Raw genomic sequence first — 57,671 nt, forward strand, 5'->3', positions numbered from 1 at the left:
AGCCTTAGCCATTTGATTTTCCTCGTTTACGTCGACACCAGTTTAGAGAAAAACAACCCTGAAAAACTTTCTTTATCGACATTCGCCTAAAAAACTAGATACCTAATACTTGAAAAGCAGACTATAATAGCCTGCTTCTTTTAAATCTTTGTAGAAATTCTACCAAGTTGTATATCTGGAGCTCTTATCGAGATTTGAACTCGAGACCTCTCCCTTACCAAGGGAGTGCTCTACCACTGAGCTATAAGAGCGATCTCTTCGATGGAGCGGGAGACGAGGATCGAACTCGCGACATGCAGCTTGGAAGGCTGCCACTCTACCAACTGAGTTACTCCCGCGCGTTGGTACTTAACCACTTCAATCGAAGCTAGATGGTGGTGAGAGAAGGATTCGAACCTTCGAAGCTTTCGCAACAGAGTTACAGTCTGCCCCCTTTGGCCGCTCGGGAATCTCACCATATCACACTTACACAGTGCTGTTCTTCACTTTAACACTCTACTACATTAAGATGGTGCCGGCACACGGATTCGAACTGTGGACCTACTGATTACAAGTCAGTTGCTCTACCAACTGAGCTATGCCGGCGTTTCTTAGTGTTTCGTACGTTTCGTATCGGAACGGTGTGCAGTTTAGCAAAACTCTCAGGCTATGCAAGCAGTTTTTTTATAAAAACTGCGAAAAACTCATAAAATCAAACCATTTGATGATAATTCAACCGCTTTGATCACTGCGCGAGCTTTTATTTGGGTTTCATTCCATTCTGATTCTGGATTTGAGTCTGCAACAAGCCCTGCTCCAGCTTGCACATATACTTTTTTATCACGAATCACACAGGTACGAATCGCTATCGACATATCCATTTCACCATGCCAACCCAAATATCCAACAGCACCACCAAATACACCACGCTTAACTGGTTCTACTTCATCAATGATTTCCATTGCACGAATTTTAGGTGCACCTGAAAGTGTGCCCGCGGGGAATGTTGCTTTAAATACATCAAGTGCATCGACATCATCTCGAACCTCACCCTGAACATTTGACACGATATGCATCACATGTGAGTAGCGCTCAATCACCATACGATCAGTGACTTGAACCTTACCAATCTTTGAAACCCGACCAACATCATTTCGTCCAAGATCAATCAGCATTAAATGTTCTGCAATTTCTTTTTCATCAGCCAATAAATCTTGCTCTAAAGCCAAATCTTCTTCTTTAGTTTTTCCACGTGGTCGAGTGCCTGCTAAAGGACGTACTGTTGCGATACCATTCTCCAAACGAGACAAAATCTCAGGAGATGAACCAACAATATGAAAAGGCTTCTGATCCGTCAGTGTTTGTCCTTGTACCAAGAATAAATAAGGTGAAGGGTTTAAATGACGGAGTGCACGATAAACCTGTAATGCTTCACCATCAAAATCAGAAACCATACGCTGACCAGGTACCACCTGCATCACATCACCAGCACGAATGTACTCTTTTACCTTCTCAACGGTTGCAAGGAACTTCTCTTTACCTGTAATAGATTCAAAATGAGGAGCAGAATGCGGCTTTGCTTGCAGACTTACAGGTATTGCAAGTAATTGTTCAAGTTGATCTAATTTTTGTTGTGCTTGTTGATAGGCATTTTCTTGATTCACATCAGCATGATGAATCAAAAATAACGTATCTTTCAAATTATCAAAAACAATAACTGTTTTAGATAGCATTAACCATAAATCGGGTAAAGACACAGGGTCGGCTGTTGGTACATTTTTAAGTTTAGGTTCAATATAACGCACTGCATCATAACCAAGATAACCAACTAAACCGCCAGTAAAGCTTGGTAAATCAGGCAACTCATTTTGAGTCGGCACTTTAAATTGTTTTTGAAAATCACGTATATATTGGAATGGATCACTACATTCTTGTTGAATAACAGAACCATCCAACTGTTGAATAGTCAAGATTCCTGCATTGCAAGAAAAAACTGTCGACTCTCCCAACCCAATCATGGAATAACGCGCCCAGTTCTCCCCACCTTCAACAGACTCAAACAAATATGCTTGTTTGTGTTCTCTGAAGCGCGCAAAAACAGAAAGCGGAGTTTCGGTATCCGCTAAACGTTGACGGTATACAGGAATAGTGTTGTAGCCTAATGATTTTAACTGTTCGAATTGTACTAAGGTAGTCATGAATATTCTCTATGGTTTCGATTTAATCTGCGTTTAGTTTTAATGCTGCTTTAATCCCGCCATCGAAAAACCATACTCATTTTCATGCCCTTCTCCTCACCTGATCTTCATCTACCAATTCTGCCAAACTGTCTATCACTTGTTGTGGTTGGCAGTCATAGATACTTTCTCCATGATTATAGCCATAGCTGACCACAATACAATCTATACCTGCACGTCTTGCCGCTTCAACATCATTACTTGAATCGCCAATCATCAACGTTTCAGAAGCCAGAGCATTTTGCTGCTGCATACAATGTAACAATGGCAACGGATGCGGTTTGCGCTCAGCTAAACTATCACCACCAATTACCATTTTAAAATAAGCACTCAATCCCAAAACATCGAGAATACCTCGAGCCAAGTGTTCAGGCTTATTGGTTACACATGCCATCGTTATTTGATGTGTTTGACAATACTGTAAAAATTCCAACACCCCTGCATATACTTTCGTGTCGACACATAATTCCTGTGCATAGATTTCAACAAATGTATCAAGCAAATGATTGAGTTGCTCTGGATTAGCATCTCCAAATAAATGATCAAGCACCGTTTCACACAACTTTGCAGCGCCTTTTCCAACCCAAGCTCGAATCTGTGCTTCCGTGACTAATGGAAATCCTAGCTTTTCCAAACTGAGATTCATCGCACGGTACAAATCTGCTGCAGAATCAACAAGTGTTCCATCGAGATCAAAAAGAATAAGGCTACGACGCTCTAACTGTGCAATTAGCATAAATTTACTCGACATAAAAAAGGCATACGCTCATGGTATGCCCTGATTGTAAAAGCTTCGCGTAATTATTTAAAGAACAGCCAAGCAATCACAGCCAAAATGATCAGCACGATAATTGAAATCAAACCTACAGATGCATTTTTCTGTTGCTCAACTTCTTGTGCCACTCGTGATACAGGCTCTTCAAATGGAATAGGTTGTTGTTCTAAAGTCGACTGCACATCAACACCTTGTGGTATCGGCGCAGGCTTTGGAATCGCAACTTGCTGCGGCATTCCATCACGACTAATTGGAGTTTCGACAACACGTTCAGCTATACTTGGCATGCCTTGGTCGTGTGATGTTGATGGCACTGGTTCTGCTTCAATTTCAGGCAATTCAGCATCAACAGGTGCAAGTACAGAAAACATAAAGCTCGCAAATTGCAAAATATCCCCATCATGCAACTCTGTTTCTTGTTCAATTTTCAAATCATTGATAAATGTGCCATTTGAAGAATTCAAATCTTGAACCCAAAGCTGCTGATCTTTCAACAACAAGGCAGCATGTCGACGAGAAATATCAGCAGATTGCAACAAAAGGTCAGCATCTTGATGACGACCAACTAACATATCACGCTCTACGCTAATCTCTTGCCCCGTAAATTCACCCGTAATGGCTTGTAGTTTCCAAGTCATAGATGCATATCCTTATAAAATTTCTCTCAATTTTAACATTGTGACATAAGGTCTTCTGTGCATCTACTGTGAAGATGCCGAACGAATCGTCGTAGTTGTCACTGTATTCTTACTACGCTCAGTCGATTTTGCTGGCAGCTGAATAGATTGCTGTTGTACCTGGGGTTCTATAGTCGCTACAGGTGTAGTTACGACACTACTTTGATTTTGTGTTGCTGTTGGAACCTTTTGATACGGTGACGTAGTATTTAACGGTTGTTGACGATAAATATCAGCCACATTTTCAGGTAACTTAGCAAAATTACCATTTTTATCCATAGCTAGCTGCAAGCTATAAAGCTGATTGTAACGTTGTTGAGAAATTCGACGCACATCATCCGAATCACCAACAATCGTTGGGTGGATGAAAACCAATAAATTACGCTTTTCATTGGTTTTACTGTCTGCACGGAATAATCGACCAAGGTAAGGAATATCACCTAAGACAGGCAATCCTTGTCTCGAATGGATTGAATTGTCGGAAATCAAACCACCTAGCACAACCGTTTGACCATGATCAGCTAAAACCGAAGTTTTGATGGCACGCTTACTGGTCACCAAATCAGTTGCTTGACCGCGACTTTCCTGTACAGCAGAGACTTCTTGCTCAACCTCTAACCGAACAGAACCACCTTCACCAATATGCGGTACAACTTTTAGCGTTACACCCACATCCTTACGCTCAACAGTCGTATATGGATTCACACCTGTACTATTAGTCGTTACAGAACCTGTTACGAATGGTACATTCTGCCCCACAACAATATAGGCTTCCTCATTATCCATCGTCACAATAGATGGTGTGGAAAGAAGGTTGGATTTCGTGTTACTTTTTAGCGCCTGAATCAATGCACCATAAAGCTTACGTGAACCATTCGCACCTTCTTTATAGTCACCCACCACAATCGAAGAACCAGCCCCAATTGCAGAACCCAAACCAGCCGCTCCACCTGTCAGATATCCAGCAGCTAGTTTTGATAAACTAGACCCAACATTAGTAAAGTTTATTAATCCAATACCGCTACTTATATCACCTAATGCCCACTGAACACCCAATTGATCTGCATCATCACCAGCAACTTCAATAATTGCTGCTTCGATCAGCACCTGTTGACGACGTATATCTAATTGCTGAATCGCTGCCTCAATTTCACGCATTAATTGAGGATCCGCTTTAACTACCAATGCATTCTGCGTACTGTCCGCAATAATGCTAACACCATTACCATTAAAGCTTGAAACACTTCCATTTTGATTATTTGAGCCGCTATTCAAATTAATTGAAGGCGTGGAAATCGAGGAAGATGATCCAGATGTTGAATTTGAGCTTTGATTGTTTGAAACAAGGTTATTGATTGGATTATTTGATGAACCTGCATTATTTGATGCTGAAGATGATGAAACTGATTGACCAGTGACCAAGCCTTGCAATATTTCAGCTAAGTTTTTTGCACTGGCGTACTTCAAACGAAAAACCTTCAAACCGCCCAAACGATCTGCCGAAGGCACATCTAACATTTCGATCATTTGACGTAAACGTTTACGCGAATCAGGATCGCCCTTAATCAAAATGCGATTAGTCCGATTATCCGCAATGATGCGTACACGTGAGCCAATAAAATCTTTAGATGCACCCGTTGCACTCATCGTTTCTAGCAAACCAATGATTTCTTCTGCTTGGCTTGATTGCAAACTAATCGCTTCAATATCATTCTGACCTGTGCCATCAAGATTACGTACAATATTTTCTAACTGATAAATATTTGCGGCACGATCAGAAACAATCAACGCATTTGTTCCAGCTACAGCAGCTAAATGCGCGAATTGCGGCATTAGAGGACGAAGTGCAGGAATCAAATCATTAGGGTTAGTATTTTGCAGCCAAATCACACGTGTAACGATTTGGTCTCCACCCGCACGACTGCGCGAATCATATGGAATACCAGAATTTTTCACATTGCTATCAGGAACAAGTTTTACAGTATTTCCCGATGGTAAAGCCACAACACCGTTAACATTCAAAACACCTAAAAATAGGTCATAAACCTCATCTTTATTTAAAGGCTTATTTGAAATCACCGTGACGTTACCACGCACACGAGGATCAACTGCAAAGTTTTTCCCCGTAATATCTGCAACTTCATTAATAAATGCTGTTAAGTCCGCATCACGTAAATTGATCTTCCATGTTTGTGCTTGCACATGGGTACTGATTGACGCGGCTAATGGTGCTGCGGCAAGTAATGCCCAAAGTGGACGTTGATGATTTAAAAAAGCCATAACCTGCACTTATTCCTAACTTATGTGGTGACGTGTTATCACTAAAAACTTTGTTGTATGGTCATCACTTGATCACCACGTTTTATTTCTATTTTGGCATGCCCTTCACGACGTACTTGCTCTAATAATTGTACTTCGCTTAGCCCTTGCCCAACAGTTTGACCGTTAATCGAAAGAATACGATCACCTGAGCGCAAACCTAATGTGTTTTTCAAGTTCGATGGTGTTCGATCAGAGATTTCATAACCATCTGAACCGCCGCCGGTCACACCCATATTTTTTAAATACTGCTCTCGATTATCTTGCATCTGCTGTATGGCTTGACCTAAAGCAGATTGCGGAGAACTTTGAGAAGATGCTTGGGGCTGCATTTGAGTTGGCTGATTATTCATACTCTCATTTAAAACGGGTGCTATCGGTTGATATAAGCCGTTTTCAAGACCTTTGAATTTAACTTCTCGTGTAGCACCATTTCCTTGCCTAAGAATCACATGATCCCAATAAACCTCTGCAAGTTGGTAGGACGTTGAGCCAATAGTCTCACCGACACGATAACGCTCAGCAATGTCATTGAGTTTAATGACAGCAGAGGATAAATAACTTGGATAACCTAGCAAAACCCCCTGCAACTCTAAATTAACATTATCTTGAGCAGAAACTGCTGCGGGTTCGTTAAATAATGCAAACGAACTAATGTTGGGTACTTGAGCTTGCTGCGAACCCAACTCAACTCGATCAAACTGCATCGGCTGCGGCGGGGCGACAACAAACCAAAATAAGGAAGCCAACTTCCAACATAGCCATAGCACTAATATTACCAACACCAACGCACCTAGCTTGTCTAACTTCTGCCATCTCAATTGTTGAATCTTTTGAGCAAATTGTTTCATCAGAAGCCACCCTGCATGAGTGGTTGACGTGAGCTAATCACGTAAGTATCTAAACCAGCTTTTCCTTCATATGACGGAATATTCAAAAGCATTCGTTGCGTCAATTGCACATCAAGCATCAAACTAGGGTCTAAACTTAGATTTGCCATTTTTTGACTGCGCTGATCACGTACATCTACTTGTAACTGACCATTTTCATCTTTTATTTCAGCCATTAATGAAGGCATATTCATACGATCTTGACGTTGACCGAACGTATAATTCAATTCACCACCACCCCAGTTTAGCTGCCCTTCCGCAGCACTAAATCCTTTTTCTTTTTGATAATTTAACTGAACATCTTTTAATTGAATCGCGTTCTCAGGCCACTGCCAATTTGCAAAATACTTTAAGGTTTCAGGTGAAACTTCACCTTGAAGACTCTTGATCATGATTTTTTTACCAAAACCATAACCAAAAACACCATTAAATTGGGTATTTCCACTGTGTATATCGAGATTTGCACCAACACGTAATAACAATAAATCTAGAGGTCTAGTTTTCCAATGGACAGTTCCTCGCAATTGACCACGTTGCCAATCCGCCTGCCCCTGCCAGATATTGCCACTAACATTATGTAATATTTGATTATCTTTAGAAAACTTAGCAATTAACCATGTTGCTGGAATTTGTAAAATAATAAAAATTAAGAATGCAAAAACGGCGAAAATCCACCATCTCCATTGTTTTGTTTTTTTCTTCATTCCACCCTTACCAACACGCAAAATATCATCCTTGTCGAGACACTCGCCCTCTGATTGACATTATGCATACTTTTTCAACATCGCCAATTCTCTCATATAAAAAAACCAAGCTTTTTAAGCCTGGCTTTTTAATAAAGGATAAAATCACCTTATGACAATACGATGACTTTAAAACTTGACTTAGATTAAGAAATCTTCAAGTTTTGCACCTTTCTCTAATTCTGCAACTAACCAACGTGGTTGCTTACCGCGACCTGTCCAAGTTTCTTCTGCATTATTTTTATTACGGTAACGCGGCTCAACAGCTTTACGGGTTGTTTTCTTACGTTTTTGCTCACCAAGCTCCAAAAGCTCTTCAACGCTGTATCCAACGTTTTCAGCAATCGCAATAATTTGATTATAAGCATCTTCAATTGCTTGATCTTTTTTGCTTGCAATTAAAGCTTCAGCTTCAGCTTGCAAACGCTTGAGATCTTCAACAGATAAATCACTAATATCTGGTTTCATTAGAACCACTCCAACTCAAAAGGGAAATATATCACTCAAAAAATAAAATGAATTAAAAATTCAACTCAATATTAATTTATATGTAATTAGATAATCAATATTAAAATAGTCAACTTAATCACAGCATTCACTTAAATCAGCTATTATTTACAATAAAACAAAGAAACTTTGTTCACATCAAATATTACAGCACTTTTTACCATTCTTTTAACTTCATATTTTATTGTTATTATTTCTTAAAATATCAATTCAAAACCCACCTTAAAATAAACTTAATCTAGATTTATAAGTAAGCTTTATTTTAAAAAATTTATTGAATTGCACCTCGATACAACTCAATAAATATGACTTAGATAAAATTATACATAACTGTCTTTACATATTATTCAATATGATGTCCAACACTTGATTCCAACGTTATAATACGATTACGAATCTCGGTAGGTATATTAATTTTCTTTGAATCATGTTTGCCAACACACACCATGACGGCCTCACCAGTTGCAACCACTTGAGCTTGATCACGACTCCATAAAACATAATGCATTCTAAACGCACTATTTCTTAACTCTTCAATTCTTGCACCAATATGCAGCACATCAGGATAAAATACTGGGCTTAAATATTTACATTGACTCGAAGCAACAACCGTCAATATATCCTCATCGAATATATTTAATTTCATTAAATAAGCAATTCGTGCACTTTCAATATATCGATAATATTGAACATTATTTACATGTCCAAAAGCATCCATATCCCCCCATGCAACAGTTTGCTCAAGAATTACTGGATAGACAGACAGCTCTTTCATTATTTCACTCATATCTTAAAGTTAAGAAAATTAACATCATTTTCAAAGATTAAATTCAACTGTCTGATTAAATCAGAATCATCACCCAAGGTAGATTTAATCCTTAAATAACTCATTAAAATATTATCAGGATATAAATCCAACAATTGTGCTGCTTCAGTCTGGCGATCTGTCGCCATAAATATATGCCATTTTGCAAAAGCCAGCATTGGAACGCTGGTATATTTTTGTTCCAACTCCATAATTCGTTGTTCAACATAAGCATAATCAGGAATTTGCTTAAGTAGCTGTTGTTGAAACCACAAATAAAATACTTCAGGATCAAAATGCTCTTGCAATAGATGTAAGGCAAGCTCCTCGTGCTGAACACTCATTTCAGGCATTCGAGCCAATAATTTTAACCAAAGTACTTTACTGGTATACGGCCGTGCTTTGATTTCTGAATGCAGCATCATGTAACGTTGTTGAAGTGCACCTAAATCATCGACAGTAGCTTGATCAAATTGAATTAATAATTGCTGCAACCAAAGATCACGATGTTCTGCATCTAGCAGCCCATGTTGAGTACTTTGTAAAAACACCCATGGCCTTTGTAAGGCCAATTTACCCCACAAACTGGTTATTTTTTGCTGATATGCCGTTTCAATTTCGCTTAGCCAAGGGGATAGTTGATGTTGTGCGAGAAATTCCAAATGTGTAAGTGCTTTTTCTGTCTCTTGTCGCTCTAGAAAAATATCCACTCTAAGCAATTCAGCAAGTTCAAAAGCCATAGGGGCTGACTTTTCTAGATTCATCAATGCCGTTTCATAATCACCGTTGCGATAATCAAATTGAGCATCAACGATATTACTCAGTAAACCTGACTGTGTGAAAACTCGCTCAATGAACACTTGCTGATCTTTGGCAGCATCTAATAACCAAACGATGCCAAGCTGCTCATAAGGATGTAAATCTTTAAATCGAAGAATTGTATCTTTCTGTCTTTGCTGTTGTGCGAGATATCTTTTTGCTAATAACCATCCTGCCTGAGCGATGAAGCTCACAAGAATAAAGCAGGTTACTAATCCCCAAAAGCTACTTTGAAACTGCCAGTCCCGCCAATAGATATAAGCGTAACCACTACCGTAACCATAGCTAAAGACTGAAAAAATAGCGAATAAGCTAAGGATTGCAAGGAAATATATCTTCAATAAATGCTTCATATCGGACTACCCTAGCAAACCGAGAGTCGTTAGTTTCGGAGCAGGAACGACTGGAAGATTAAGCATTTTCTCCACACGTAGTTTCATTTGCTGACTACTACGATCTGGCAAATCCTCTAAAAGCAGCATAACTTCTTGCATTGACTTGCGATATTCAGTGGCTTGATTTAAATGCAATGCTTGCTCTGCAAGTAATAATCTTAATTGAGCCTCTTTTAGTAAAATACTTCGTTGGATTAAGTCTGGTGGAGTGCGTTGCACCTTTTCAAATTTGAACCATTGCCACCATGAACGTTCACTGTTTTTCTGCAGTCGAATATCGGGTTTCTGCATTTCTTGCTGAAGCTGCTGATCTAAATACTGCAACAACGTATCAAACTGCTGACGCTGCTGAGTTTGCAGCAATACATATTGTTGAATGTTTTGCTTATCTTGTTCCATCGCTTTGATAAGACCATGCTGCAATGCTGGTGAAACTTGATGTTGAGCCATTTGTTGTTGCAACTGATTCAACTGTTCTAGCGCAAAAATAAATTGTTGCTGATCTACAGCAAACTGCACTAATTGTAGTTTTTGCTTGATTACAACGGCGGGAGCAATACCATTAATCGTTATCGGTGTAGTTACAAGTTTATTATTGGTATTTGAGGTGTTTTTGTCTTGCAGTTGTCGTTGCAAACCCACTAATTGGTCATTTAACAAAGAGTATTGTTGCTGTGATTGAACCAACTGCTGTTGAAGCTGAGGAATTGTTTGAGAATATTGCGCAACATCATAACTGAGTTTCGCCAACCACACCAAACCCAGAACCAATATGAAATAAGCAATTTTTCTCATGATTGTCCTTGCCAGCCTTGAATAGAATGAATAATTTCTAATGGTGCTAATGTTTCTAACTGAATATATTTCAACATAGAATCTACTTGATTTTGCGTTTGACACAATACCTGAGCTAAACGCTCACCAAGTACTAAATAAATACAATCCAACTCTTTACTAATCTGTGCGGTAAGCTGTTGCCAGTTTCTCCAACTTGCTTCACTACTAATCAACACAAAAACTGGTTGTTGTGCTACCAATTGAGATACGAGTTTAGGAAATTTAGTCAAACTTAGCTCAGGGCATTGGCGACGATAAAGGATAAAGTTGAGAACATTAACGCCTGTTTGTTGCAAATGTTGCATCATAAATTGACGTCCGCCATGCCCACGCCAAAATGCGACTGTATTTAAGTCAACGCGTTCTCTAAGTATCGGTAGCTGCAACATCCCTTCTGAACTTTCCACATCAGGAACAAGACTATCAATCCCAAAGGTTTTTAGCGCTGCTGCTGTGGCTTGCCCAACCGCGATCCATTGAATATGTTTAAGTTGATCTAAATCAATCCCACTATTCTTGAGATACAGCATACCAATCTCAACAGCAGTTGGACTAACCACAACGATCACTTGCGAAGCCTTGAGTTGATCATACAACTGCTTCAAATCTGCTGTAAATGGCTCAGCAACCAACTCAAGTAAGGGCAAGGATTCAACCTGTATCCCCTCTTGAATTAGCGCTTGATTTAATGGATGTGCTCGATCTTCAGGGCGCGTATTGATGAATAACATTTTAATATAAAGCTTTCAGTAGCTCACCTGCACCCTGTGCCAATAATTTTTCGGCTAAAACTACACCCAATCGCTCTCCCTCATCCAATGCTCCTGACAATTGTTCTTTTAATAGCGTCTTTCCATCCACACTACCGACTCGACCTTCGATATGAAGTTGATTTTGAGTAATTGTCGCATAACCAGCGATCGGAACTTGGCATCCACCTTCAAGATAGGCATTAAATGCACGTTCTGCACGTACACAAATTGAAGTTACTTCATGTTGAAGAGGAGAGATTAATTCCAATAATTCTTGATCATCTGCACGACATTCCAACCCCAAAGCACCTTGCCCTACTGCAGGCAAACTCAATGTAGGTGCGAGGCAATGGCGAATCCTCTCTGCCAAACCTAAGCGTTTTAAACCTGCGCTAGCTAAAATGATCGCATCATACAGTCCATCATCGAGTTTAGATAAACGTGTTCCTACATTACCGCGTAGATCAATAATTTCTAAATCAGGACGTTGCTGAAGTATCTGACATTTACGGCGTAGACTTGAGGTCCCAACTTTCGCACCATGTGGTAACTCATCAAAATGAGCATATTGATTCGATACAAAAGCATCTAGAGGATCTTCGCGTTCACAGATCACTGCAAGTGTTAAACCTTCAGGTAAATGCATCGGAACATCTTTCATTGAATGTACAGCTAAATCAGCACGCCCATCCAATAGTGCTGCCTCCAACTCTTTTACAAATAAACCTTTACCACCAATTTTTGCCAAAGGCGTATCTAAAATTTTATCACCTTGGGTTACAAACTTAACCAATTCAACCGTTAAATCAGGATAAAGTTCATTTAAACGAGCACGAATATGCTCAGCTTGCCAAAGTGCAAGAGGACTTTGTCGAGTTGCAATTTTTAGAGTTTTCATAAATCTAAGTTAAGTATTGATCAAAGCAATTGCTCCAAACTTAACTTGATCATTTAAAAATGCAAGTAAAAAAAGCAAAAAGTGATCATAACAAGCTTAGCTTCAACAAATTATAGTTGATGCATACACTCTCTTAGACTTGGTAAATGACGGCGACTCACCGACAAGCGCTCCTCGAGTTCACGTAATCGAACTTGGTATTGTCCAGCAGCAACCAGCTCTAAACCTTCTAAATAATCTAGTGAAACAAGCGCATTACGATGGATTCTAATAAAGCGGTCAGCAAACTCATGCTCTAAATCTTTTAATGTTTCATCTATCAATACACTGCCATTTTTATGGCGCACGGTGACATACTTCTGATCCGCCAAAAAATAATAAATATTTTCTAGAGGGATAAGTTCGACCCCACGATAAGTTTTCGCAGCAATTTGGTGACGTTGAGTTTTAGTATCGTACATATGATCTTGTTGTTTTAAACCCGTCATTTGAGCTTGGGTAAGTTGAGTTAAATTATCAAAGACCTGCTGTAAATCTTGTTGGGCTACAGGTTTGAGTAAATATCCTTGGGCTTGAAATTTAAATGCTTCCAATGCATGTTGATCGTATGCCGTACAAAAAATAATAGCAGGACGTGGGTTCAAGTGACTCAATTGCTCAGCGCACTCTAATCCATTCATCCCTGGCATTTGAATATCTAATAAAACAACATCTGGTGAATCATTTTCAATATGATCTAACACATCTTGCCCATGATGTGCTGTCGCAATCACTTCATGCCCCATTTGGGTCACTAAACGTGATAAACGCTCTACTGCGAGAGGTTCATCATCAGCAATCAGAACTTTCATCCTCTCCTCCTTGTCACCGTTAACATCATCCATATTTTTTATGGTTAACTGGACTTATTATTTTACTCGATCGTGGTAACTCACCACAGTCGTATATAACGACACTCCCCCATACACTTGAAACTTCACAGCTGGCCCATAATAAGCCTTCAAGCGCTGTTCAACATTTTCTATTGCAATACCATTCCCTGTTCTGGATTTTATTTTATCGTGAGAATAGGGGTTAGTAATGACTATAGTGACTTGATTTTGCAATATTTCAACCAATACGCTAATCGTTGAAGCTTGTAAAACTTTTTCCACCCCATGAAAAATACTATTCTCTAACAAAGGTTGCAACGTTAATAATGGAATAGTCGCTCGTTTTAACTCAATTGGTGTCGCTTGAATATTCCATTCTACGGTTAATCGGTCACCTAAACGCATTTTCTCAATACTGAGATATTGCTTACACAGATCAATTTCTTCCTCCAAACTTACCAGTTTCAACTCCTGAAAACTGGCCCGAAACAATCGAGAAAGACTGATCAACATATTTTCAGCTTTATCTTGATCTATTGAAATCAAACTGACCACACTATTTAAACTATTGAATAAAAAATGTGGATGAATCCTTGCTTGCATCGCTTGAATACGCGCATTTAACTCACTGTACTGCTGACGCAACCATTGCTCACGCATATATAAATAACGTAAGCAAAAAGCACCCAATAAAATACCATACCCCAAATGCAAACTTACGCCATGAAATAAGACATCTTCGGAAAAACCAGTAGATCGAGCTGCCCAAAACTGAATGATATTCACAGCGCAAGTTGTAAGCAGCACAATGATTTGCAGGACAACAAAACCCAAAGTCAAAGCGACCTTTTGACTTAACTTAGTAAAGAAATCCTGAAAATAATCAACAAATGCGGAAAAAGATAAAATCACCCAATTAATAAAAAAGGTATATTGTAAAACGCGAATACCTTCCAAAGCATGCCAAGAGCGAGCTTCCGCCAATGCTAAAACCATTGCCAATACATTACTTGCAACAATTAGTTCTAATAAGTGTTGCCATTGACCAATTTTCGTAAAAAAATACGTGCCTGATGAATTCATCTGACGAGATTGCGATAACTTCTTGCGTCGAGTTTCGGCATCTGCGTTTGGATTTGCTATACTCTTTTTTATTTTACTGAGCCGCCATGACCACATCTTCTCAATCCTCATCTTCAGCAAGCCCTAATCAAACCTCTGGTATGTGGGGCGGTCGCTTCTCAGAAGCAACGGATGCATTTGTTGCAGAATTTACAGCATCTGTGCAATTTGACCAACGTTTTTATAAACAAGATATTGCGGGCTCTATTGCTCATGCAACCATGTTAGCGAAAGTTGGTGTACTCACTGAAGCTGAACGTGATGACATTATTCAAGGTTTAAGCATGATTAAAGCAGAAATCGAAGCTGGAAATTTTGAATGGCGTATTGATTTAGAAGATGTCCACATGAACATTGAGTCTCGTCTGACTCAACGTATTGGCATCACAGGTAAAAAACTTCATACAGGTCGCAGTCGTAATGACCAAGTAGCAACAGATATTCGTTTATATCTACGTGATGAAATTGATGACATTTTAGGCTTATTACTTCGCTTACAAAAAGGTTTACTGAGTTTAGCAAGTCAAAATACGCATACCATCATGCCCGGTTTTACTCATTTACAAACAGCTCAACCTGTGACGTTTGGTCATCACTTATTAGCTTGGTTTGAAATGCTTGTTCGTGACACCGAACGTTTACAAGACTGCCGTAAACGTGTCAATCGTATGCCACTCGGCTCAGCAGCCTTAGCTGGTACAACCTACCCGATTGATCGTGCCTATACCGCTGAGTTATTAGGTTTTGAAGCCGTTTCAGAAAACTCTCTGGATGCAGTCTCAGATCGTGATTTTGCGATTGAATTTAATGCAGCAGCATCTTTGATCATGATGCACTTATCGCGTATGTCTGAAGAACTAATTCTATGGACTTCAGCTCAGTTCAAGTTTGTGAATATTCCTGATCGCTTCTGTACTGGTTCTTCAATCATGCCCCAGAAGAAAAACCCAGATGTTCCTGAATTAGTTCGTGGTAAGTCTGGTCGTGTTTTTGGCGACTTAATTAGCTTATTGACCTTAATGAAAGGTCAACCATTGGCATACAACAAAGATAACCAAGAAGACAAAGAACCATTATTTGATGCAATTGATACTGTTCGCGGCTCACTTATGGCTTTTGCAGACATGGTTCCAGCACTGGTACCAAATATTGAAGTTATGCGTGAAGCAGCTTTACGTGGCTTCTCTACAGCAACTGACCTTGCAGATTACCTTGTTAAAAAAGGGGTTGCTTTCCGTGATGCGCATGAAATTGTTGGTAAAGCAGTTGCTCTTGGCGTAGCAGAAGAAAAAGATTTGTCTGAGCTTTCTCTTGAACAGCTACAACAATTCTCTGATCTGATTGAAGCAGATGTATTTGACAAAGCTTTGACTTTAGAAGCTTCAGTGAATGCACGTGACCATATTGGTGGAACTTCACCTAAACAAGTTGAAGCCGCAATTGTTCGTGCACACACTCGCTTAGAACAGCTATACGCTTAAGGACTGATCATGACTAGACAAGTATTTTGCCGTAAATACCAACAAGAACTTGAAGGTTTAGATTTTGCACCATTCCCTGGTGCAAAGGGTCAAGAATTTTTTGAGACTGTATCTAAACAAGCTTGGCAAGAATGGTTAAAACATCAAACTACATTGATTAACGAAAAACGTTTAAATGTCTTTGAACCAGATGCAAAAAAATTCCTCGAGGAACAACGCGAGAAATTTTTCAACAATGACCAAAGCGTAGAAAAAGCCGAAGGCTGGAAGCCTGAACAAGGATAAGCTGAGTAACGCTCTACCCTTATCGAAAAGCTAAGCTCTGCCAAGTTAAGCAAGGGAGCTTAGTATTTTTAAAATTTCTTGTATCAAAAGCAATGATTCCATCATTGCTTTTTTTATTTAAAAATTGGCAAGACGACTTTGATTTTTTTAATTACAGGCTATTTTTTACCATAGGTTCAAATTTTGATCTAAAAACACTTATGATTTATCATTTTTATTTACGTGATCTTTACACTAGTAATAAAGGATTACAGAGTATACACAGTTGTCTACATGACAGATTGAACGATTCTATTTAAAGTTACTTATAGAAAGATAGAGATACCCCCAATATCTCAACAATGCATGATATTTCTCTCCCAGACTTTTCCCCCGAAGTCTGGGATTTTTTTATTTACTCTATCTAAATATCTGTGTGACATATTCGTTTCTGCAATCTTATGGAGATAGCAGGAAATACTCCCAAATCACAAATCCTAAACCAAATCCAAGACATGCATATAGAACGATAATGAAGAAAACGAAGCTCGCATTATTTTTCTTTTTTAGGAAACTCATAGCATTCTCGCCTTTAGGTTGAAAATACTATTTTGAAAAAATACTGATTCTAAATATAGCCACAAAGCCTTCAAAAAAAACTATAACAGATCATTTAAATCAGCCCAAAATGATCCAAACAAACCGTTTTTAATAAAAAAAGTGAACTTAATCAAAATCCGCTTCAGATTCACTTTGATTAAATTCACTTTCTATTAAATCTTTTTGGCTGTGCCAAAATTACTTTTGATTTACTTTTTGTTCAATTTCTTCAATGCTAGTATGACGAACATCCATACCTTTCGCCATATAGATCACTTGCTCAGAAATATTACGCGCATGATCACCAATTCGCTCTAAAGAACGTAACACCCACATCACATTAATAACACGTGAGATATGACGTGGATCTTCAATCATATATGTCATAAGTGTACGAGTCGCTGATTGATATTCACGATCAATATCGACATCAGCCATAACAACTTTCAAAGCCTGATCCACATCTAAACGCGCAAATGCATCTAATGCATCATGGATCATGACACGAACCTGATTACCAATATGACGTGTTTCCATGTAACCACGTGGTGACTCACCCTCTTCACAAAGATTTTGAGCAATACGTGCAATTTTTGCAGCTTCATCACCAATTCGCTCAAGATCGGTATTGGCTTTGCTCATTGCAATAACCATACGCAAATCGATCGCAGCAGGATGACGGCGCGCCAAAATTAAAGTCAAACCTTCATCAATATCTCGCTCATATTGATTCACCGTGTTGTCTTTAAACTGAACGTCAATCGCTAAATTGGCATCTGTGTCTAATAAAGCATGAATTGAGTTAGCAACTTGCTGCTCTACTAATCCGCCCATTGTCATAAATTTGGTATGAACATCTTGTAGGTCTTCATTAAATTGTGAAGAAATATGGTGACTTAACACTGGATTACTTGGACACACAGGATGCCTCCACTAGACACATGGAAAAAATGATTGGTGATTAAACCATAACTATGATGAAACTTTTATGACAATAGCATGGATTTGACAATTAACGAATGGTGTTAATTGATACAACAATAAAGCAAAAATCTGTTAGTCTAAATGCCTAGCTTGACGGAGCGCAGTTAACAAACTGCTGAGATTGTCTAAATTCTCAATTTAAAGACAAGTACCGTTGAACCTGATCAGGTTAACACCTGCGTAGGAATCAAGCCCAGCAAAAACTTCGCCTTTATTTATCAAAGAGATAAATCCGCCATCGTTTTTGGTCGTGCTTGATTCGTTAATGCCAAACATAAGGATCATGCAATGAACCAATTAACGAATCTTTCCCCTGCTGATATTTCCGCTCAACATGAGCAAGATGCTAAAGATTTAACCCGTATCTTACCTGCCTCCAAAAAAGTCTATGTTGAAGGTTCACGCCCAGACATCCAAGTACCGTTCAGAGAAATCAGTCTCACAGATACTCCTACTGGTTTAGGTGGCGAACATAACCCACCGATCATGGTTTACGATACATCTGGAGTCTATACAGATCCAAATGTCCAAATTGATTTGAACAAAGGTTTACCTCTAGTTCGCCAATCATGGATTGAAGAACGCAATGATACAGATGTTTTAGAAACCTTGAGTTCTGAGTTTGGACAAGCACGCTTAAAAGATATTCGTACAGCAGATATTCGGTTTGCTCATATCCAAAATCCTCGCCGCGCAAAAGCAGGCAAAAATGTCACGCAAATGCATTATGCGAAGCAAGGTATTATCACGCCAGAAATGGAATATATTGCAATTCGTGAGAATCAACGCCAACGTCATGACGTTGATATGCGCCAACATGCAGGACAAAACTTTGGTGCACAAAATTCAAGAGAAATTACCCCTGAATTTGTACGTCAAGAAATTGCTGCAGGACGTGCGATTATCCCTGCAAATATTAATCACCCTGAATGTGAACCGATGATTATTGGTCGTAATTTTTTAGTGAAGATTAATGCCAATATTGGTAATTCAGCGCTTGGCTCATCTATTGATGAAGAAGTTGCCAAAATGACATGGGCAACACGTTGGGGTGCTGACACCATTATGGATTTATCGACAGGTAAAAATATCCATGAAACACGCGAATGGATCATTCGCAACTCACCTGTTCCAATTGGGACTGTTCCAATTTACCAAGCTTTAGAAAAAGTGGATGGTGTTGCAGAAGACCTCACTTGGGAAATTTTTAAAGACACCTTGATTGAACAAGCTGAACAAGGTGTAGATTATTTCACCATTCATGCTGGGGTCTTACTTCGCTACGTTCCTATGACTGCAAATCGCCTCACAGGCATTGTATCTCGTGGGGGTTCAATTATGGCACAATGGTGTTTAGCACATCATCAGGAAAACTTCTTGTACACGCATTTCGATGAAATTTGCGAAATCATGAAAGCTTATGATGTCTCATTCAGCTTAGGTGATGGGCTACGACCTGGATGTGTTCAAGATGCCAATGACGAAGCGCAATTTAGTGAACTTAAAACACTGGGAGAATTGACACATCGTGCTTGGGAACATGACGTTCAGGTGATGATTGAGGGTCCTGGTCATGTGCCTATGCATATGATTAAAGAGAATATGGATTTACAACTAGAAGTCTGTAAAGAAGCTCCTTTCTATACTCTTGGACCACTCACGACTGACATCGCACCAGGATATGATCACATTACCTCAGCAATCGGTGCTGCGATGATTGGTTGGTATGGTACAGCGATGCTTTGCTATGTTACACCGAAAGAACATCTAGGCTTACCAAATAAGAAAGATGTAAAAGATGGCATCATTACTTACAAAATTGCAGCGCATGCGGCAGATTTAGCCAAAGGTCATCCAGGTGCTCAAGTTCGAGACAATGCTTTATCAAAAGCACGCTTTGAATTCCGATGGGACGATCAATTTAATCTGAGCTTAGACCCTGATACGGCACGCAGCATGCATGATGAAACACTTCCAAAAGAAGCTCATAAATCAGCTCATTTCTGTTCGATGTGTGGACCAAAATTCTGTTCGATGAAAATCACACAGAATGTGCGAGATTATGCGCAAAATCAACACAATGCCAATCAATCAAATGATGAAGATGCAGAAGTTGAAGCAGGTCTCAATGCCATGAAAACCGCTTATCAGGAACATGGTCAAAAACTGTACCACAAAGTGTAAATCGACTAAAAAAACATTTTCCAACGAACCATTCTCGGTTAGGATGAGATATGTACAATCTCATCCTAATTTATGATGAATATTCTTGAGCACGCCAGCTTTTCAGCATCCGACGTTTCGATAGAATCTCGAGAGAACTTATTTCGAGGGTTCATTCAGGTAGAGAAAGTCACAATAAAACATAGATTATTTAATAAATCTAATTATTCATCATCTATTCATCGTGAATTAATTCACCGTCCCGAAGCGGCTGGTGTTTTATTATATGATAATCAGCAAAGACGTTTTGCTTTGATCGAACAATTTCGAATTGGGGCATTAAACGATACCGTTTCACCTTGGCAATTAGAAGTGATTGCTGGTGTTTTAGATGGGGATGAAACACCTGAAACATGTATTCGCCGTGAAAGCTTAGAAGAAGCGGGTTGTGAAGTTCATGACTTACAACATTTATTCACCTTCTATCCTTCGGCAGGGGCATGTTCAGAAATTTTTCACTTATATGTTGCAAATGTTGAATTACCAACATCAGGTGGCGTGTTTGGAATGCCAGACGAAGGTGAAGACATTCAACTTCATTTGTTTGATTATTCTGATGCACCTCTATTATTAAAAAATGGGCGGTTGAGAAATGCACCTGTCATTATGGCATTGCAGTGGCTTACTCAGCATTTACGACAACAATAAAAATCTGAAGGGGATAAAGCGGTGACTTTTCAAGTCTCAACATTATCACAAAAAGATTTTGTGATGATCCAGATTACGGATACTCATTTACTTGAATATCCACATTTAGAATTTGTCGGAATGCAACCCGAACAAAGTTTTCATGCAGTAATCGACTTGATGCGTCAAACACACCCTGAGATTGACTTGATTGTTCATACAGGTGATTTAGCTCAGAATCCGACGCCACTCACCTATCATCGCTATCTCGAGTATATGCACAGCTTGAGCATTCCTTTTTTTCAAACACCTGGGAATCACGATGATGTCAATCATTTTCCATTCCATGAGCAAGACAAGACTGCTCCAACAGTTGTCGAGCTTGGAAATTGGTGTGTCATTTTATTAAATAGCGCCCAGCCGAATCGTATTGACGGCAAAATCGCAGATGCCCAATTGCAGCAACTTCCAAAATTATTGACTCAACTACATGATCGTTATGTCATGATTGCATGTCACCACCATCCCTTTGCAATGCAATCTGCATGGATTGATCAGCATAAATTAAAAAATTCTTCTGATTTACTTGAAACCATTCAGCCCTTTAGCAATGTTAAGGCAATTATTTGTGGACATGTGCATCAAGACTCTATTACGTCATGGCAAGGTATAGAGTTTCTATCGACACCTTCTACATGTATTCAGTTCAAACCAAAAAGTGAAAAATTTGCACTTGATGAAGAACACCCTGGCTACCGTTATATCCGTTTGAAAGCAGATGGCGAGATTGAAACACAAGTACATCGTCTGAGTAATTCTCAACGCTTGAGTAGTTCAGAAGTCTTAGGTTATGACTAAACTTTTGATTACAAATCACATCCTAGATTTATCACTAATTCTAGACAGTAATGACTACCATCTTGCTGAAAAAGTCTATATGATGTCGACCCTTGATGGAAAAAACCATCTTAGGTTTCTATAAAAACACTTGCATATCACCATATTTTTTGCGTATAGATAGTACGTGTAAGATGAGGAATGCCCTATATGGCGAATGACAACCAAAATCAAGTCTTGGACGAACACACAGCAGTGATCGACGAACAAAAATCGGCTGTAAAACGTGTACGCAAAACCAAACCTAAAGCTTCTGAAGGCGGTACAACTGCGAGCTTGTTTGGGATTGAACCTTATCAGCCGAAAAAAAATGAAGAATACATGTCTGATGGACAACTTGAGCATTTCCGCCAAATCTTAAATGCATGGAAAGCAGAGTTAATGTCAGAAGTTGATCGTACGCTCAACACAATGCAAGATGAATCAACAGCTTTACCCGATGTAAATGATAGAGCGACTCAGGAAGAAGAGTTTGCGATTGAATTACGTACACGTGATCGTGAGCGTAAGCTGATTCGTAAAATCGAGCAATCATTAGAAGCGATCCAAAGTGGTGATTACGGTTTCTGCGAAACTTGCGGTATCGAAATCGGCTTACGCCGTTTAGAAGCTCGTCCAACAGCTACTCAATGTATCGATTGCAAAACTTTGGCTGAAATCAAAGAAAAGCAAAACAACGGATAACCATCCCGCCTAACCTCCCTTTAGAAAGGGAGGAATATTGCGAATTTTAAAAACCCATTGTTTTCGCATATCTCCCTCCTTGTATTGGAGGGATTAGGTGTAGATTTAATTATTTAGACAACAATAAATCTTTATGTCTTATATCGGACGTTTTGCACCCTCTCCCACTGGCCCTTTGCATTTTGGTTCTTTACTGACTGCTGTCGCAAGCTATTGTGATGCCAAAGCCAATCATGGTAAGTGGTTAGTACGAATAGAAGATACCGATATTCCTCGCATTTATCCAAATAGCGAAACTCACATTTTATCTTGCATCGATGCCTTTGAATTTGAACCTGATGCCGAGATTATTTTCCAAAAAGATCGTTTAACTATTTATGAGCAAGTACTCGATCAACTCAAACAGCAACATGCCATATATGCTTGCCAATGCACCCGCAAAATGCTCGGCTCTAATCACATCTATGCTGGCACATGCCGAGATTTAAATCTTGATTTTGCTGAGCAAGCCATTCGTTTAAAAGTCGATGATCTGCTGATTTGTTTTGAAGACAGATTACAAGGTCGACAATGTTCCAACCTAAAAGATGATCTTGGTGACTTCGTTCTAAAACGAAGAGATGGCATCATTAGTTATCAATTAGCAGTTGTGGTTGATGATTATTTACAAGGCATTACGCATGTCGTTCGCGGTGCGGATTTATTAGATAATACCGCTCGACAAATCTGGCTTGGTTCTATATTGAACTATCCAAGTTTGAGTTATATGCATTTACCCCTTGCTATGAATGGTCAAGGTCAGAAATTATCTAAGCAAAATTTGGCACAAGCATTAGACGTATCAAAGGCTTCTGAATTATTACAGCAAGCCATATTGGCACTTGGGCAACCAAATGTTGAATTAAATCAACCTAGAATAATGCTGCAACAAGCTGTACAGCAATGGGATGTAAATTTAATCCCTAAAGGCATTCATTTGACAGGATCTTATTTATAAAACAAAAGAGACCCTAATAAATTAGGGTCTCTTTTGTATCAGAAACTAAATTCCTTAGAAATTCGATTCTTCTTTGACAGGATTTAGCTCTTGGGTTGAAGCATCAATTTTCAAAATCAGACTAATCATCGCAGCACACATCATCAATGATGTACCACCATAACTAATAAATGGCAGTGTCAAACCTTTGGTTGGCATCAAGCCCATATTCATGCCTGCATTTACCAAAATCTGTAACAGGAAAATAATGCTGATACCATAAGCTAAATAACCTGCGCGTAGATAATTATGCTGTAATGCACGATGACCAATACGAATACAACATGCCAGCATAGTAAATGAGAGAATCATGACCGTGGTTACACCGAAGAATCCAAACTCCTCACCTAAGACTGCTAACATAAAGTCTGTATGTGCTTCCGGAAGATAGGAAAGTTTCTGGACACTATGTCCCAAACCTGTTCCAAACCATTCACCCCGACCAAATGCCATCAAAGCATTTGACAACTGATAACCCACACCTAATGGATCAGCCCAAGGGTTGGTAAATGAAATAAGTCGTTGAAAGCGGAATGGTTCAAATAAAATCAGTGCGGTAATCCCTGCAAGAATCGCCCCTAACATGATCAAAAACTGAGTCGCAGGCGCGCCAGCTAAGAAGAACACACCAACCATCATTAAAACTATCACCGCTGTTGCCCCAAGATCAGGCTCAGCAACGATAAAACCGACTGTAAGTGCCATTACTCCGCTTAAGCGTAGCAAACCTTTCCAGTGCGTTCGAACCTCTTTCGCACGGCGCACCACATAATCTGCCGTAAAAATTGCCATCACAATCTTAGCAATCTCCGTTGGCTGTATTGTGAAACCACCAACTTTAATCCAACGATGTGCGCCATTCACTTCTGACCCGACCACCAAAACGGCGAGCAGCAATATGATCGTAATCAGCCATAATGGAAACGCATTTTTAAACCATAAGTTTAAAGAGACACGATAAGTCAAAAATGCAACCACAGCGGCGACAACAATCGAAATACCATGACGAATCAAAAAATAAAATGGATTCTCATGGATATATTCTGCATACGGCATGGAAGCAGAGGCCACCATCACCGAACCCAAACAGAGTAAAGACACCACACAGAAAATCAGAATGTTACGTGGTGTCATTTCTGCTGGAAGCTTCGGCAATCGATTTAAGATTTGAGAAATCTTCTGCACTGTATTTTGGGCCAAATCCGCCATAACGCTGTTCCTAGTTTTTATTTTCACTCAAGGCATTTACACATGCCACGAACTGATGCCCGCGATCATTATAACTTTTAAACATATCAAAACTTGCACATGCTGGCGACAACAGAACCACATCTTCAGCTTGCGTTACTTGCTGAGCAAGCTTGACCGCAGCTTTTAAGCTAGACGCGTGCTGAATAACAGTTGTTCCTTGTATCGCTTGTTCAATTACAGGTGCATCCTCGCCAATTAGAATGACAGATTTCACATATTTTTGTATTGCATTACGCAAAGGACGGAAATCCTGACCTTTGCCTTGACCGCCTAAAATAAGTGCTAATTTGCCTTTATTGACTTCAATAGCAGCGCCAAGCCCATCAATCGCCGCTAGAGTTGCACCGACATTTGTTCCTTTTGAATCATTGTAATAACGCACACCATCAATCGTTTGCACATATTCACAACGATGTTCCAAGCCTTTGAATGTTTTCAATGTTTCCAACATGCTCGGCAACGGGAATCCAACTGCTTCACCAATGGCCAAACAAGCAAGTGCATTTGCTACATTGTGCATTCCTTGAATATACATCTCAGAGGTTTTTAAGATACGCTCTCTTCCACGTGCCAACCACATGGTGCCATCTGCATCTCTCAACACACCATATTGATTTAAATCAGGAGCATTCAAACCGAAACTTTGCATTGGTGTTGCATCAGGCACTAAAGGACGGCTTAAATTATCATCACGGTTATAAACGACTTTTTTAACACCTTGGAAAATACGATGTTTGGCTTTGTGATAACCCAACATATCACCGTGACGATCCAAGTGGTCTTCACTCATATTGAGAACAACCGCAACTTCAGCATTCAAATGCGAAGTAGTTTCCAACTGGAAACTCGATAACTCCAAAACGATGAGTTCAGGTTTGTCTTTTAATAAATCTAAAGCTGGTCGACCTAAGTTTCCACCAACAGCCACTTTCTTTCCAGCATCCTGAGCCATCAAACCCACGAGTGTTGTCACTGTACTTTTAGCATTTGACCCTGTAATCGCAATAATGGGAGCATCAGTTGCACGGCGTAAAAGCTGAATATCCCCTACAACTGGAATTCCTTTATCAATGGCTTGTTGAATTTCAGGTAATTGTGGTGCTAATCCAGGACTTAAAATAATCTCTTCGGCCTGAAGTAATAGCTCTGTATCGAGTCGTCCAAAGCTCATTCTCACCTCAGCAGGAATTTGATCATGACCTGGTGGAGTTTCTCGAGAGTCTGTTACTGCAACTTGGTAGCCTTGTTCATGCAGAAAGTTTACTGCTGACACACCAGAAATACCCAAGCCAGCAACAACTTTTAATCCACCACGTTGTATTAACATTTTTGCCCCATTTTATCGCAGATCACAGAATGGCAAAAATGTTAGCACTTTGCTGTTTTGAATGCTTTTTCAGTTTTATCATTATTCGCATTTTTTTGTGTCAGTGCGTAAAAAAGCCATCATTCGATGGCTTTATAAACAAAAAATCTTAACGCCATTTCACGGCTTGAATCTCTTCAGTTTTTTTATTGTCCTTTTCATCGCTTGCACAACCACATCCACCACCACATCCAACAACCATTTTAGGTTTCAATCGTAGTGCTAAGCGTTGCCAACCAAAATGTTGACATACATTCGACAAAGACATGAACATAGCATTTGCGGTTTGAGGAAATACCTTTTTAAAGACAACTATGGCACTCCAACCGACCAAAACCGCAATAATCAGATACTCAAACATATGCAGCTCCTATCTAGCCCCAAATTCGCGAAGCGATTTGGTAAGTAAAGAAAGACATCAAATAAGCCAAACCAAATAAATATGCGGTCATCACAGCCACATGTTTCCAAGAACCTGTTTCTCTACGCACCGTTGCCAAAGTTGCTAAACAATGTGGTGCATAAACAAACCACACCAGCAAAGACAGCCCTGTAGCTAAAGACCAACCTGTTCCATCTGCACTAATTAAATGAGCCAAGCCTTGGGCAACAGCATCATCATCAGCTCCTGATAAGGCATATACTGTACCCAGTGCAGCAACAACCACTTCACGTGCTGCCATCGCTGGAATAAGTGCAATGCATATCTGCCAGTTGAATCCAACTGGGGCAAAAATAGGCTGCATTAAATGCCCCAACATACCAGCAAAACTATAATCAATCGTAGGTTGAGTGGCACCTTCAGGCGCTTGTGGGAAAGTACATAAAAACCAAAGTAAAATCGAAAGCGCGAAGATAATTCCACCCACGCGTTTTAAGAAGATTTTTCCACGATCCAATAAACCAATGCCGACACTTTTTAAATCGGGGATACGATAGCTTGGCAACTCCAATAAAAGCGCATGTTGTGATTTATCTTTTTGCAAAAATTTCATCACAAATGAAACACATAATGCGCTAACAATACCGGCCATATATAGACCAAACAGCACTAAACCTTGAAGATTAAAGATTCCCCAAACGGTCTGAGCTGGAATAAAAGCTGCAATCAATAAAGCATAGACAGGTAGACGAGCTGAACAAGTCATTAATGGTGCGACCATAATCGTCGTGAAACGATCACGGGGATCACTAATACTTCGAGTAGCCATAATACCTGGAACAGCGCAAGCAAAACTTGAAAGCAATGGAATAAACGCACGACCACTCAAACCTGCTTTAAACATCAATTTATCAAGCAAGAACGCAGCACGAGGTAGATATCCAGATTCTTCTAAGACTAAAATGAAGAAGAACAGGATCAGAATTTGTGGCAAAAACACCACTACGCCACCAGCACCTGCAATAATTCCATCAACCACTAAACTTTGTAAAAGTGGCTGACTGATATGGGCACCTAATGTTTCACCAAGCCATCCAAAGAATGTTTCAATTCCATCCATAAATGGTGCCGCCCAAGCGAATACAGCTTGGAAAACGATGAACATCATCACCGCTAGACTGAGCAAACCCAACACTGGATGCAAGAAGATTTTATCAAGGAAATCTGTACGCTTATCTTCCTGATCTACGAAATTCACGACATCTTTGAAAATGGTTTCAATTTTCTGATGATGCTCACCAGTCAAACCACTCAGTTCGGTCTGCGGAACGGTATATTTCCCTTGATCAAGTGCATGTAATAAATTTTCGATTCCTGAATTACGTACAGCAACCGTCTCAACCACAGGTACACCTAAACGTTGAGATAATTTTTGTGTATTGATTTGAATACCACGACGACGTGCTTCATCCATCATATTCAAAACTACGAGGATCGGACGACCAAGCTCAATAATTTCTAATACGAGACCAAGATGTAGTTTTAAGTTCGTCGCATCTACCACACACAAGAAAGCGTCTTGCTGACCTTCCTCAGCTATTTTACCTTGGCAGACGTCACGGGTAATTGCTTCATCGGGACTAGTTGCTTGTAAACTATAAGTTCCTGGCAAATCTAGAACACGAACATTTTTACCTGATGGCAGCTGAAAATGTCCGACTTTACGTTCAACCGTAACACCCGCATAGTTTGCTACTTTTTGACGAGTACCAGTTAAATGATTGAATAAAGATGTTTTACCGCAGTTTGGATTTCCCACAAGGGCAACACGAAGTGCATCACTCATGTAGGTGCTCCTTCCAGCTGAATTTCAATTTTATCGGCTTCAGATTTGCGCAGAGCAAAACGGGTAAAACCTATTTGGATTAGAATCGGGTCACCACCAAAAACACCTTTGGTAATCACTTGAACTTGTGCGCCAGGCACAAAACCCAAACTCTCAAGACGTATCGCTACCAGATCTGGTTCATCATTATCATTCACTAGGCGATTCACTTGCGTGATTTTCGCTGTTTGTTTGACTTTTAATGCTGACAATCGCACCGTTTCTAACCCATAACTCTTTTGCACGTAGTATACAAGCAAATGAGAATAATTACCAAAAGCAATCTCAGTGGCATTTAGTCTTTTCACAGATCGACAACAAATACTTTTTCTTTTACAGTGCAATAGATGAAAGGATTTAAGCTGTTATGTTAAATAAAAAACCTCGTATTCCTGCTGCTGTAAAAATCCCTGAACATTTAAGTTTTTTACATGGATTTCGTGATTATTTAGTTGCACAAACAGTAAGTCCGCATACTCGTAATGCCTATTTGTCTGATTTAATTCAATGTAGTGACTTGCACGACACAGTGGTACTTACTGAGTGGTCAAGTGATGATATTGCCGATGTCCTGATCGCGCTGACCAAACATGGCAAAAGCCCACGCTCCATTGCTCGGTGTTTATCAGCTTTACGGCAATTTTTTAAATTTCTCAGAGAACAAAAACTTAGAGATGATAATCCTGTTGCGACACATCAATCCCCAAAGATTGGTCGAGCATTACCCAAAGATTTATCAGAGCATGATGTTGAAGCACTGATAAATGCACCAGATATCAGTACCGCTTTGGGTTTACGTGATCGAGCCATGCTTGAAGTTTTATATGCTTGTGGTCTACGTGTTACAGAACTACTGAATTTACGTTTAGAGTTAATAAATTTAAAACAAGGCTTCTTACGTATTACAGGTAAAGGAAATAAAGAGCGTCTTGTCCCGCTAGGTCAATACGCATGTGAATGGGTCGAGAAATACTTATCAGAATCCCGTCCACAGCTTTATAAAAGTAATACTGATTATTTATTTCTTACCCAACATGGCGGAATCATGAGTCGGCAAAACTTTTGGTACGCGATCAAACGCTATGCTTTACAGGCCAATATATCCGCAGAATTATCCCCGCATACCCTGAGACATGCGTTTGCAACACATTTACTCAATCACGGCGCTGATCTGCGTGTAGTACAAATGCTACTCGGTCATAGCGATCTTTCAACCACACAAATTTATACGCATGTCGCTCAACATCGAATGCAAGAGCTGCATAGCAAACATCATCCAAGAGGTTAAACCGACCGTTTATCTATGACGCATTCAACAAGTTGATTGAGTTCACAAAGCTTAAGCAAGATTTAACGAAGTCAGATGTTTTTTTTGCTATGCTTAGACCCTTAATACAAATGAATACGTAGAAAAAAGGTTCTTTATGGTATTTACTCGGTCTAAGCTTGCACTTGCTTGTGCATTAGCATCAACTTTATTAGTTAGTGCCTGCTCAAAAGAAAATTCAGCGCAAAAACAAGATGCTCTTACAGCAACAGCGCCTGCTACGGGTGAAGCATCAACCTTAAGTGAACGAAACGCGCAACAACGTTTAGTCTCAACCTTAGAAAAGCATCTTAAAACTGCAAATATCAACGCTAAAATTATTGCAGTTAAAAAAACAGAAGTTCCTAATCTATTCTGGGTGAGTCTAGAAGGCATGGGTTCTGTTTATGCCACTAGTGATGGTCAATATATCATCCAAGGCGATGTGATCCGTTTAGGCGACAAACAGCTACAAAATGTTAGCGAAGCTCTGCAAGCTACAGAAAATAAAAAACATTTAGCAGCACTCAAAACTGAAGATTTAATTGTTTACCCAGCGGAAGGCGGTAAAGCTAAGCATGTGATTTATGTCTTTACCGATTCAAGCTGCCCGTACTGTCACAAGCTGCATGAACATTTACCTGAAATTAATGCCAAAGGTATTGAAGTTCGTTATATCGCATGGCCACGTGGTGAGCAGTTTATGCCTACGATGCAAGCAATTTGGTGCAGTGAAGATCGCAAAGCTGCATTTGATCAAGCATCACAAGGTCTTCCTGTTGCTGCAGCAGAATGTAAAAACCCTGTACGTGATCAATATCAGTTAGGTTTAAACATGGGCGTTAATGGCACACCAGCAATTTATAACGTTGACGGTGAATATCTTGGTGGATATATGACACCAGAAGAAATCATTAAACGACTCGAAAAATAAATCCTCACAGCAACTCCACAAAGCGACTTGGGCGACAGATTAAAGATGATCTTAGCCCTAGTGTCTGCGCACTTTTTTAGCTATGATCAAGCTTCATTAAAATGATTGAATAAAATGGAGTGTGACGTGAAACCAGTTCGTCTGGCGATACTCGGTCTTGGTACTGTAGGTGGTGGAGCCCTTAAATTATTACAAGAAAATGCTGCTGAAATTAAACGCCGTACTGGTCGAGAAATTCAAATTACACACGTAGGCACCCGCCGTCCACGTCCAGATCTACAACTCGAAGGCATTAAACAAAGCTCAGATCTCATGGAGATTGTGCGACAACCTGATGTTGATGTAGTCGTTGAAGTCATGGGTGGCATTCATCCTGCTTATGAAGTCATCATGGAAGCCATTAAGCATGGCAAGCAAGTTGTTACCGCAAACAAAGCTTTACTCGCAGAACATGGTAATGAGCTATTCAAAGCAGCAGAAGACAATGCCGTGCAAATTGCTTATGAAGCGGCTGTTGCTGGTGGTATCCCAATTATTAAAGTCATCCGTGAAGGTTTAGCAGCTAACCATATCGAATGGCTTGCAGGCATCATCAACGGTACAGGTAACTTCATTCTGACTGAAATGCGTGAAAAAGGTCGTGCATTTGATGATGTTCTCAAAGAAGCTCAAGAGCTTGGCTATGCTGAAGCAGATCCGACATTTGATGTTGAAGGGATTGATGCTGCACACAAACTGACAATTCTGGCATCTTGTGCGTTTGGTATTCCACTTCAATTCGATAAGGTTTATACCGAAGGCATTAGTAAAATCACAGCTCAAGATGTGAAATATGCTGAAGAACTTGGCTTCCGTATCAAACATTTAGGTATTGCGCGTCGTGCTGAAAAAGGTATTGAGTTACGCGTACACCCAACTTTGATTCCTGCTGAAGAATTGATCGCAAACGTGAATGGCGTAAAAAATGCGGTACTTGTTCAAGCAAATGCGGTGGGTCCAACTTTGTATTATGGTGCTGGTGCAGGCGCTGGTCCTACAGCTTCCGCAGTCGTAGCAGATGTGATTGATATTGTTCGAGATATCTCATACACCGAAGATGGTGCTGGAACAATCCCTCAACTTGCATTCGAAGCGCTTACAAATGTACCAATCCTAAGCCGTGAAGAAATGACAACGGGATATTACATTCGTTTAAATGCAGAAGACCAAACTGGTGTGCTCGCTGATGTCACTAGCATTCTCAGCCGTTCAGGTATTAGTATTGATGCGATCATGCAACAATCTCGCCTTAAAGACCTCATTCCAATCGTGATTTTGACTGATCCAATTGTTGAATCAAAAATGGATGAAGCTCTTGCTCAAATTCAAGCATTACCAGCTATTCGTGGCGAAATCGTAAGAATTCGTTTAGAATCGCTCGATAGTTAATCAGGTTGAGGGAAAATGCCTTCCCTCACCCCGCTCTACCTCATATTGGAACACCATCATGTCGAATGCCAATCGTTATACTGGTCTTGTAGATCGTTATCGTGACCGTTTACCTGTGTCTGCAACTACACGTGCAATTTCTTTAGGCGAAGGAAATACTCCTCTTATTAAACTTGAGAACATTCCACGTATTATTGGCAAAGACGTTGAAATCTATGTGAAGTACGAAGGTCTTAACCCAACAGGTTCATTCAAAGACCGTGGTATGACGATGGCTGTAACCAAAGCAGTTGAAGAAGGCTCGAAGGCAATTATCTGTGCATCAACAGGGAATACTTCAGCTGCAGCAGCGGCATATGCAGCACGTGCAGGAATCAAAGCATTCGTTTTGATTCCTGAAGGCAAAATTGCAATGGGTAAAATGGCTCAAGCAATGATGTACGGTGCAATCACCATGCAAATCCGCGGTAACTTCGATGACGGTATGCGTCTAGTGAAAGAAGTGGCAGATCAAGCGCCTGTGACTATCGTAAACTCAATCAACCCTTACCGTTTGCAAGGTCAAAAAACCATTGCGTACGAAATTGTTGAAGCTCTAGGGCGTGCACCTGACTACCACTGTTTACCAGTAGGTAATGCAGGGAATATCACTGCACACTGGATGGGGTATACAGAAGCAGTTGCCAATCAACCTGCTGATCAGTTCGAACAAGTCATCTATGATGCCGCAACAGATCAATTCACGGGTCCTAAACCTGAAGGCTTACCAACGATGGTTGGTTATCAAGCTTCTGGCGCAGCGCCATTCTTACGTGGTGCTCCAGTGGAAAGTCCAGAAACCGTTGCAACGGCTATTCGTATTGGTAATCCACAAAGCTGGAATCATGCAAAAGCAGTTGTACGTGATTCGAAAGGTTGGTTCGATGAACTTCAAGATAGCGAAATTCTTGAAGCTCAACGCTTACTTTCTATGTATGAAGGTGTTTTCGTAGAGCCAGCTTCTGCTGCTTCTATCGGTGGTGCTATTCGTGACATCAAAGCAGGTAAAATTGCTGAAGGTTCTGTGATCGTATGTACTGTGACAGGTAACGGTTTGAAAGATCCAGATACAGCAATCAAACAATGTGCGGATGCTGTGATGTTATCCATCGATGCAACGATGGATCAAGTTAAAGATTCTATTCTTTCAAATATGTAAGAATAAATTTTTAGTAATAAAAAACCAGTTGCTTGCAACTGGTTTTTTATTACCTAGAACATGATTTTATTCTTCATATTCATAATCTTCATCATAGCTATATTGTTTCGCTAAGTCTTTTTCAATTTTTTGAATTTCTTCTAGACTAATTTCCTTAATTTCAAACAAAGGCTGCTTCAATAGCGAATTCACAGCATACAATGCTTCATCTTGCCAAGCATCAATGACAAGGGTTTGTTTTGCTTCATCATAACTTAAACCAGATTGTGTACTAATCATTGCTTGCAATAAAATCGGTTGAGCTGAAAGTTCATCTAAGCTACCTTTTAGTTCAATTGCTGAATAATCATAATCAGCAAAAATATGCTCAACTTTAGATTTAAAAGCATCTAAATTTTCTGAATATATTAAACCCGCAAAGCATTCATCATGTTCCTCAACCCATTGTTGTTTTTTTACAGACCATAAACCATAAAACTTGACTTGATTTTCGAATTCAACCAATTGGAATTTTTGCATTCCAGCAAGCTGAATAAATTCAAAGGTATCATCATCACTTAAACTTGCAGGTAATACATCGTCAGAAATATCCCCTTCTTCGCAAATATGTTCACCACAACGCGAATATACGAAATCATCTAATTGTTGCAATAATGCTTCATCAGTATCAAAAAGAGATTCAACTTCATATAACGCAAAATCACGTGCTCCATCTATCTCAAGTTTTTTATAAGCTAATTCAGCCTGTTGCTTATTATCAAAAACATTCGCAATACGATTGCCAGCTACGTAGAAAACTTCATCGTTATAACCAAAATACTTGGCACGAATCACATATGTGCTCATTTTATTCCCCTAAAAATATATCGTTAAGTCGTTTGTTTTATTTGATGTAATGCTTGCGCACTCAGAGGAATTGCCATCCCATTGTCCATCCACAATTCAAAATGCATCGCATTAAAAAAATCAGCAGGGCTATAACGAATATTTCCCAAACTAGGCAATGATCCCAATCGAGGTAAGATATCAAAAATAAACCAGCTATTATGTGTCAGTAATAAAGAATGTAATTTACCCGTCTGTGCTAATGGCGATAACATCATTTGCGAAATTGTTTTATCCTTTACATAGTTAAGATGTAATTGTTCTAAATGTTGTTCAAAGTTTTGGGGTAATTGCTTTACATCTATCGCATTTACAAAATCATGTAAGGTCGGAATAAAACGCTGTTGATAGTCCACTAACAAATGATCACGCTCACACAAATCTTTAACATCAACAGATTTGCCTGTACTCGTCACTAGACTATGCCCAAAGATCGGCACTACAACTGAGTTTATTCCCCATAAAGTATGCAAAACTCGGTGTCGTGCATCACTGCATAAGCTTTTGGTACTATCTATAAAAGCATGAATTTCATAGTAGTCTTCAGGCTCCCCACCCCAACGTTTTGCGGAAATCCGAGCATGTTGCATCGCATTCATGATTGAATGTCATCATTTATTGTAGTGAACAAATATTACTCTATTTTTGATTTATTAATACATATAATTATTTGATAAAAGACAAGTTATGTCGTCTTTCTCTGATTTTTTAAAGACATAAAAAAGCTCTTCATAAAGAAGAGCTTTTAACAATCCAATGCTACTAAATACGTTTTGGTAGGGTAGCCACCCAATTTAATAGATTAGTCGCATCATTTGTACGTGCTTGAGAAGTTGAAGCCCCGAGCAATACGACAACAGCTGGACGAGAATTAACTGTGGTGTGCATCACTACACAACGTCCTGCCTCATTGATATAACCTGTTTTTGATAAGTTAATATTCCAACCACCATTACGTACTAATGCATTGGTATTATTAGACTTCAAAACACGATAGCCTAAATTAAAATCGTAAGTAGGTGTTGTTGAGAACTGACGAATCAAACCATATTGAGATGCAGCACTCACCAAAATACCTAAATCTCTTGCTGATGAAACATTATGTGGATCAAGGCCTGTAGATTCAGCATAACGCGTTGATGTCATACCTAGTTGTCTTGCTTTAGCATTCATCGCAGCCACAAACGCTGAACGACCGCCTGGATATGTACGAGCTAAAGCAGCAGCAGCAGGATTCTCAGATTTCATCAATGCGAAAAGCAGTAGTTCTGCACGATTCATCGTATCCCCGGCACGCAATGTAGAACTTGAGTTCTTACCACCAGCACCAGCGAAATCGATTTGTTGTAAGGTGATCTCTTCCGACATGTCTAAACGAGCATCAGCTGTCACAACTGCGGTCATGACTTTAGTAATCGATGCAATTGGAACTGCTAAGCTACTATTTTTACTGTACAGTACTTCACCAGTTTGTGCATCCATGACTAATGCTGCACGTGCATTGACAGAGGGTTGATTGCTATACCCGAAAGTGTCACGTATTTGTACGTTCTTTTGAGGCGCCGTTGATGAAGTAATGGAAGCAGAGCCACTCCCTCGTAAAGTTGTCGTGACTGAAGTTGAACCTTGTGGGCTAATCTCAGTCTCATCATCTTCCAGAAATTGACTGACATCATTTGCAGACCAACTAATCGAAGCTGACGAACTGCCCGCACTCGGAGATACTGAATTATTATTCACTAATTCAGCAAAACTTGTTGAACTCCACGCCAACAAGATCGACATGCTTAACACATGCAAGACAGATTTTTTAGAATTTTTCACGACACAATACTCAACTCAGGACGCTGTACATTTGCGCTTACTATCATTATGCCTTACATTTGAACAAATCGGGTAAAGCTTTTGTAGACACAATTGTGTACAACTATTCTCTAATCACAAAGAATAGGATTGCTAATTTTGTCGTTTCATTGCAAGCTAATTTTGCTTTATGTAACAAAAAAACCAGTTTTTTGAAAAAAAGGAGGTCTTCTTGATCACTGTTCTCGTTGTTGATGATCATGAACTCGTACGCACAGGCATTTGCCGTATGTTAGAAGACCATCCAGATGTAGATGTTATTGGACAAGCTGAATCTGGCGAGGAAGCAATTGCATTGGTTCGTCAAAAAAACCCTCAAGTGGTGTTGCTTGATGTCAATATGCCAGGAATTGGTGGCGTTGAAACTACTCGCCGACTACTCCAGTCAGCACCAGATACAAAAGTGATTGCTGTCAGTGGTTTAGCAGAAGAACCCTACCCATCACTACTGCTCAAAGCTGGTGCTAAAGGTTATATTACCAAAGGTGCACCAATTTCAGAGATGGTTCGAGCGATCAATAAAGTCATGCAAGGTGGTAAATACTTCAGTGCTGATATTGCAGAGCAGTTAGCTAGCTCATATCTTTCAGATACTCAACAATCCCCATTTGATTCGCTTTCTGAACGTGAAATGCAAGTCGCGATGATGGTCGTTAACTGTATTAGTGCTCAGGAAATTGCCGATAAATTGTTTGTAAGCGTTAAAACTGTCAATACTTATCGTTATCGTATTTTTGAAAAACTGGGGATTGATAGTGATGTCAAACTCACACACTTAGCGATTCGATACGGTCTTATTAAACCTTAAGAAAAGTGATCACATATGCTGGGCAAAATAGCCTCTTCCGTCTCCCAAACTGTCTATAAGCTCGGTATTTGGTATAGTGGATATCGGCTGATTATCTCTATCAGCCTTTTGCTCATTTATCTATTAACGGCTGAGCAATTAGCCTCAGATTATGATTACCCTTTTTTATATTTCTATACACTGATTTGCTTTATTGCATTTAGTATTTTCCAGCTTTTTTTACTCAAAATACTTCCAGTACAAGTCACTAAACAGCTCATTTTAATTTTTCTTATTGATGTGATTTGTTTAGCGCTGATTACTTTCTCTGCGGGGGGGCCAAACTTACAATTAAGTTTGCTGTACGTAATCGTAATCTTTTCTTCTGCAATTCTACTAAACTCTCAGCTCTCGCTGATCGTGACACTTTTTGCTGTCATTATGGTGGTTTATCAACGTTTTATTGGCGATTTCTTTAACTACAATAACTTAAATCATTTAAGTAATAGTATCTTTCTCGCTTTTTTATTCTTTGTTGTGCATGCGATTGGACGTATTGCAGTACAACGTTTTAAAATTTTAGAGACGTTGACATTCCATCAATCCATAGAGATTCATCAACTTCAAAATATCAACCGCTACATCCTTGAACAGATTGAAGATGGTTATCTCGTTCTAGATGAAAGTAACCATATTGTTTTAAGTAATCCTGCTGCCAATACTTTACTTGGAATTAATGTACCTGTTTCTACTGAGAAAACACCTTTAATAAAATGGCAACCCGATCTTTTTGAGCTGATCAAATTTAGTGAGCTAAAAGATGGTGAGGAATTTAGTTTTGAATCACAACTTAGCCCATACACGGTCAATGTTCGAGTCAAACATTTAATTGTTCCTGAACAACCCCTATTCTTATTGATCCTGAAAGATGCCCAAAAACTTACTCAACAGGTTCAACAATTAAAATTGGCGGCTTTAGGACAACTTTCTGCAAGTATTGCACACGAAATCAGAAATCCACTTGCAGCTATTGTACAAGCCAATGAATTACTTAAGGGTAGCGATATCCATCAGCAAGACATGCTATCTCGAATGATTAGCAAACAGGCAAAAAGGATCGATAGCATCATTCAAGATACTCTGGGAATGGCACGTAATAAACCTACTGAACCACAAATTATTCAATTAACAGAGTTTTTTGAAACATTATTAAATGAAGATTTAGCAGATGTTAAATCTAAGATCCAACTCAGTTTGCCTGAAAATTTAGCAATCCTGTTTGATGAAAAACAATTAAGACAAGTGTTAATCAATCTTATTCGTAATGCTATAAGACACAATGCACCTGAAGCAGAATATATTGAAGTGAATATTCATCTAAATGATGGTCGCACCCGAATAGATGTGATTGATTTTGGTACAGGCGTTGCAAAAAGAGATATTTCTCAGTTATTCAAACCATTTTTTAGTACCGAAATTAAAGGAACTGGTTTAGGATTGTACTTGTCTCATAGTTTTTGTGAGGCAAATCATGCAAAGCTCAATTATATAGAGCAACAACAAGGAGCATGTTTCAGGATTGAATGCTCAAAAATTCATTGATTAAATTAGGTTTTTCGGGGAAATGGCAACTAAACAACCTCTCGTCTTACTCGTAGACGATGAAGAAGACTTGTGTCTTCTTATGCAAATGACGCTCGCACGTATGGGAATCAAAACTCATCTTGCATATCGTGTGGAGCAAGCCAAAAAATTCTTTACCGAGTTTCAGTACGATGCATGTCTAACCGATCTTAACCTTCCAGATGGAAATGGTCTTGATCTTGTCAAACATGTGACTCAAAACTATCCAAACACACCAATCGCTGTTCTTACTGCTTACGGAAATATGGACATTGCAATTGCAGCACTGAAAGCTGGGGCGTTTGACTTTGTTAGCAAACCAGTGAATCAGACACATCTTGATCAACTGATTCAAAAAGCTTTAAACCGCCCTCAACCCGAACAAGAGGCGGTAGAAACAGCCTTAGAAAACAAATTGCTGATTGGGCGTTCAGCTCCTATTCAGCAATTACGCATCGCTTTAAAAAAGATTGCCCGTTCACAAGCACCTGTTTTTATCACAGGTGAATCAGGAACAGGAAAAGAAGTTGTTGCGAACTTAGTTCATCGTTTAAGTAATCGCAGCGAAGGACCTTTCATTGCCATCAACTGTGGTGCTATTCCAACAGAATTAATGGAAAGCGAATTATTCGGTCATAAGAAAGGCAGCTTTACAGGTGCAACACAAGATAAACAAGGTCTTATCTTATCGGCACACGGTGGCAGCCTTTTTTTAGATGAAATTGCAGAACTTCCCTTAAATATGCAAGTAAAACTTTTACGTGCAGTACAAGAGAAAAAAATTCGTCCAGTTGGATCAGATCAAGAAATTGATGTGGATTTCCGTGTGATTAGTGCCAGCCACCAAGATTTAGAACTCTTGGTTCAGCAAGGTCGCTTTAGACAAGATTTATTCTTCCGCATTCATGTGATGGATATCGTATTGCCTCCACTTCGTGAACGTGGTCAAGATATCTTAATACTGGCAAATCATTTTATTCAAAAGATTAGCCAAGAATGGGAGTTACCTGTTAAATCCCTCACCACACGTGCAGAGCAATTCCTCTTGCAGCAATATTTTCCAGGTAACGTTCGCGAACTTCGAAACATTATTGAACGAGCAATCACTCTCAGTGATGATGAAACCATTGATTTGGCTCATTTGCAAACTGCACCTCTGCGTAGCTCAATCAGTATTCCTTCAAATGCTTATGTTCAGTCAGATGAAAGTGAAATAACGCTGCAAAGTGCGAGTCCAAACCCAAGCTCTAAAAAATTACCGCCAGAAGGTTTGGAACGCTATTTAGAAAATATTGAAAAAGAAGTGTTATTGAATGCTTTAAATCTGACCCACTGGAATCGAACGCTAGCAGCAAAAAAACTTGGAATGACCTTCCGATCTTTACGCTATCGTTTGAAAAAGTTTGGTTTAGATACTGAGGATGATGAGTAATCTCTGAATAAGAAGCCCCATAAAATTTGGGGCTTTTTTTAGATTTTGCTTTTTAAAGTCAATTCTGCCACATGTTCTAGATATGCATCTTCCCTTGTTTCAGGCGACAAGGGATAGGTTTGATGAGGTTGAATCCCTTGACCTTCAATCATATGTCCTTCAGGCGTATAATAATGAGAGACCGTCATTTGTAAGGCGGCTCCGCTAGGAAGTGGAAAAAGCTTTTGCACCACGCCTTTTCCATAACTATTTTCACCAATTACCCACGCTCTTTTATGCTCTTTTAATGCAGCAGTAAATACTTCAGCAGCTGATGCGGAACGATGATTAATCAAAATTCCTACTTTTAGATTTTGAAAGTCATTTGAAGGAAGTGCTTGAAATTGTTGATCTCCCTCGGAACGACTTTTTGTCGTCACGATCAAACCTTGGTTTAAAAATAAATCGGCTGACTCAACAGCAGCGGATAGCAATCCACCTGGATTATTACGTAAATCCAAAACAACAGCTTTCAAACGATTTGAACTATATTCATCAATAATTCTTTTGATTTCATTTGCAGTGTCTTGTTGAAAGACACGAATTTTTAAGACTAAAACTTGATTGTGCAGTAACTCAGGTTCGATATCCGTTTCAACTTTTTTGTTTCTGACTAAGATGATAGTACTCGTGCTATTTTCAGCTTGTATTTGCACGGTGCTACCAATAGACCCATAAAGCAAACCAAGGACTTGATCTTGGTTTAAATTTTTTAATTCTTGATTATCAATTTTTAAAATTGTCTGCCCATTACGCAAACCCAATTTATTTGAATCAGAACCTGTTTTTAAATCTTGAATCTGCCATGCACGCATATGCGTGTCGTAATTCAAATTAAAATCAACTGATGCTAAATCACCTTCGGTATATTGAATGAGTTGGCGATATTCTTCTGCAGAAAGATAACGAGAATAACGATCTAGACCACTGACTAGACCTTGTATGGATTGTTGGAACAAAGCATCATCAGATTTTTTATCGACGTAATTGTCCTTCACAATGCTATAGATTTGAACAAACTGTTGAATTGATTCAATCGGAACTTCGGCACTACGCGACTCAGAACTCTCACCCCATTCATGCGTATGTGAGATCGGTGCAGCAAAGGAGGAATATCCCCCACACATCAACAAACTAGCAAATAATGCGCGATATATGTTGTTGTGTGGGGTCATTCTCTCACCTTATTGTAACGTAATTAGATTTTTACCTTGCATCTCTTGTGGAACAGGAAGATTCATTAAACTGAGCAAAGTTGGTGCTACATCTGCAAGCACGCCACCTTCAGCAATTGTTGCTTGTGTAGGTCCAACATAAATGAATGGCACCAGCTCAGTGGTATGTTGCGTATGTACCTGCCCGCTTTCATAGTCCTGCATTTGCTCTACATTACCATGATCAGCAGTAATTAACATATGACCTTTGTTTGCCATCACTGCTTCGTAGACTCGACCTAAACATGCATCCACAGTTTCTACTGCTTTCACAGCAGCATCAAACACACCAGTATGACCAACCATATCACCATTTGCATAGTTCACAACTAACAGATCAAACTCACCTGAATTGATCGCATTAACCAACTCATCAGTGACTTCAATTGCACTCATTTCAGGTTTTAAATCGTAAGTTGCGACATTCGGCGATGGAATCAAAATACGCTTCTCACCTGCATATTCATCCTCACGACCACCACTAAAGAAGAACGTAACATGTGCATATTTTTCTGTTTCAGCAATTCGTAACTGTGTCTTACCCAATCCTGATAGATATTCACCAATCGAATTCTTCAACTCTTCAGGCATATAAGCAACGGGAGCATCAATACTTGCTTGATAACGAGTCAGCATAACGAATTTGGAAAGTGCTGGAATTACTTTACGTGTAAAGCCTGCAAAATCTTTTTCAACAAAAGCACGAGTAATTTCACGCGCACGATCAGCACGGAAGTTCATAAATACAATACTGTCACCATCTTGTACTTTAACAATGTCACCAATACGTGTTGCTTTGACAAATTCATCGTTTTCATCAGCAGCATAAGCGAGATCCAACGCTTCAACTGCATTGCTAGCAACACGAGTCGCCTCACCCTCAGTCATTAAACGATAAGCTTGTTCAACACGATCCCAGCGATTATCACGGTCCATTGCAAAATAACGACCAATCATCGAAACAATGCGACCTTGATTTGGGTATTGAGCAAATACAGCATCTAATTTTTCTAACGAAGGTTTTGCACTACGTGGTGGAGTATCACGACCATCGAGAAATGCATGTAAGTAGACCTTTGCACCACGTTTTAGTGCAAGCTCACACATCGCCACGATATGGTCTTCATGTGAGTGAACGCCACCCTCTGACAGCAAGCCCATGATATGCACAGCACCATTTGCAGCTTTGGCTTTTTCTACAGCATCAACCAACACTTCATGTTCAAAGAAAGCACCAGTACGGATATCTTTAGTAATACGAGTAAAATCTTGGTACAACACTCGACCTGCACCAAGATTCATATGTCCAACTTCAGAGTTACCCATTTGCCCATCTGGCAAACCGACATCTTCACCTGAACCAGAGATTAAACTATTTGGATGCTTCGCTTTCATGGCGGTTAGATTTGGCGTTTTTGCTGCTAAATACGCGTTATCTTCAACTGCTTCACGATGTCCTACACCATCCATGATTACAAGAACGTGAGGAATTTTGCCAGCATTTGCATCCGTCATATTGGACTCTCTGTTTGTCTATCATTTGATCGGCATAGTTTACCGAAATTTGACAAAATTCTCTATGACCTGACGGATGGCTTTGCTCAATCGATAAGATAGGGAAAGCAAATGCTGCGTTAACGTGCTCGATAGAGCAAATAACTACCGATACTGAACATCAGCATAATTGGCAACAATACAAACCATGCAGGAGATGGCGCATAGACCAAACTTGCATAACCTAAAAAGTCTTGCAAGTAGAAAAAGCCTAATCCCGTAAATAATGCAATCACCAGACGAAAACCCATAGACTGTTGACGCAATGGACCAAAAATAAAAGAACACGCAATCAAAACCAGTGCAATCAATGCAAAAGGAGAAGATACTTTCTGCCAGAAAGCCAGTTCATAGCTCTTTGGTACTTGGCTATATTCTTCCAAATAGCGCATAAAACTAACCAACTGACTTGGAGATAAATCTTCAGGATCTAAGGTTACCATGTGCACATATTTCGGCTGCAAAGCGAGACCTAATGCCTGTTGAGCATGATCAGTTTTGATCGCATTTCCTTGAGCCAGCAAATCAACTTGATGTGAGTCCTGTAAAGTCCATTGACCATCTTTCACAAACTGACCTTTCTCAGCAGTAATAAAAGACTGAAGACGATAATTTTGATCAAAATCAATTGACTGAATATTCCGTAATTGCCCTTGAGAGTTTGCATAGTCAATATATGTAAAACGTTGACCTTCTCTCGACCAATATCCTTTGACTTCACCTAAAGTCGCAACACTACGTTGTTTTTTAATGCTTTGAGCTTTTTCATTTGTATATGGAATAACCCATTCACTTAATACAAAAGACAAAACAATTAATAACAGTGCTGAACGCATAACCCAGCCAACTATACGCCATAGGCTGATACCCACCGAGCGCATGACAATCAGTTCACTGTTCGATGCCAATGCCCCTAGACCAAGTACAGAACCTATCAACGCTGCTACAGGTAAAATTTCATACAAATATCGAGGCGCACCCCACATGACATACAAAAATGCCTGCCATGCGTTGTAATTAGGTTTAAGTGAGCCTAACTCACCTAGATACGTAAACAACACTTGTAAAAAGGAAAGCACCAATGTTGTTCCCAACATTGCGAGTACCGTGGTTTTTGTCACATGTTTGGCGACTATTCGACGTGCTAACATCATAACCCCACTCGCTGAATGCCTTGCTTAATTTTAGGCGCTAATTTCTGTTTGCGTGCAAAAATCGCCGCTGCAATTGCATAGACAAGAAGCACAACTGGATATGCCCAAATATCTAACTCTTCTTTACTAATTCGGGTCTTAATTGCAATCATCAATACAATTAAACTGGCAAAAATAAAAATCGCAGGAATGAGACGATAATAACGACCTTGTCTCGGGCTAACTTCAGATAATGCTACGGCGAGCAACAAAGCAACAAGGATGACAAACGGTCCAAATATCCGCCATCCCAACTCACTACGAACCACCGAATCATCACGTTTTTGCCATAATTTACTCATCGATAATGCTTCAACATCATCACTTTCAAATTTAATGTCTTTATCATTTTCTAAACGTAAGCGATATGACTGAAATTCTGCTTGAGTGTAGCGTGGCTGATTCGGATAAATTTCGTAACGACGCCCCTGAACGAGGTCCACCACATTGGCTGTGTCATTCGCCATTTCCACGCGTGTAGCTTCTTTTGCCAAGATCATGACATCAGGTTTGTCTTCACGTTCAGCTTTTTGATAATAGAAAATATCTTTTAAGTTTTTGCGATCTTCTGACAAAGAGCCAGCATAAATGGTGTATGGCCCAGAAGAAATAAACTCCTTCGGTCGAACCAAATCAAAACCTGCTCGCACTGCTTGAGTTTGCATCAAACTCTCGTAAGCTCTGATTCCCGACGATGATCCCCAAAACATCAGAAAAGATTGAACAAGCAAATAAACGAAGGTCATCGGTAATAATAATTTTGCCAATTGATTTCGACTGACGCCACTACCATTCAACACCGCCATTTCATGGTCAACATAAAGTCGACCAAATACCAGCATCAATCCAATAAAGAAACCGAGTGGAAGAATCAACGTCAAAAATTCGGGTAGACGATATGCAATGATACTCAGCAAAACGCCAGCATCTAAACGACCTTGTGCAGCTCGTCCAAAAATCTTGATTAACTGACCACCCATGATAATGAGCGTAAGTAATGCAGTTACAACCAAAGAAGTGGACACCACTTGTTTGACGAGATAACGCCGAATAATCAAAGTAATGCTTCCAAAAAATAGACCAATCGTGGGGTAACGCTAGTTTACCCGAATGTTAAAAATATAAAACCTATCGCATGTTGCCGATTGCAAGCTCATACCTGAACGTGTTTAATGGACTTATCTATCTTTTTTGCTCATTAGGTTTTACATAAACAATGAAATTTACACTTCATACCGCATTACCAACTCAAGCGTCTAGTGAATCTTTGTGGATTTTAGTTGATTCAGAGCAATTACAACAAAGCACAAAGTCATATAAAATCAACAATCTAGATAATCTTATTTCAGCAACACAATTTAAAGCAGCCTTTAACGAGAATTTACCGCTTATTGCTCAAATAGAAGAGCAAGCTAATGCTCAACTGCTTGGTTTAGGTAAAAGTAACGAGTTAAAAGCGAATAAATTAGCAAAACTCGCACAAAGCATTATCAAATCGTCACAAAATAAATTTAAAGAAATTACGATTGATCTCACTGCTTTGCCAACAGATTTACATGCCTTATTCGCACTCAGTTTAAGTCAAGCAGGCTATGGTTATGACGAATTCAAATCCAAGAAAAATGAATTTGTCTTAGAAACCATTCATCTTGTTACTGAAAAAACTCTATTAGATGATGCACAACTCAACTTAGTTCATGCTGTTCAGTCTGGACAAAACTATGCACGCGACTTAGGCAATCGACCAGGAAATATTTGCTTCCCAGAATATTTAGCTGATCAGGCACTGGCTCTTGCTGCGCAATATCCAGATATGTTGCAAGTTACCATTCTTGATGAACAACAAATGGCTGACCTTGGGATGTATGCGTTCCTTGCCGTAAGCAAAGGATCTGATCGTCCAGGTCGAGTGATTACTCTTGAATACAAAGCCAATACAGATCAAGCTCCGATCGTACTTGTCGGTAAAGGTGTAACCTTTGATACAGGTGGTATCTCACTGAAGCCTGGTGCTGGTATGGATGAGATGAAATTTGATATGTGTGGTGCTGCTTCAGTACTTGGCACAATGCAGGCTCTTTGCGAAGCACAGCTACCAATTCATGTGGTAGGTGCGATTGCCGCAGCTGAAAATATGCCATCAGGTCAGGCAACTCGACCAGGTGATATTGTAACGACCATGAGTGGTCAAACTGTAGAAATTCTAAATACTGATGCAGAAGGTCGTCTGGTTCTATGTGATACGCTCACCTATATCAAACGCTTTAACCCTGCTCTTGTGATTGATATTGCAACACTTACAGGTGCATGTGTCGTTGCATTAGGTAAAGTTGTAAGTGGCTTATTTACTCCTGATGATGAATTGGCTCAAGAGCTGCTACAAGCTGGCGAACAATCACTCGATCGTGTTTGGCGCATGCCTGTGATGGAAGAATATCAGGAATTGCTAGATTCACCTTTTGCGGACATTGCGAATATCGGCGGCCCACATGGTGGGGCAATCACAGCAGCATGTTTCCTCGAACGTTTCACACGTGACTATCGTTGGGCACATCTCGATGTTGCTGGTACAGCATGGTTATCTGGAGCCGCTAAAGGCGCAACAGGTCGCCCAGTTCCATTATTGATGCAATTTTTAGCAAATCGTGCTCAAGCAAATAGCTGAATGTTGTGACATTTATTTTTGTCATAAAAATAGGGCTTGAATTTAACTTTGGACGATTCAAAATTGAGAAGTTTCTAGCCCTATTTGAGCATATTGATGTATTCGCTAGTGAATACATCAACCCAACCTTAAAAAAACAGATATGTGTAATTAGATGTCAACTCAAGCTCAAATTAGTTTTTATCTATTTGAAAATAGTACTGAGCGACAAGTTGAAAGTGCTTGTCGTTTATGCCGAAAAATTTTGAACCAACATCCTAAAGTGTGGTGGTATTGCGATAATGCAGAAATGCAGAACGAACTTGATGAGAAGCTTTGGACTTTTGATCCAACAAGTTTTATCCCGCATGGGATTCATTTAGAAAATAGTGCCGTATGTATTTCAGAAGAATTACCATCATCCAATGATTGGATTGTCTTTAATTTTAACAATCATGCACTTGAACAAACTCAAGAATTTCGACACATTATCGAAATTATTGAAAATAATGAAATTGCGAAACAAATCGGTCGAGAAAAATTTAAAATGTATCGTCGTTTAGGTATAGCACCTCGAACATTTAAATTATAAATCCGAAATTAGAGCGTCATTCGAGGAGTGTCAGGTGGCATTAAATGTAGGTCAAGACTTTAAAAAACGCTGGTTAAACACGCCTGAAGCGGTTCGCCAAACGTATCAAGAAGATTTAGCTCGCATCTGTGATTTACTCCTGCCCCAAACACCCATCCAAACTTGGGTTCATCATGATGAACAAGCACAACGAGATTCTGCACAACGAATTGAAAAAGCATATGCTGATCTCAAAGCAGAATTAATCGAACAAGCAAGAATCCGTAAACAATTGGCTTTAGAAAAGGCTCTTGAAGAAAAACGAGCTGCTGAAGCAGCATATGCAGCACAGCTTCAAGCGGATGAAGAGCGTCAGTTCGAACAACAAACTGAACATTTAGCAGCATTACGTCATCATATTGATCAAGAGATTGCAGACCAAACTGAACGTTATCAAGTAAATCCAGAACAACCAAGTATTGATTATGCTCAAGCTCAACACATGGTCATTAAAGATGAGCAAATTCAATCTGAGCTTGAAAGTGTGCGTATCCGACTGGAACTAGAAGCTGAAAGTATGATTGAACAAGCGGTCACAGTTTTTAGAGCAAAATTACATGCGATTGCGCAAGACGAAATAGAATACATTCTCAAAAATAGTCAATTTTCAGATAAAGAATAATAAAAAGCCCAGTTCAAACTGGGCTTTTTTGAATCATTTCAAGAAACCATTTTCGGCCAAAAATGCCATACTGATATTGGATTCAGTTTTCTGCTCAGCCGCCTTATCACCGAGTAGTAATCTTTCGATATAACGAGCCAACACATCAACTTCAAGATTGACTTTGCTTCCAACTTGCCAAGTTCCAATATTGGTACGTTCAGCCGTATGCGGGATCAAATTCAAACTCAAAATATTGCCGCGTAAATGGTTAATCGTCAGACTGATCCCATCAACCGTCACAGAACCCTTTTCTGCCAAATATTTGGCTAATTCAACAGGTGCAGTCACTTCAAAATACAATGAACGAGCATCATGGCGGACTAAAGTAATTTCACCCAATCCATCAACATGACCACTGACAATGTGTCCACCAAAACGAGTCGTTGGCAGCATTGCCTTTTCGACATTCACCGCTTGACCAACTTTCCACTGCCCCAATGTCGTACGATTCAAACTTTCACGGGAAACATCAGCCGCATACCAATTATCGCCCCATTCGATCACCGTCAAACAGATACCATTGGTTGCAATCGAATCCCCCAAATGCACATCCGACATATCCAGATCAGTTTGAATACGTAAACGAACATCGCCGCCCACACTTTGTAAGCTCTCAACCTTACCTAAACTTTCAATAATGCCTGTAAACATGGGAGTTTCAACCTATCTTTATGCAATACGCGCCATAGTCAATGAGATACCTTAAAGCAAAGAACTTGAGATAACAAGCCACTCAGAGTTCAAATCATCAGAGTTAAAAAAGATAGCCATTTGACTACCTTTAAACAATTCAATGAGGTTTATTGAAACTCAGAAATTTGTGAGTTCATCTTTTCTTTGACTTCGACTTGCTGATGTTTTAGGAATTGGCTAAAGAAAAATTTATAGCCCAATACACCTAAACACGCACCTAAAATTGGTGCAAAAATAGGAACAATGAAATATGGAATATCACGACCACCAGTAAAAGCGACAGGTCCCCAGCCCATAAAGTAAGCAACCAATTTAGGACCAAAATCACGTGCAGGATTCATTGCAAACCCTGTTAATGGGCCAAAAGAAGCACCGATTACAGCGACAAGCAATCCGACCAAAATAGGTGCTAAAGCTCCACGTGGTAAACCATTGGTATCATCGCCAATGGCCATAATTAACCAAAGTAAAAGCATAGTGATAAACATTTCCACCATGAATGCTTGACCAATCGACAACAACGGATGTGGATAGGTTGCGAAAATCCCAGCTAACTCTAAACTTTCTACGCTGCCGCGGAGCATATGATGAGTCTGCTCATAGTCCAGAAATAAGTTACTGTATAAAGCATATACAAGGAATGCACCCAGGGCTGCACCAGCGACTTGTGAAATAACATAAAAAGGGACTTTACGTTTATCAAACCCAGCAAATAAAGCTAAAGCGATTGTAACCGCAGGATTGAGATGAGCACCTGAAATACCCGCTGATAAATAAACAGCTAGAGCAACTGCTAAACCCCAAACGATACTAATTTCCCATAAACCTAAGTTTGCTCCTGCAAGCTTAAGTGCAGCCACAACACCAATACCAAATGATAGAAATATTGCAGTAGCAAAAAACTCTGCGACACATTGACCCCATAAAGTAGGTTCCGAGCGACTCATAACAACCTCACTTGGTCATAGCTACTGATCAGCATGACCTTAAATCAAGCTCGGCAAAATATATTCATTTTCGAAAATGATCAATATTTTTAAGGTGATTTTTAGACCAAAAAGTAAAATATTTTTCAAATAACAAAATCAACAAGTTCAAATGAAAACAATATAAGCTTCTGTTTTTGATTATTATTTATAAAATTAACAATTAAATATGAATTTATAAGAGCGCTTTATAACTCATATACAAAACAATAACTTACTCTAAATATTGGCTCTAATGATTAAAAAAGATAAAAGCCCAGACACCATTTTATAAAAAATGATGTCTGCATGAAGCTACCATAGTGCAAGTTGCGTGCTGTTGCCTGTTGTATCGACCCCGCCTAGCTCAGCAAAATGATAAAGCTGCCCTAATAGTTGTCTTAATGGAGGACCAGACTTAGCATGAGTATCTGTAATGACAATAAATTCAAGTACACGCGCACGTTCAGATTGGCGTTGTTTACTAACTCGATAGCGTGGAACATCTTGCGTAAGTAATGTTACTTTGCCGCGTTTTAAATTTGCTGTAAGTAAATCTTTAGGCTCGATATTTCCATCAGTTGAATAGCTTGTCAAAATATAACGTGCATTAATCGTTTCAAGTAACTTCTCATAAGCATCTTTGGCATGCTTCGAAGAGTTATAAGGGCTAGGACGCTCTTTACGCCATGCTCGATCAATACCACTCTTGAAGCCTTTTGTATCAGGTGATGGCAAATCGACTTGATCCCATAAAGTCAAAGCATTTAAGACATGATAATTACTGCTGTAAGCATGTTGGTTGTAAGGAGGATCAAGATAAGCAACATCCACCTCAAAACCACTCATTTGATTGGCCAAATGCTGGGCATCTACACACCACATTTCAGCAGCTGGTCGTTTGCTATCACCAATTTCGCAAAAGCGACTTGGAGTAAGCCACAATAAAGATTCAATACGTTCTAGTGCAGTTTGAGTTCGCCCACCCCACCCTTGATGGAAACTCTTGAATACACCACTGGTATTACTCACAAAACTGGCTGAATAAAGTAATGGCGCCAACAAAGCACTCATCTCGACATCATTAATTGCACCTTGAGCTTGCCATGTAGCAATCTGTTGTCGAATTGCGTCTATACGCATGCCATTGCGGCGTTTAAAGAACAATCGATCACGGGAAGGATCGTAAATATCATCATTGCGCGGGCATAAATTATGGGTCACCCAGCCTTTGACTTCAGGGAGCCTGTTTAAGTAATCAATCGCCTTTTGATAACCACCCAACTCTTTGAAAGCTGGTGCATCCACACAAGCTAAAATGGCATGATTGAGTGCATGACTATAGGGCTCCCAATCATTAGCAATCACACGATACCCATTTTGGCGGGCTAAACGAGAAACAACACCACTCCCTGCAAAAAAATCCGCAAAAATCGGTGGATTCTTCTTTTTACTATTCAGAGTACCTGTAATCTCAAGCGCTTCTAAAATCAAATGTAGAAGTCGACGCTTATTCCCGAGATATGGAACTAACTGATGAAAAAGATACTCGTCAGTGGTACGTGCTGCATGACGACGTTTGTGATAAACCGATGGTTCTGGATTCATATCATCTCTTGGATAGGGAGCAATCTCAGGCGAATATCTTGCCCAAGTTGGGTTACATCGACCAACTCAAAACGAAGTTGCTCTGCCATTTTGCTAAACTTAGCGTTGAACATTGGACGGGCAGATTGACCAAGTAAAGTAGGTGCAACATAACTAATCATTTCATCAACCAAACCTTGTTCTAAAAAGGCGGTTGATAAGGTTGCACCCGCCTCTACCAACACATCATAAATTTGATATTGCTGAGTGAGGGTTTGCAATAATTGATTCAATGGTTGCGGCGCTAATTGTATCACGCCTAAATCGGCAAGTTCTTGACGAAATGGTGTCATCACCATGACGGTTTCAGGATTTTGTAAAATCTTGGCACTCAGGGGTAACTGTCCCTGACGATCTAAAATAATTCGTTTAGGTTGTACAACCGAGCTGAGATCAATCCCGTCTAAGGAACGGACATTGAGTTCACAATCATCTGCCAGAACGGTCTGAATACCTGTAATCACAGCAGCGGAGATGGCTCGCCAATGTTGTACATCTTGACGTGCTGCTGTTCCAGTAATCCATTTCGATTCACCAGATGCCATCGCAGTCCGCCCATCTAAGCTAGATGCAATTTTCAAACGTACATAAGGTAAACCTGTCGACATCGCTTTTAAGAAGCCAAAATTTAAAGTTTTGGCTTCTTCATCGCAAATCCCAGTTTCCACTTCTATACCTGCATCTTGCAAGATTTTGACACCTTTACCAGCCACCAAAGGATTTGGATCAGAACAAGCAACGATAACCTTTTTGACTTGAGCTTTTACTAAGGCTTCCGCGCAAGGTGGTGTACGTCCAAAATGGGCACACGGCTCTAAAGTCACATATGCTGTGGCATCTTTGGCATTTTCTCCAGCTTGTCGAAGTGCAAATACTTCTGCGTGTGGCTGACCTGCTTTGGGATGAAAACCTTCACCTATGATTTTTCCATCTTTAACAATAACGCAACCCACATTTGGATTTGGTTTAGTCGAATACTGACCACGTCGTGCTAAATCAATAGCCTGTTGCATCCAGTACTGATTTTCAGAAAGATGATCTTGGATTAAATCGGACATGATTTCCCTAACTTAAGCTTCGTTTTCACGTTGTTGCATTTGCTCGATTTGACGACGAAATGCCTCTACATCTTGGAAATCTTGGTATACAGAAGCGAAACGAACATACGCCACATGATCCAATGCAAACAAAGCCTGCATGACAATTTCACCAATGGTTCTAGATTTGACATCACGTTCACCGAGACGGCGAATTTGGGATTGAATGTCGCTCAGCACTGTCTCAATTTGCTCTTGAGTCACAGGTCGCTTCTGCAAAGCGTGCATCAGAGAGCGGCGAAGTTTTGCTTCATCAAAAGGCTCACTTTTCGCATCTGATTTAATAACCCGCGGCATTACCATTTCATAACTTTCGAAAGTTGTAAAACGCTCACCACACACTACGCATTCACGACGGCGACGAATCTGACTACCCTCGGCAGCCAAACGGGAATCGATAACTTTACTATCAGCGGCGTTACAAAATGGACAATGCATAGTTGTGCAATTAGTTATTCACATCAACCAAGTGTATCAAAGTTTCAGCTATTGCTAAACAGAGAGCCACAATAGCCCATCAGTACAACCAAAAGTATATAAATGCTTCTTCATTGACATAAAAAAACAGCCCTTACGGGCTGCTTTTTTATCGATATTCGAAAGATCAATTATTCGATACGTTCGCCATGTTGGCTAAGGTCAAGACCCATACGTTCATCATCAGCGCTTACACGTATACCAATCACAAGATCGATCACTTTAAGGATAATGAAAGTCACAACACCACTATATACGATTGTTGCTAATACACCTTCAATTTGAACCCAAAGTTGGCCAGCGAATGTCGGAGCTAGTACAACACCAGCAGCTTTAATGATTTCATCACTATAGAAGATACCTGTCAGTACTGCACCTACGATACCACCAACAGCGTGTAAACCGAATGCATCCAAAGCATCATCAGCTTTAAGTAAGCGTTTCAGTGCTGTAATACCCCAGAAACATACTACGCCACCGATCAGACCCATGATCAATGCGCCACCTACACCCACGAAACCAGCAGCAGGAGTGATTACAACAAGACCAGCCACCGCACCAGATGCACCACCAAGAACAGAAGCTTTACCACGGATTAGACGTTCTACAAGTAACCAAGAGAATGCAGCAGCGGCAGCAGCAACTTGGGTTACCAAGATTGCCATACTTGCACGAGCACCCGCACCTAATGCGCTACCACCATTGAAACCAAACCAACCTACCCAAATCAAGCTCGCGCCGATTACAGTTAAAGTAAGGTTATGTGGCGCCATAGATTCACGACCAAGACCTGTACGTTTGCCTAACATGTATGCAGCGACTAGACCAGCAACACCTGCGTTGATATGTACAACAGTACCACCAGCAAAGTCTAAAGCACCTGCTTTGAATAACCAGCCGTCTGCAGCCCAAACCCAGTGAGTAATTGGAGCGTAAACGAGGATGACCCAGATTGCGATGAATGCCATGAACGCAGAATATTTCATACGATCAGCAATAGAACCACTGATAATTGCCACAGTGATGATCGCAAACGTCATTTGGAAAATTACAAATAAGCTTTCAGGAATCGTTCCACTCAGCGCATCAAAAGCAACGCCATTTAACATCGCCTTCGCCAAGTCACCAACATAGGCACCTGAACCAGAGAATGCGAGAGAATAACCAACAATCACCCAAATCAAGCTCACAAGAATTGCAGCTGAAAGGCTGAACATCATGGTACTGAGTACGTTTTTCTTACGAACCATACCACCATAAAACAGCGCTAAACCTGGAATAGTCATTAACAGAACAAGTGCTGTTGAAACAAGGATCCAAGCGGTATCACCTGTATCTGCTGTTGGTGTCTCTTCAGGTGCTGGAGCAGCCTCTGCAGGAGCGGTAGTTTCAGCAACAACAGTCGTTACTGTTTCAGCGACGGTATCAGATGCTGCTACAGTTTGTTCTGTTGCTGGTGTTGAAGCAGCTTCTTCTGCCCAAACAACAGCCGAACCACCTAAGAGTGCGCCAGATAGACTGAGCGCCATAAGCATTTTTTTCATTCGTGTCCCCCAACCTTATTTTGTGAGCTATTTCTCTTATTTCTAACTCAGCAAACTTTATGCCAATTTAGACAGCATCTGGCCCTGTTTCACCAGTACGAATACGGATGACTTGTTCTAAATTCGTAACAAAGATTTTTCCGTCACCAATTTTTCCAGTGCTTGCGACACGAGTGATTGATTCGATCACGGCATCAACCATTTCATCGCTAATCGCAATTTCAATCTTCACTTTTGGTAAAAAATCAACCACATACTCTGCACCACGATACAATTCTGTGTGACCTTTTTGACGCCCGAAACCTTTGACTTCAGTTACGGTAATCCCTTGAACACCAATATCAGAGAGCGCTTCACGCACGTCGTCTAATTTGAATGGTTTTACAATTGCAGTTACAAGCTTCATGTTTGTTTTCCTTCGGCTTATTTTCACCAGTAAGGTTTTATGTTCAATTTTCGTGCCAATATTTAAAGGTTGGGGATTTTTAAATATCAGGCACAAGCTTTCTTTATAACCTATTTAGCCTTGAAGATGTAGATATTCAATCGAAAATAAGTTTCATTTGCCAACGTTTAGCTAAAACAAGTCTCCAGTCATCCAACGTTCAACAACAAGTCTAGAGGATTCAGACAAGCAGTGTTACACTGAGCAGCAAATATACATAACTCATTGAGCTCATTATGATTGAAACTCTTTTACAAGCGATTTTGCAGCAAATTGATCAACCTAAAAAAGATTTAGAAAAGAACCTCCGCGCATTATTAAATGAAAGCATCGAGAAACTCGATCTTGTTTCCAAACAAGAACTAGATCGTCAAAGAACTGCCCTCAATTTAGCCAACCAACGTCTTACTGAGTTACAACAACAGATGAAAACTCTTGAAGAAATGGTGCAGAACAAAAAATAAGCACCTTTTCAGTGCAACTTGCACATTTAAATGATTAAAAATAAAGCACCACAATGGAACAATAATAAAATGTCTTTTGCAAAAATTTATACAAGGGGATTATTGGGGCTACATGCGCCTCAAATCGAGGTCGAAGTTCATATTAGTTCTGGCCTACCGTCTTTAACTATCGTGGGTTTACCTGAGGCAGCAGTTCGAGAAAGTAAAGATCGCGTTCGATCCGCAATAATTAATAGTGGTTTTCTTTTCCCAACCAAACGTTTAACCATCAATTTAGCACCTGCAGACTTGCCCAAAGATGGGTCACGACTTGACCTGCCAATTGCATTGGGAATTTTAATCGCATCAGGTCAGCTTCCTGAAAATTGTACCGAAGGATTTGAATTTATTGGTGAACTTGCTTTGGATGGTCATTTACGTCCAACTTCAGGGGCATTAACTATTGCTATGGCTTGTCAGCAAGCTAAGCATCATTTAGTTCTTCCTGAATCAAATGTGGACGAGGCAAATCAACTAGAAGACTTTCAAGTTTATCCTGCCAAACATTTACAAGATGTATGTGCACATTTTTTGGGCAGTAGCCAAATAAGAGCCGCACCACAACGATCTATTTCATCATTATCACAATATCAATACGATCTTGCCGATGTTAAAGGTCAGCTTCGCCCACGCCGAGCATTGGAAATTGCAGCTGCAGGAGGTCATTCATTACTCTTTAAGGGACCACCTGGCACTGGAAAAACATTACTTGCATCTCGACTGCCTTCAATTTTACCCCCTTTGAATGCTCAAGAAAATTTAGAGGTTGCTAGTATCTATTCCGTAGCAAATGCTCAACATCATTTCGGTCAGCGCCCTTTTCGTGCACCTCACCATACAGCATCTGCGATCGCTTTGGTTGGTGGAGGCTCTCAACCAAAACCTGGAGAAATTACGCTTGCTCATCGCGGCGTTTTGTTTTTAGATGAATTACCTGAATTCGACCGCAAAGTGCTTGAAGTTCTGCGCCAACCTTTAGAGTCTAAAGAAATCGTAATTTCTCGCGCGGCGAGACAAATGACCTTCCCTGCAAATTTTCAGTTTATCGCTGCAATGAATCCATGCCCTTGTGGATATGCATTTAATCAAGATAGTCGTTGTCAGTGTTCGCCTGAAAGTATTCAGCGTTATCAAAATCGAATTTCAGGTCCACTTTTGGATCGAATCGATCTGCATATCGATGTTCCACCCTTGCAAGCTCAAGAGCTACAAGACCAAAAACCCTCAGAAAACTCTGAAACTGTTCGTCATCGAGTGATAAAAGCATATCAACAACAGATCAAAAGACAGCAATGCTTAAACCAAGCGCTTTCACCCCAACTTTTGGATCAACATGCTCGTTTAGACGAGGGATCTGCAAAAATTATTGAAATGGCACAACAAAGATTAAATCTATCGGCCCGTGCTTATCATCGGGTACTTCGCGTTGCAAGAACGATTGCTGACTTAGCTGAGAGTGACATGATATCTAGCTCACATTTAACAGAAGCCTTGTCTTATCGAGGTAGCAATAGCTAAAAAGCGACCTAATGGTCGCTTTTTTCTCAAATCAGTTAGAACGCATAACCTAAAGCTAAAACAACTTTGTTTTTCTGTTTAGTTTCATCACGCGTATAACCGCCAAAAATGTAATCTAGACTCCACGTTGCACCAGTTTCACCCAAAGGATGCGATAAACCTAGTGTAGCGTGTCGGAATGCAAAATCTGTTTTGGTGACATCACCTGGTTTTGCTTGATAAGCCAAGTACTCATCATCATCACCATAATAATAAGCCGCAACTTGTGCTTTACCTGTAAATCCGCCAGCTAATTTAGGTGCATATGTTGCCAAGAAATAGGTGTCACCTTTATTACCAAAAGTCACATTATTTAATAATGTCTGAGCAGTAATATTAAAGTCTTTGTAGCTCAGCCCGACAATTGTTTCATAACCCGTTGATTCCCAGCCTGGATAGTAATAATAAACAGTCCCACCAATTTGATAGCCCAAATCTTCTGTGATTTTTCCTTTGTATCCTGCATACAAATCATTTTCAAATGACTTCTTTTCTTCCTTCACGTCTGTAGGTGAGGTATTAAAATCTGCATAAGCAGCTGTCAATGTTGAAAACCAATAACCCAAATAAAAACCACTATCATGTGCATAATCAAGTCCACCTTGCACCGCAGGTGTATCACTTTCAGGTGAGTTGGTCATACCACGCAAGTTATAACTAGACACAACATTGATATTGCCTGTGATCGTACCTGGAAATGGAAGTTTTTTTTCTTCTGCCATAGTGAGTGTCGAAGCGAATGTAGCGACCCCTAAAGCAACAGCTTGAACTGCAAACTTCATCATATTGATTGCCCCTTTTTATTTACATTTGAATGATTTAGGTCTTAAAGTGAATCAATAGATATTTTGCAAATGCCATGCCATTATCAACAACGACACAAAATTAAATAAATTATTATAAAACAATTATTTATATGCAAATCAGCATAGTTATTTTTTAGAATAATTAAGTTGCAAAATTAATGATCGAATACCTAACCAAACTGGAGCAAAAAGCGTTCATTCTGGCGCAGTGATGCACGTAATACTTAACTCAATT

The 57,671-nt window shown here is 39.8% G+C and carries 55 protein-coding genes, 4 tRNA genes and 1 riboswitch; of the genes, 19 read left to right on the plus strand and 40 right to left on the minus strand.

The annotated features are described in order from the left end of the window. Positions 1–176 precede the first annotated feature (176 nt). The 18 genes from IRT38_RS01430 to IRT38_RS01515 form a co-directional block, all read right to left on the minus strand. Positions 177–251, minus strand: a tRNA-Thr gene (locus IRT38_RS01430). An 11-nt stretch (positions 252–262) separates the two neighbouring features. After that, positions 263–338 (minus strand) — tRNA-Gly (locus tag IRT38_RS01435). A gap of 34 nt (positions 339–372) precedes the next feature. Continuing rightward, positions 373–456: transfer RNA gene (locus tag IRT38_RS01440), tRNA-Tyr, on the minus strand. Positions 457–509: 53 nt separating this feature from the next. Further along, positions 510–585: transfer RNA gene (locus IRT38_RS01445), tRNA-Thr, on the minus strand. A 98-nt stretch (positions 586–683) separates the two neighbouring features. Further along, positions 684–2,177, minus strand: a complete 1,494-nt coding sequence (gene trpE / locus IRT38_RS01450; protein ID WP_194596769.1) for an anthranilate synthase component I — start codon at positions 2,175–2,177, stop codon at positions 684–686. 82 nt (positions 2,178–2,259) lie between these two features. Further along, a complete protein-coding gene (locus tag IRT38_RS01455) occupies positions 2,260–2,952 on the minus strand; it encodes a phosphoglycolate phosphatase (protein ID WP_194596770.1) in 693 nt (230 codons plus the stop codon). A 65-nt stretch (positions 2,953–3,017) separates the two neighbouring features. After that, positions 3,018–3,629, minus strand: a complete 612-nt coding sequence (locus IRT38_RS01460) for an FHA domain-containing protein (protein WP_194596771.1) — start codon at positions 3,627–3,629, stop codon at positions 3,018–3,020. 63 nt (positions 3,630–3,692) lie between these two features. Continuing rightward, positions 3,693–5,948, minus strand: a complete 2,256-nt coding sequence (gene gspD / locus IRT38_RS01465) for a type II secretion system secretin GspD (RefSeq protein ID WP_194596772.1) — start codon at positions 5,946–5,948, stop codon at positions 3,693–3,695. Between the two features lie 41 nt (positions 5,949–5,989). Further along, positions 5,990–6,838, minus strand: coding sequence for a type II secretion system protein N (locus IRT38_RS01470; RefSeq protein WP_194596773.1), 849 nt, complete (start codon positions 6,836–6,838; stop codon positions 5,990–5,992). Beyond that, positions 6,838–7,581 carry a type II secretion system protein N gene (gene gspN, locus IRT38_RS01475; RefSeq protein ID WP_125299600.1) on the minus strand — a complete coding sequence of 248 codons (744 nt, stop codon included), beginning with the start codon at positions 7,579–7,581 and terminating at the stop codon, positions 6,838–6,840. The genes IRT38_RS01470 and gspN overlap by 1 nt, the downstream gene beginning before the upstream one ends. A 180-nt stretch (positions 7,582–7,761) precedes the next feature. Beyond that, a complete protein-coding gene (locus IRT38_RS01480) occupies positions 7,762–8,088 on the minus strand; it encodes an H-NS family nucleoid-associated regulatory protein (protein ID WP_004958548.1) in 327 nt (108 codons plus the stop codon). A gap of 382 nt (positions 8,089–8,470) precedes the next feature. After that, positions 8,471–8,902, minus strand: a complete 432-nt coding sequence (locus IRT38_RS01485) for an acyl-CoA thioesterase (protein ID WP_004957383.1) — start codon at positions 8,900–8,902, stop codon at positions 8,471–8,473. Between the two features lie 8 nt (positions 8,903–8,910). Further along, positions 8,911–10,104: a hypothetical protein gene (locus IRT38_RS01490; protein ID WP_004957381.1), complete on the minus strand. Its 1,194-nt coding sequence runs from the start codon at positions 10,102–10,104 to the stop codon at positions 8,911–8,913. Between the two features lie 6 nt (positions 10,105–10,110). Further along, positions 10,111–10,941 carry a hypothetical protein gene (locus IRT38_RS01495; RefSeq protein ID WP_194596774.1) on the minus strand — a complete coding sequence of 277 codons (831 nt, stop codon included), beginning with the start codon at positions 10,939–10,941 and terminating at the stop codon, positions 10,111–10,113. Beyond that, positions 10,938–11,714, minus strand: coding sequence for a uroporphyrinogen-III synthase (locus IRT38_RS01500; protein ID WP_194596775.1), 777 nt, complete (start codon positions 11,712–11,714; stop codon positions 10,938–10,940). The genes IRT38_RS01495 and IRT38_RS01500 overlap by 4 nt, the downstream gene beginning before the upstream one ends. A gap of 1 nt (position 11,715) precedes the next feature. Next, entirely contained in the window at positions 11,716–12,633 is a 918-nt protein-coding gene (hemC, locus tag IRT38_RS01505) for a hydroxymethylbilane synthase (protein ID WP_004916978.1), read from the minus strand. Between the two features lie 110 nt (positions 12,634–12,743). Further along, positions 12,744–13,484, minus strand: a complete 741-nt coding sequence (locus IRT38_RS01510) for a LytR/AlgR family response regulator transcription factor (RefSeq protein WP_194596776.1) — start codon at positions 13,482–13,484, stop codon at positions 12,744–12,746. 57 nt (positions 13,485–13,541) lie between these two features. Beyond that, the gene (locus IRT38_RS01515; protein ID WP_194596777.1) at positions 13,542–14,684 is read right to left on the minus strand and encodes a sensor histidine kinase; all 1,143 of its coding nucleotides are present in this window, start codon (positions 14,682–14,684) and stop codon (positions 13,542–13,544) included. On the opposite strand from IRT38_RS01515, the gene argH reads away from it, so the two are divergent. Both argH and IRT38_RS01525 read left to right on the plus strand, forming a co-directional pair. Continuing rightward, complete coding sequence (gene argH / locus IRT38_RS01520) at positions 14,675–16,108, plus strand: argininosuccinate lyase (RefSeq protein WP_194596778.1); 1,434 nt, start codon at positions 14,675–14,677, stop codon at positions 16,106–16,108. The two genes, IRT38_RS01515 and argH, sit on opposite strands and share 10 nt — an antisense overlap. A gap of 9 nt (positions 16,109–16,117) precedes the next feature. Beyond that, positions 16,118–16,393 (plus strand): oxidative damage protection protein, encoded by a 276-nt coding sequence (locus IRT38_RS01525; RefSeq protein WP_004916986.1) that lies wholly within the window; start codon positions 16,118–16,120, stop codon positions 16,391–16,393. A 438-nt stretch (positions 16,394–16,831) separates the two neighbouring features. On the opposite strand, the gene IRT38_RS01530 is transcribed toward IRT38_RS01525, so the two are convergent. Together IRT38_RS01530 and phoU are read right to left on the minus strand one after the other, a co-directional pair. Continuing rightward, positions 16,832–16,951: a hypothetical protein gene (locus IRT38_RS01530; RefSeq protein WP_004916987.1), complete on the minus strand. Its 120-nt coding sequence runs from the start codon at positions 16,949–16,951 to the stop codon at positions 16,832–16,834. A 219-nt stretch (positions 16,952–17,170) separates the two neighbouring features. Then, a complete protein-coding gene (gene phoU / locus IRT38_RS01535; protein WP_075696858.1) occupies positions 17,171–17,893 on the minus strand; it encodes a phosphate signaling complex protein PhoU in 723 nt (240 codons plus the stop codon). A gap of 147 nt (positions 17,894–18,040) precedes the next feature. After that, a riboswitch (TPP riboswitch) is annotated at positions 18,041–18,160 on the plus strand. Positions 18,161–18,244: 84 nt separating this feature from the next. Here phoU and thiC point away from each other — a divergent pair. The 5 genes from thiC to gluQRS all read left to right on the plus strand — a co-directional run bounded on the left by thiC (position 18,245) and on the right by gluQRS (position 23,384). Further along, positions 18,245–20,140 carry a phosphomethylpyrimidine synthase ThiC gene (thiC, locus tag IRT38_RS01540; RefSeq protein ID WP_194596779.1) on the plus strand — a complete coding sequence of 632 codons (1,896 nt, stop codon included), beginning with the start codon at positions 18,245–18,247 and terminating at the stop codon, positions 20,138–20,140. A 75-nt stretch (positions 20,141–20,215) separates the two neighbouring features. Further along, positions 20,216–20,827, plus strand: coding sequence for an NUDIX domain-containing protein (locus IRT38_RS01545; protein ID WP_005403538.1), 612 nt, complete (start codon positions 20,216–20,218; stop codon positions 20,825–20,827). Positions 20,828–20,848: 21 nt separating this feature from the next. Beyond that, positions 20,849–21,664, plus strand: a complete 816-nt coding sequence (cpdA, locus tag IRT38_RS01550) for a 3',5'-cyclic-AMP phosphodiesterase (protein WP_194596780.1) — start codon at positions 20,849–20,851, stop codon at positions 21,662–21,664. 189 nt (positions 21,665–21,853) lie between these two features. Then, complete coding sequence (dksA, locus tag IRT38_RS01555) at positions 21,854–22,387, plus strand: RNA polymerase-binding protein DksA (RefSeq protein ID WP_039908806.1); 534 nt, start codon at positions 21,854–21,856, stop codon at positions 22,385–22,387. Positions 22,388–22,520: 133 nt separating this feature from the next. Further along, positions 22,521–23,384 (plus strand): tRNA glutamyl-Q(34) synthetase GluQRS, encoded by an 864-nt coding sequence (gene gluQRS / locus IRT38_RS01560; protein WP_194596781.1) that lies wholly within the window; start codon positions 22,521–22,523, stop codon positions 23,382–23,384. 54 nt (positions 23,385–23,438) lie between these two features. Here the strand turns inward: gluQRS and ftsW are convergent, their stop codons facing one another. The 5 genes from ftsW to IRT38_RS01585 all read right to left on the minus strand — a co-directional run bounded on the left by ftsW (position 23,439) and on the right by IRT38_RS01585 (position 28,525). Next, on the minus strand, positions 23,439–24,632 hold the full coding sequence (ftsW, locus tag IRT38_RS01565; protein WP_004916997.1) for a putative lipid II flippase FtsW: 1,194 nt from the start codon (positions 24,630–24,632) through the stop codon (positions 23,439–23,441). A gap of 10 nt (positions 24,633–24,642) precedes the next feature. Beyond that, a complete protein-coding gene (gene murD, locus IRT38_RS01570) occupies positions 24,643–26,001 on the minus strand; it encodes a UDP-N-acetylmuramoyl-L-alanine--D-glutamate ligase (protein ID WP_194596782.1) in 1,359 nt (452 codons plus the stop codon). 148 nt (positions 26,002–26,149) lie between these two features. Further along, positions 26,150–26,401, minus strand: coding sequence for a DUF6587 family protein (locus IRT38_RS01575; RefSeq protein WP_004958521.1), 252 nt, complete (start codon positions 26,399–26,401; stop codon positions 26,150–26,152). 13 nt (positions 26,402–26,414) lie between these two features. Then, a complete protein-coding gene (locus tag IRT38_RS01580) occupies positions 26,415–28,268 on the minus strand; it encodes a ferrous iron transporter B (RefSeq protein WP_194596783.1) in 1,854 nt (617 codons plus the stop codon). Continuing rightward, complete coding sequence (locus IRT38_RS01585; RefSeq protein WP_020899909.1) at positions 28,265–28,525, minus strand: ferrous iron transport protein A; 261 nt, start codon at positions 28,523–28,525, stop codon at positions 28,265–28,267. Before IRT38_RS01585 ends, IRT38_RS01580 begins: the two co-directional genes overlap by 4 nt. Positions 28,526–28,674: 149 nt before the next feature. Here IRT38_RS01585 and xerD point away from each other — a divergent pair, with 149 nt between their 5' ends. From xerD to thrC, 4 genes are all read left to right on the plus strand, one after another. Continuing rightward, positions 28,675–29,595, plus strand: a complete 921-nt coding sequence (gene xerD, locus IRT38_RS01590; RefSeq protein WP_004957351.1) for a site-specific tyrosine recombinase XerD — start codon at positions 28,675–28,677, stop codon at positions 29,593–29,595. 136 nt (positions 29,596–29,731) lie between these two features. Next, positions 29,732–30,547, plus strand: a complete 816-nt coding sequence (locus tag IRT38_RS01595) for a DsbC family protein (protein WP_004917009.1) — start codon at positions 29,732–29,734, stop codon at positions 30,545–30,547. Positions 30,548–30,673: 126 nt separating this feature from the next. Further along, positions 30,674–31,975, plus strand: a complete 1,302-nt coding sequence (locus IRT38_RS01600) for a homoserine dehydrogenase (protein ID WP_004917010.1) — start codon at positions 30,674–30,676, stop codon at positions 31,973–31,975. A gap of 58 nt (positions 31,976–32,033) precedes the next feature. Next, complete coding sequence (gene thrC, locus IRT38_RS01605) at positions 32,034–33,173, plus strand: threonine synthase (RefSeq protein ID WP_002048893.1); 1,140 nt, start codon at positions 32,034–32,036, stop codon at positions 33,171–33,173. Between the two features lie 66 nt (positions 33,174–33,239). Here thrC and IRT38_RS01610 read toward each other — a convergent pair whose 3' ends face one another. The 3 genes from IRT38_RS01610 to pbpG form a co-directional block, all read right to left on the minus strand. Further along, positions 33,240–34,019, minus strand: coding sequence for a hypothetical protein (locus tag IRT38_RS01610; RefSeq protein ID WP_194596784.1), 780 nt, complete (start codon positions 34,017–34,019; stop codon positions 33,240–33,242). Between the two features lie 23 nt (positions 34,020–34,042). Then, complete coding sequence (locus tag IRT38_RS01615) at positions 34,043–34,657, minus strand: DUF6915 family protein (RefSeq protein ID WP_151723039.1); 615 nt, start codon at positions 34,655–34,657, stop codon at positions 34,043–34,045. 163 nt (positions 34,658–34,820) lie between these two features. Then, complete coding sequence (pbpG, locus tag IRT38_RS01620; RefSeq protein WP_004917016.1) at positions 34,821–35,882, minus strand: D-alanyl-D-alanine endopeptidase PBP7/8; 1,062 nt, start codon at positions 35,880–35,882, stop codon at positions 34,821–34,823. Positions 35,883–36,093: 211 nt separating this feature from the next. Here pbpG and IRT38_RS01625 point away from each other — a divergent pair, with 211 nt between their 5' ends. Genes IRT38_RS01625 through IRT38_RS01635 form a run of 3 tightly spaced genes read left to right on the plus strand, consistent with a single transcriptional unit; the run spans position 36,094 to position 39,763 of the window. Beyond that, positions 36,094–36,729: a response regulator gene (locus tag IRT38_RS01625; RefSeq protein ID WP_194596785.1), complete on the plus strand. Its 636-nt coding sequence runs from the start codon at positions 36,094–36,096 to the stop codon at positions 36,727–36,729. Positions 36,730–36,744: 15 nt separating this feature from the next. Next, the gene (locus IRT38_RS01630) at positions 36,745–38,310 is read left to right on the plus strand and encodes a PAS domain-containing sensor histidine kinase (RefSeq protein WP_168154121.1); all 1,566 of its coding nucleotides are present in this window, start codon (positions 36,745–36,747) and stop codon (positions 38,308–38,310) included. Positions 38,311–38,332: 22 nt separating this feature from the next. Further along, a complete protein-coding gene (locus tag IRT38_RS01635) occupies positions 38,333–39,763 on the plus strand; it encodes a sigma-54-dependent transcriptional regulator (RefSeq protein WP_004917021.1) in 1,431 nt (476 codons plus the stop codon). Between the two features lie 38 nt (positions 39,764–39,801). On the opposite strand, the gene IRT38_RS01640 is transcribed toward IRT38_RS01635, so the two are convergent. The 4 genes from IRT38_RS01640 to lptF form a co-directional block, all read right to left on the minus strand. After that, positions 39,802–40,977 carry a S41 family peptidase gene (locus tag IRT38_RS01640; RefSeq protein ID WP_194596787.1) on the minus strand — a complete coding sequence of 392 codons (1,176 nt, stop codon included), beginning with the start codon at positions 40,975–40,977 and terminating at the stop codon, positions 39,802–39,804. 9 nt (positions 40,978–40,986) lie between these two features. Further along, positions 40,987–42,531, minus strand: coding sequence for a 2,3-bisphosphoglycerate-independent phosphoglycerate mutase (gene gpmI / locus IRT38_RS01645; protein WP_151723043.1), 1,545 nt, complete (start codon positions 42,529–42,531; stop codon positions 40,987–40,989). Positions 42,532–42,650: 119 nt separating this feature from the next. After that, positions 42,651–43,721, minus strand: a complete 1,071-nt coding sequence (gene lptG, locus IRT38_RS01650) for an LPS export ABC transporter permease LptG (RefSeq protein ID WP_151723047.1) — start codon at positions 43,719–43,721, stop codon at positions 42,651–42,653. Continuing rightward, on the minus strand, positions 43,721–44,821 hold the full coding sequence (lptF, locus tag IRT38_RS01655; RefSeq protein WP_151723044.1) for an LPS export ABC transporter permease LptF: 1,101 nt from the start codon (positions 44,819–44,821) through the stop codon (positions 43,721–43,723). Before lptF ends, lptG begins: the two co-directional genes overlap by 1 nt. Positions 44,822–44,979: 158 nt before the next feature. Here lptF and IRT38_RS01660 point away from each other — a divergent pair, with 158 nt between their 5' ends. The 3 genes from IRT38_RS01660 to IRT38_RS01670 all read left to right on the plus strand — a co-directional run bounded on the left by IRT38_RS01660 (position 44,980) and on the right by IRT38_RS01670 (position 47,660). Further along, complete coding sequence (locus IRT38_RS01660) at positions 44,980–46,428, plus strand: leucyl aminopeptidase (protein WP_194596788.1); 1,449 nt, start codon at positions 44,980–44,982, stop codon at positions 46,426–46,428. A 154-nt stretch (positions 46,429–46,582) separates the two neighbouring features. Continuing rightward, entirely contained in the window at positions 46,583–46,999 is a 417-nt protein-coding gene (locus IRT38_RS01665; protein WP_004917037.1) for a DNA polymerase III subunit chi, read from the plus strand. A 34-nt stretch (positions 47,000–47,033) separates the two neighbouring features. Next, positions 47,034–47,660 (plus strand): hypothetical protein, encoded by a 627-nt coding sequence (locus IRT38_RS01670; protein ID WP_194596789.1) that lies wholly within the window; start codon positions 47,034–47,036, stop codon positions 47,658–47,660. Positions 47,661–47,693: 33 nt separating this feature from the next. Here the strand turns inward: IRT38_RS01670 and IRT38_RS01675 are convergent, their stop codons facing one another. From IRT38_RS01675 to glnK, 7 genes are all read right to left on the minus strand, one after another. Further along, complete coding sequence (locus IRT38_RS01675; RefSeq protein ID WP_099949332.1) at positions 47,694–48,353, minus strand: riboflavin synthase; 660 nt, start codon at positions 48,351–48,353, stop codon at positions 47,694–47,696. 149 nt (positions 48,354–48,502) lie between these two features. Further along, positions 48,503–49,342 carry an MIP/aquaporin family protein gene (locus tag IRT38_RS01680; protein WP_151723419.1) on the minus strand — a complete coding sequence of 280 codons (840 nt, stop codon included), beginning with the start codon at positions 49,340–49,342 and terminating at the stop codon, positions 48,503–48,505. A 333-nt stretch (positions 49,343–49,675) separates the two neighbouring features. Beyond that, positions 49,676–50,968: a DNA adenine methylase gene (locus IRT38_RS01685; RefSeq protein WP_004917048.1), complete on the minus strand. Its 1,293-nt coding sequence runs from the start codon at positions 50,966–50,968 to the stop codon at positions 49,676–49,678. After that, entirely contained in the window at positions 50,965–52,065 is a 1,101-nt protein-coding gene (gene ribD, locus IRT38_RS01690) for a bifunctional diaminohydroxyphosphoribosylaminopyrimidine deaminase/5-amino-6-(5-phosphoribosylamino)uracil reductase RibD (RefSeq protein WP_151723418.1), read from the minus strand. The genes IRT38_RS01685 and ribD overlap by 4 nt, the downstream gene beginning before the upstream one ends. Before the next feature lie 12 nt (positions 52,066–52,077). Next, the gene (gene nrdR / locus IRT38_RS01695; protein WP_004957298.1) at positions 52,078–52,542 is read right to left on the minus strand and encodes a transcriptional regulator NrdR; all 465 of its coding nucleotides are present in this window, start codon (positions 52,540–52,542) and stop codon (positions 52,078–52,080) included. 170 nt (positions 52,543–52,712) lie between these two features. Next, on the minus strand, positions 52,713–54,125 hold the full coding sequence (locus tag IRT38_RS01700) for an ammonium transporter (protein WP_004917056.1): 1,413 nt from the start codon (positions 54,123–54,125) through the stop codon (positions 52,713–52,715). Positions 54,126–54,192: 67 nt separating this feature from the next. After that, positions 54,193–54,531 carry a P-II family nitrogen regulator gene (gene glnK, locus IRT38_RS01705; RefSeq protein WP_000780326.1) on the minus strand — a complete coding sequence of 113 codons (339 nt, stop codon included), beginning with the start codon at positions 54,529–54,531 and terminating at the stop codon, positions 54,193–54,195. A gap of 275 nt (positions 54,532–54,806) precedes the next feature. Between glnK and IRT38_RS01710 the strand changes: the two genes are divergently transcribed. Both IRT38_RS01710 and IRT38_RS01715 read left to right on the plus strand, forming a co-directional pair. Beyond that, positions 54,807–55,034: an accessory factor UbiK family protein gene (locus tag IRT38_RS01710; protein ID WP_004958469.1), complete on the plus strand. Its 228-nt coding sequence runs from the start codon at positions 54,807–54,809 to the stop codon at positions 55,032–55,034. Between the two features lie 69 nt (positions 55,035–55,103). Continuing rightward, positions 55,104–56,591: a YifB family Mg chelatase-like AAA ATPase gene (locus tag IRT38_RS01715; protein ID WP_194596791.1), complete on the plus strand. Its 1,488-nt coding sequence runs from the start codon at positions 55,104–55,106 to the stop codon at positions 56,589–56,591. Between the two features lie 35 nt (positions 56,592–56,626). Here the strand turns inward: IRT38_RS01715 and IRT38_RS01720 are convergent, their stop codons facing one another. Further along, positions 56,627–57,415, minus strand: coding sequence for a TorF family putative porin (locus IRT38_RS01720; protein ID WP_004957280.1), 789 nt, complete (start codon positions 57,413–57,415; stop codon positions 56,627–56,629). Positions 57,416–57,671 lie beyond the last annotated feature (256 nt).

Origin of the sequence: Acinetobacter sp. SK-43 (assembly GCF_015351505.1) — a bacterium.
GTDB lineage: Bacteria > Pseudomonadota > Gammaproteobacteria > Pseudomonadales > Moraxellaceae > Acinetobacter > Acinetobacter junii.

What these genes read in the sequence shown, in the direction of transcription:
- IRT38_RS01495 (WP_194596774.1), bottom strand. Translation starts at nt 10,941, where the DNA reads ATGAGAAAAATTGCTTATTTCATATTGGTTCTGGGTTTGGTGTGGTTG.
- IRT38_RS01610 (WP_194596784.1), bottom strand. Translation starts at nt 34,019, where the DNA reads ATGAGCACATATGTGATTCGTGCCAAGTATTTTGGTTATAACGATGAA.
- hemC (WP_004916978.1), bottom strand. Translation starts at nt 12,633, where the DNA reads ATGAAAACTCTAAAAATTGCAACTCGACAAAGTCCTCTTGCACTTTGG.
- IRT38_RS01665 (WP_004917037.1), top strand. Translation starts at nt 46,583, where the DNA reads ATGTCAACTCAAGCTCAAATTAGTTTTTATCTATTTGAAAATAGTACT.
- IRT38_RS01470 (WP_194596773.1), bottom strand. Translation starts at nt 6,838, where the DNA reads ATGAAACAATTTGCTCAAAAGATTCAACAATTGAGATGGCAGAAGTTA.
- IRT38_RS01460 (WP_194596771.1), bottom strand. Translation starts at nt 3,629, where the DNA reads ATGACTTGGAAACTACAAGCCATTACGGGTGAATTTACGGGGCAAGAG.
- IRT38_RS01575 (WP_004958521.1), bottom strand. Translation starts at nt 26,401, where the DNA reads ATGTTTGAGTATCTGATTATTGCGGTTTTGGTCGGTTGGAGTGCCATA.
- IRT38_RS01510 (WP_194596776.1), bottom strand. Translation starts at nt 13,484, where the DNA reads ATGAAAGTTCTGATTGCTGATGATGAACCTCTCGCAGTAGAGCGTTTA.
- IRT38_RS01530 (WP_004916987.1), bottom strand. Translation starts at nt 16,951, where the DNA reads ATGAGTTTCCTAAAAAAGAAAAATAATGCGAGCTTCGTTTTCTTCATT.
- IRT38_RS01525 (WP_004916986.1), top strand. Translation starts at nt 16,118, where the DNA reads ATGACTAGACAAGTATTTTGCCGTAAATACCAACAAGAACTTGAAGGT.
- trpE (WP_194596769.1), bottom strand. Translation starts at nt 2,177, where the DNA reads ATGACTACCTTAGTACAATTCGAACAGTTAAAATCATTAGGCTACAAC.
- ribD (WP_151723418.1), bottom strand. Translation starts at nt 52,065, where the DNA reads ATGTCCGATTTAATCCAAGATCATCTTTCTGAAAATCAGTACTGGATG.
- thiC (WP_194596779.1), top strand. Translation starts at nt 18,245, where the DNA reads ATGAACCAATTAACGAATCTTTCCCCTGCTGATATTTCCGCTCAACAT.
- IRT38_RS01595 (WP_004917009.1), top strand. Translation starts at nt 29,732, where the DNA reads ATGGTATTTACTCGGTCTAAGCTTGCACTTGCTTGTGCATTAGCATCA.
- IRT38_RS01635 (WP_004917021.1), top strand. Translation starts at nt 38,333, where the DNA reads ATGGCAACTAAACAACCTCTCGTCTTACTCGTAGACGATGAAGAAGAC.
- IRT38_RS01480 (WP_004958548.1), bottom strand. Translation starts at nt 8,088, where the DNA reads ATGAAACCAGATATTAGTGATTTATCTGTTGAAGATCTCAAGCGTTTG.
- IRT38_RS01515 (WP_194596777.1), bottom strand. Translation starts at nt 14,684, where the DNA reads ATGTGGTCATGGCGGCTCAGTAAAATAAAAAAGAGTATAGCAAATCCA.
- murD (WP_194596782.1), bottom strand. Translation starts at nt 26,001, where the DNA reads ATGTTAATACAACGTGGTGGATTAAAAGTTGTTGCTGGCTTGGGTATT.
- glnK (WP_000780326.1), bottom strand. Translation starts at nt 54,531, where the DNA reads ATGAAGCTTGTAACTGCAATTGTAAAACCATTCAAATTAGACGACGTG.
- IRT38_RS01640 (WP_194596787.1), bottom strand. Translation starts at nt 40,977, where the DNA reads ATGACCCCACACAACAACATATATCGCGCATTATTTGCTAGTTTGTTG.
- IRT38_RS01685 (WP_004917048.1), bottom strand. Translation starts at nt 50,968, where the DNA reads ATGAATCCAGAACCATCGGTTTATCACAAACGTCGTCATGCAGCACGT.
- IRT38_RS01680 (WP_151723419.1), bottom strand. Translation starts at nt 49,342, where the DNA reads ATGAGTCGCTCGGAACCTACTTTATGGGGTCAATGTGTCGCAGAGTTT.
- gpmI (WP_151723043.1), bottom strand. Translation starts at nt 42,531, where the DNA reads ATGACGGATGCAAATGCTGGCAAAATTCCTCACGTTCTTGTAATCATG.
- ftsW (WP_004916997.1), bottom strand. Translation starts at nt 24,632, where the DNA reads ATGGCGGATTTGGCCCAAAATACAGTGCAGAAGATTTCTCAAATCTTA.
- IRT38_RS01630 (WP_168154121.1), top strand. Translation starts at nt 36,745, where the DNA reads ATGCTGGGCAAAATAGCCTCTTCCGTCTCCCAAACTGTCTATAAGCTC.
- IRT38_RS01545 (WP_005403538.1), top strand. Translation starts at nt 20,216, where the DNA reads ATGAATATTCTTGAGCACGCCAGCTTTTCAGCATCCGACGTTTCGATA.
- gluQRS (WP_194596781.1), top strand. Translation starts at nt 22,521, where the DNA reads ATGTCTTATATCGGACGTTTTGCACCCTCTCCCACTGGCCCTTTGCAT.
- argH (WP_194596778.1), top strand. Translation starts at nt 14,675, where the DNA reads ATGACCACATCTTCTCAATCCTCATCTTCAGCAAGCCCTAATCAAACC.
- IRT38_RS01675 (WP_099949332.1), bottom strand. Translation starts at nt 48,353, where the DNA reads ATGTTTACAGGCATTATTGAAAGTTTAGGTAAGGTTGAGAGCTTACAA.
- IRT38_RS01455 (WP_194596770.1), bottom strand. Translation starts at nt 2,952, where the DNA reads ATGCTAATTGCACAGTTAGAGCGTCGTAGCCTTATTCTTTTTGATCTC.
- gspD (WP_194596772.1), bottom strand. Translation starts at nt 5,948, where the DNA reads ATGGCTTTTTTAAATCATCAACGTCCACTTTGGGCATTACTTGCCGCA.
- xerD (WP_004957351.1), top strand. Translation starts at nt 28,675, where the DNA reads ATGTTAAATAAAAAACCTCGTATTCCTGCTGCTGTAAAAATCCCTGAA.
- IRT38_RS01580 (WP_194596783.1), bottom strand. Translation starts at nt 28,268, where the DNA reads ATGAGTGATGCACTTCGTGTTGCCCTTGTGGGAAATCCAAACTGCGGT.
- gspN (WP_125299600.1), bottom strand. Translation starts at nt 7,581, where the DNA reads ATGAAGAAAAAAACAAAACAATGGAGATGGTGGATTTTCGCCGTTTTT.
- IRT38_RS01710 (WP_004958469.1), top strand. Translation starts at nt 54,807, where the DNA reads ATGATTGAAACTCTTTTACAAGCGATTTTGCAGCAAATTGATCAACCT.
- IRT38_RS01500 (WP_194596775.1), bottom strand. Translation starts at nt 11,714, where the DNA reads ATGTTATTCATCAATACGCGCCCTGAAGATCGAGCACATCCATTAAAT.
- IRT38_RS01615 (WP_151723039.1), bottom strand. Translation starts at nt 34,657, where the DNA reads ATGAATGCGATGCAACATGCTCGGATTTCCGCAAAACGTTGGGGTGGG.
- IRT38_RS01485 (WP_004957383.1), bottom strand. Translation starts at nt 8,902, where the DNA reads ATGAAAGAGCTGTCTGTCTATCCAGTAATTCTTGAGCAAACTGTTGCA.
- IRT38_RS01660 (WP_194596788.1), top strand. Translation starts at nt 44,980, where the DNA reads ATGAAATTTACACTTCATACCGCATTACCAACTCAAGCGTCTAGTGAA.
- nrdR (WP_004957298.1), bottom strand. Translation starts at nt 52,542, where the DNA reads ATGCATTGTCCATTTTGTAACGCCGCTGATAGTAAAGTTATCGATTCC.
- thrC (WP_002048893.1), top strand. Translation starts at nt 32,034, where the DNA reads ATGTCGAATGCCAATCGTTATACTGGTCTTGTAGATCGTTATCGTGAC.
- IRT38_RS01490 (WP_004957381.1), bottom strand. Translation starts at nt 10,104, where the DNA reads ATGAAGCATTTATTGAAGATATATTTCCTTGCAATCCTTAGCTTATTC.
- IRT38_RS01720 (WP_004957280.1), bottom strand. Translation starts at nt 57,415, where the DNA reads ATGATGAAGTTTGCAGTTCAAGCTGTTGCTTTAGGGGTCGCTACATTC.
- IRT38_RS01715 (WP_194596791.1), top strand. Translation starts at nt 55,104, where the DNA reads ATGTCTTTTGCAAAAATTTATACAAGGGGATTATTGGGGCTACATGCG.
- IRT38_RS01700 (WP_004917056.1), bottom strand. Translation starts at nt 54,125, where the DNA reads ATGAAAAAAATGCTTATGGCGCTCAGTCTATCTGGCGCACTCTTAGGT.
- dksA (WP_039908806.1), top strand. Translation starts at nt 21,854, where the DNA reads ATGGCGAATGACAACCAAAATCAAGTCTTGGACGAACACACAGCAGTG.
- lptG (WP_151723047.1), bottom strand. Translation starts at nt 43,721, where the DNA reads ATGTTAGCACGTCGAATAGTCGCCAAACATGTGACAAAAACCACGGTA.